This window comes from Marichromatium sp. PS1 (assembly GCF_041155115.1).
Lineage (GTDB): Bacteria > Pseudomonadota > Gammaproteobacteria > Chromatiales > Chromatiaceae > Marichromatium > Marichromatium gracile.
The window spans coordinates 166,826-222,258 of sequence record NZ_BAAFHB010000004.1; the positions used below are offsets into that span (position 1 = coordinate 166,826).

Here is a 55,433-nt window from a genome sequence, read left to right on the forward strand (position 1 = left end):
GGCGACCCTGTCGCACCGCTATATCTCCGATCGTCAGCTCCCCGACAAGGCGATCGACCTGATCGACGAGGCCGCCTCGCACATCCGCATGGAGATCGACTCCATGCCCGAGGAGATGGACCGGCTCGATCGTCGGCTGATCCAGCTCAAGATCGAGCGCGAGGCGCTCAAGAAGGAGTCCGACGAGGCCTCGCGCAAGCGCCTCGCCGACCTCGAGGGCGAGGTGGCGCGGCTCGAGCGCGAGTTCGCCGATCTCGACGAGGTCTGGAAGTCGGAGAAGGCGGCGGTTGCCGGTACCGCGCACATCAAGGAGGCGCTCGACCGTGCCCGGGTGGAGATGGAGACGGCGCGGCGCGCCGGCGACCTGGGACGGATGTCGGAGCTGCAGTACGGGCGCATCCCCGAGCTCGAGAAGCAACTGGCCTCGGCCGCCGCCGGGGCCGAGCAGGGCGATAACCGGCTGCTGCGCAACAAGGTCAGCGACGAGGAGATCGCCGAGATCGTCTCGCGCTGGACCGGTATCCCGGTGTCGCGGATGCTCGAGGGCGAGCGCGACAAGCTGCTGCGCATGGAGCAGGAGATCGGCCGGCGGGTGGTCGGTCAGGACGAGGCGGTGGGCGCGGTCAGCGACGCCATCCGCCGCTCGCGCGCCGGGCTCTCCGACCCGGCCCGCCCGATCGGCTCCTTCCTCTTCCTCGGACCCACCGGCGTCGGCAAGACCGAGCTGTGCAAGACGCTGGCAAGCTTCCTCTTCGATACCGAGGAGGCGATGGTGCGCATCGACATGTCCGAGTTCATGGAAAAGCACTCGGTGGCGCGGCTGATCGGGGCGCCGCCCGGCTATGTCGGCTATGACGAGGGCGGCTATCTCACCGAGGCGGTGCGCCGCCGCCCCTACAGCCTGATCCTGCTCGACGAGGTGGAGAAGGCCCACCCCGACGTCTTCAACGTGCTGTTGCAGGTGCTCGACGACGGTCGGCTCACCGATGGTCAGGGGCGCACCGTGGACTTCCGCAACACGGTGATCGTGATGACCTCCAACCTCGGCTCCGACGTCATCCAGCAGCACGCCGGCGAGGCGGCCTATGCCGAGATGAAGTCGGCGGTGATGGCGGTGGTGCGCCAGGCCTTCCGTCCCGAGTTCATCAACCGGCTCGACGAGATCGTCGTCTTCCATCCGCTGCAGCAGGCGCAGATCCGCGCCATCGCGCGCATCCAGCTCGACTATCTGCAGCGGCGCCTGGCCGATCGCGAGATGCGTCTCGAGGTCAGCGACGCGGCGCTCGATCTGCTCGGCGAGGCCGGTTTCGATCCGGTCTACGGTGCCCGCCCGCTCAAGCGCGCGATCCGCGCTCAGCTCGAGAATCCGCTGGCCCAGGAGATCCTCGCCGGCAAGTTCGCGCCCGGAGATCTGATCGAGGTCGGGGTGGCAGACGGCGCCCTGCGCTTCGAGCGGGTGCTCGCCGGCGAACTGGTCGACTAACCGACCCCGCCTGCTGGCGCCACCGCCCCGTCCAGGTCGGACGGCGGCGGTGGCGACCGGCTGGTTTCGCCATTCCCGTTGTTTCCCTGAGACAATAGCCTCGGGGTCTCGGTATGCTGTATGGTCGCGCATCACCGCGCCGCATCCGGCGGCGCGGTGATGGCACCGAGCAGTGCGCGAGGCCCGCGGGGGCATTTGCCCCGGCCGATGGTGTGCGCGTTGCATGACCCGCCCGGTGGCGATCGCCGCGCGCAATGGAACGGAACTGATGGTCAGGATATGCGACCGGGCCTAACCTTGGACATCCGCCTTGACACCTCTCGCATCCCGTCGCGCCCCTCGCCTGCGTCCCAGCGCCAAGTCCCTGATCTGTTCGCTGCTGTTGATCTGGATGGCCTCGGTCGATGCCCAGGTGTTGATCGCGCACGCGGCGGTGGAGGTGGATCACCTGACCCAGAACGAGGCGCGGCGCTATCTGATGATGCGCGTACCGCGCTGGCCGGACGGGCACGCGGTACGGGTGTTCGTGCTACCCGACGAGCATGTCCTGCACCGTCGCTTCGTCACCGGCGTGCTCGGGCTCTATCCCTACCAGTTGCGACGGGTCTGGGATCGTTTGCTGTTCTCGGGCACCGGTCAGGTGCCGATCACCGTGACCTCGCCACATGAGCTGGTCCGCAGCGTTGCTTCCACTCCGGGGGCGCTCGGCTATGCCGACGCTCCGCCTCCGGGCTTCGAGGTACGTATCATCGAGGTGCGCTAGGGTGCGGGCGGCATGGATGAGTGGCATGGTGTTGGCGCTGTACTGGCTGCCGAGCCTCGCCTGGGCGACCGAACCGGCGCTGCAACTGCACGGGTTCGCCAGCCAAGCCCTGGTCTGGACCTCCGATAATCGCTTCTTCGGCGATAGCCCCGACGGCTCGCTCGATTTCACCGAACTCGGTCTCAACGGCTCCTGGCGCGCCGACCCGCGCCTGCTGCTCGCCACCCAGGTGTTGGTGCGGCGCGCCGGGGAGATGAGCGACGCCACGCCCTGGCTCGATTACGCCCTGGCCGACGCCACCCTGGTGAGCGCCCCGACACACCGCATCGGGCTGCGCATGGGGCGGATCAAGAACCCGATCGGTCTCTACAACGAGACCCGTGACGTTCCCTTCACCCGTCCCGGGATCTTCCTGCCCCAGGTGGTCTATTTCGATCGGGTGCGCAACATGATGCTCGCCTCCGACGGGCTGATGTTCTACGGCGAGCGCTATACCGATCTCGGCACCTTCTCGGCCACCCTGGGGGCTGGACTGCCGCTGCTTGACGCCAACGTCGAGTGGAACTATCTGCTCGACGACCATGATGGCGAGCTCGAACCCGAGCATCCGGTGCCACTGCTCAGCCTGTGGTATGCCGATCCCGCCGAGCGGTTGCGCCTGGGACTCAGTGGCGCGGCCATGCACAGTCGCTTCGATCCCGGCTCCGAGGCTGCGATCGGCGCCGGCAACCTGGATATCCGCTACTGGCTGGTATCGGCACAGTACAATGCGGCGAACTGGACCCTGGCGGGCGAATACGCCCATATCCTGATCGATTGGCGTCATTTTCGGCCCGAGGCCGATCGTCATCACGCCATCCAGACCGGATGGTACCTGCAGGCGGCCTATCGGCTCTCGCCGGCGATCGAGCTGATGCTGCGCTATGAGGAGGGGGATGCAGATCGTCGTCTGGGGGACCTGCACCTTCACTGTCCCGCCTCGGATCACTCCCGGATCTGGGTCGTCGGGACGCGCTGGGATCTGGGTAGGCGGTTGATGCTGCGTCTGGAGTATCAGCGTCATCACGGCGGTTTCACCCTCTCGTACCGTGAGAACCCCCCAGGCGACGGGGTGGTCGAGGACTGGGACCTGTTTGCCGCCCAGATCTCACTGAGGTTCTGAGGTGTCCATGAACACCGCCCCCGTTACGCCCACCTCGCCGCCGATCCTCAGCCTGCGCTGGAAGGCGCTGGTCGCGCTCAGCCTGTTGCTGCTGGTGGTCAACCTCTCGCTGGTGCTGCTCGCCAATGCGCGGGCCCAGGCGCAGTTCGCCCTGCACCAGTCGCAGTTGCGCGAGCAGCAGGTGCGCCAGCTCCATGCGATCCTCAAGACGCGCGAGCACGAGCTCTCCAAGCTCGCCACCCTGGTGCCGGGGTTCGGCGTCGATGTCAGCGGCGCGGGGCGCGCGGCCCAGCTCGCCGCCGCGCTCGCCAGCAACGGGGTGTTGCTGGAGATCGAGTGGGGCATCGGCTCGGCGTACTGGATCGATGCCGAGGGGCGTCTGTCGGTGAGCTGGCCGGAGGGCGTCGAGCCACCGCCACCGGTGCTGCTCCATGCACTGGCGGATGACCCGGAGCGCTCGCTGTGCAAGCTCGTCTGTCGCGGCCGCGACGGGTGTGCGCACTATCTCGCCACGCCGCTGCTGTGGCAGGGTCGGTATGCCGGCAGCCTGGTGCTGGGACGCTCGCTCGCCGATGTACTGCTCGACTTCAATGCCCTCACCGGGGCGGAGGTCGCCGTCGCCAGTGCCGCCGGCGAGGCCGCCTTCCCGGTGCTCACGCACCCCGAGTACTCGCGTCCACTGCTCCGGGCGGCGGGCCCCGCACTGTTCGCACTTGCCCCCGACGAGACCCTGGAGCTGCGCCACGAGGGCCGCGAGTTCGTGCTCTATCGGGTGGCGGCGCTGGCCCCCGGGGTCGATGCCTATGTGATCAACGAGGTCACCGAGCAACGCGCCGGCATCCGCGCGAGCACCCGCGATGGCCTGTTGCTCGGGCTGCTCGGGCTGCTGCTCTCCGAGGGCTTGTTGCTGCTGATCATGAAGCCTCCGCTGCGTCGGCTGCGGGCGTTGGCGCTGGCCTTGCCTCTGCTCGCCGAGCAGCGTTATGCGGCGTTGCGCGAACGGCTCGCGCGTCCGCCTCGGGGCTGGTTGCAGCGTGATGAGATCAGCCTGATGTTCGAGACCGTGTGGCAACTCAGCGAACGGATGGAGCGGTTGCAGCGCGCCCGTGATCAGGCCGAGGCGCAGCTGATCTGGCTCGCCGAGCACGACCCGCTGACCCAGCTCGCCAACCGTCGTCGCTTCAGCGAGTCGTTCGCCCAGGTGGTCGACCAGGCCTGTCGCTTCGGACACGGCGGCGCGCTGCTGTTTCTCGACCTCGACGACTTCAAGGAGGTCAACGACCTCAGTGGTCACCAGGTCGGCGATCAGTTGCTGCAGGGGGTGGCCGATCGGCTGCGCGGGCTGGCCGAGCGCGGTGACCTGCTGGCGCGTCTCGGTGGCGACGAGTTCGCCTTGGTGTTGCCCGAGTCCGAACCCGAGCAGGCGCGCCGGTGCGCCGAGCGTCTGCAGCAGGCGATCGCACAGGTCTGTATCGAGTCGCGCGGCCGGTTGCACCGGGTCTCGGCGAGCATCGGTATCGTGCTCTTTCCCGCTCAGGGCGAGTCCACCGAAGAGCTGCTCGCGAGCGCCGATCTCGCCATGTACCGGGCCAAGCGGCAGGGACCCGGACGCTGTCATCTGTTCTCGCTCGAGGATGCCGAGCGCGAGCAGCTCGATGCCCGGATCCTGTGGCGCGAGCGTATCGCCGGCGCGCTGCGCGAGGATCGCTTCGAGCTCCATGTCCAGCCGGTGGTCGAGGTCGCCAGCGGCGAGACCTGTCACGTCGAGGGGCTGCTGCGGATGCGTGATCACGACGGCTCGCTGATCTATCCCGATCGCTTCATCCCGGTCGCCGAGCACAATGGACAGATCCAGCTGATCGACCACTGGGTGGTCGAGCATGCGCTGTGCTTGCTGGTCGCGCATCCGGGCTTGCGCCTGGCGGTCAACCTGTCGGCCAATGCGATGGTCGATACCGGGTTGCTGGATCTGCTCGAGCGACGACTCGCGACGCTCGAACTCGACCCCGGACGGTTGATCTTCGAGGTCACCGAGACGGCGGCGATCGAGTGCCTGTCGAGCGCGACCCGGCTGATGCACCGTATCCAGGCACTCGGTTGTCGCTTCGCGCTCGACGACTTCGGCACCGGCTATGCGTCCTACGCCTATCTGCGCCAGCTCCCGGTCGACGAGGTCAAGATCGACGGCGCCTTCGTGCGTGAACTGAAGAGCAGCCGCGAGGACCGGATCTTCGTCGCCGCCATCACCGACATGGCGCACGCCATGGGCAAGCGGGTGGTGGCCGAGTTCGTCGAGGACGCCGAGACGCTCGCGCTGCTGCGCGAGATCGGCGTCGACCGCGCCCAGGGCTATTACTTCGCCCGCCCCGCGCCGCTGCGGCTCGATGGGGAGTGAGCGACCAGCGACCAGCGACCAGCGACCAGCGGCCAGCGGCCAGCGGCCAGCGGGATTGAACCGCAAAGCCGCGAAGGGCGCAAAGGGGCTTGAGTTGCAAGCGACCAGCCTCCAGCCGCCAGTGGGTGTGTGCCCTCGACGACAGCACGGCTTGCCCGCATCCGTGGCGCACGTTCTTGGCGCCAGTGTTTGTGGGTAGCCAGCCACTGGCGGCTGGAGGCTGATCGCTGGAGGCTCTTCTTCCCTTTGCGGCTTCGCGGTTCAATCCCCCGGCTGGCGGCTGGCGGCTGGCGGCTGGCGGCTGGCGGCTGGCGGCTCAGATCACCAATGCCACCACCGCCCCGGTCATCAGCGTGGCCAGGGTGCCGGAGACGATGGTGCGCGGGCCGAGGGCGACGATCTCGGCGCGTCGTTCCGGGGCCAGGGTGCCGAGCGCGCCGATCATGATGCCGAGGCTGCCGAGGTTGGCGAAGCCGCACAGCGCATAGGTCATGATCAGCCGGCTGCGTGGGCTGAGCGTCTCGGGCGGCAGCGCCGCCAGATCGAGATAGGCCACCAGCTCGTTGAGGACCGTCTTGACCCCGAGCAGGGCGCCGGCGGCGGGGGCCTCGGACCAGGGGATGCCGATCAGCCAGGCCGCCGGGGCCATCAGCCAGCCGAGCACGCGCTGGGCGCTCAGCGGCGCGCCGGCGATCTCTGGCAACAGCCCGAGGGCCTGGTTGACTAGGCTCACCAGGGCGACCATCACCACCAGCATGGCGATGATATTGAGCCACAGCGGGATCGCCTGCAGGGTGCCGCGGGTGATGGCGTCCATCGCCCCGTGCGCCTCGCTGAGCAACGGGGCACGGGTCTCGGCGGTCTCGCGCGCCGTCTCCGGGATCATCACCCCGGCGATCACCAGCGCCGCCGGGGCGCTGATCAGCGAGGCGGTGAGGATGTGACCCATGGCCTCGGGGATCGCCGTGGCGAGGAAGCTCGCGTAGAGCACCATCACCGTGCCGGCGATGGTGGCCATGCCGCAGGTCATCAGCGCGAACAGCGCCGATCGCGACATCTCGCGCAGATAGGGGCGGATCAGCAGCGGCGCCTCGGTCATGCCGACGAAGACGTTGGCCGCCGCGCCGAGCCCCAGCGCGCCGCCGCTGCCGAGGGTGCGCTCGAGTACCCAGGCGAAGCCGCGTACCAGCAACGGCAGCACCCGCCAGTGGAAGAGCAGCGCCGAGAGCGCGCTGATCACCAGGATCAGCGGCAGGGCGCGGAAGGCGAGGACGAAGCCGTTCTCCGGGTACTGGGTGGCGAAGGGTGCGGCGCCACCGCCGAGATAGCCGAACACCAGCGCGGTGCCGGCCTCGGTGGCGCGCTCGAGCGCGAGCACCAGATCGTTGAGGGCGAGAAAGCCCTGCTGGACCGGGGCGAGCTTGAGGAGCGCCAGGGCGAGCAGCAGCTGCAGGCCCAGCCCCACGAGCACCAGGCGCGGACGGACTGCGCGACGCGACTCGCTGACCGACCAGGCCAGCGCGAGGATGACGACGAGTCCGAGCAGCGGCTGGAGACTGGTCAGCATGGCAGGTCCCGGCTCAGTGCTGGGTCGGCGGCGAGCTGTGGTGGCTGTCCTCGGCGAGCAGCTGGCGGGCGTCGACCGGATCGAAGCGATAGGTGCGGTTGCAGAACTCGCAGGTCACCTCGAGCCCGTCGCGCTCGGCGAGGATCGACTCGACCTCCTCGGCGCCGAGCAGCTTGACGGTCTGCTCGATGCGCGCGCGCGAGCAGCCGCAGCGAAAAGCGATCGGGTCGGGCTCGAAGAGTCGCACCGGCTCCTCGTTGAACAGCCGGTAGAGGAGTTGCTCGGCGGGCAGCGCGAGCAGCTCCCCGCGGGTCAGGGTGTTGGCGAGCATGCCCACCCGCGACCAGTCCTCGGCAGCGCGGTCTGCGCCGGGCAGGCGCTGCAGCAGCATGCCTGCGGCGCGCTCGCCGTCGGCATCGAGCCAGAGTCGGGTCGGCAGCTGCTCGGAGCCGCTGAAGAAGTGCTCCATGGCATCGGCCAGGCGCTCGCCCTGGAGCGCGACGATGCCTTGATAGGGCTCGCCGGTGCGCGGTTCGATGGTGAGCACCAGGCGGGCGGTGCCGAACAGCTCGGCGAGCGGGGCCTCGGGGTCGAGCTCGCCATCCCAGCGCGCCAGCCCGCGCACCGTGCGTGCGCTGGTGGCCTGGGCGACCAGGGTGCGCAGCGGGCCGTCGCCCTGGGCCTGGAGGATCAGCGCGCCGTCGAACTTGAGGGTGGCGGCGAGCAGCGAGACCGCCGCCAGCGCCTCGCCGAGCAGGCCGCGTACCGGCTCGGGGTAGTCGTGGGCATCGAGTACCGCGCGCCAGCTGGCGTCGAGATGCACCAGATTGCCGCGGATGTCGGTCTGTTCGAAGAGAAAACGGTGGAGGCTGTCGGTATCACTCATCGATAGGTCCTGGTCGCCGGGCGGATTCGCCCGGCGCTGGTCGTGGGGTGGGTCCCGGCTGGCACCGGGCACCCGGGATTCAATCCGGTGGTGTGTCGAGCTCGGCGAGGAAACTGTCCACGGCGGTCTCGAGCGCGAGTGTCCCGGAGAGCACCTCGGTCTCGAAACGCTCGCGCCATTGCGGCATCAGCAGCTGGGCGCGGTGCCACTCCTCGTAGAGGATGTGCGCGAGCGGTCCGCCCTGTTCGATGAAGCCGGAGTCGAGAAAGGTCCGGCGGGCGCGCTCGCGATCGTAGTCGAAGCGCACGATCTCCCACTGCCAGCGCCCCTGATGGAATTCGAGCAGGGCGTAGCTGCCGCGCGGGTCGCCGTCGAAGGGCGAGCCGACCGAGCCGACGTTGAGGATCGGCAACCCGTCGAGCACCCGGGTGAGCGGGCGGTGGGTGTGGGCGGTGACGAACAGCGCCACGCCCTCGGGCAGGGCGCCGTCGCGTAGCGTCTCGTCGGGGAGCGCGGCGGTGACGCCGTGGCGGTTGCCGCGCATGGTGCCGTGGGTGACGTGCACCCAGCTCGTCTCGCTGCCGGCATGGAAGCACAGATGGTCCGGCCACTGGTTGAGCGTCTCCAGCGCCGGGGCGATCTGGTGCAGCGTCCAGTCGGCGAACGCGCGCATGCGCGCGTCGAGCGCGTCGCGCGGGGGCTCGCGCTGGCAGCGCAGCATCCAGGTCTCGTGGTTGCCGCGCACCGGCAGCCAGCCGTGCTCACGGCGCAGACGCTCGAACAGTTGCAGGCATTCGAGGCTGCTGGGGCCGCGATTGACCAGGTCGCCATCCATGATCACCAGGTCCGGCGACCAGTCGAGGATGCGGGCGACGGCGACCTCCATGGCCGGGAGGTTGGCCTGGACGTCGGAAAAGATCGCGACCTTCATCGGGCTGTCGAGTGCGGCTGTCGTGCGGTGCGCCAACCATACCGGTAAGCGCCGCGCTCGGCCAGTGCCAAGCCGCTCACTCAGGGGCGCCGAGCCGATGCTCGACCGAGGCGATCTTGCCCGCGAGCCGGCCCTCGGCGCGCTTGCGCATATCGAACTTGGCCACCGCATAGACGCGCTCGCAGCCCATCGCGTCGAGGATCGCCTGGGCGCGCTCGATCAGCGCCAGCGCCTCGGGCAGGGTCTCGGTCTCGACCACGGTCCCCATGGGGCCGAGTTGGTGGGGGTAGCCGCTGTCGCGGACCATCGCGACCACGGGGGCGACGAAGCGGCTGACCCCGCTGCCTCCCTGATCGAGCGGGAAGATGGTCAGTTCGAGAAGCACGGACATCGGGGTCTCCAGTGTGGTCTTGGGAATGATCGGGCATGCACGCGATTTGCCGCCCGCGCGCGCGGCGACTTAGACTAGACATCTCCGCCACTGGTCGGGTCGTGACGCGCTGTCGGCATCAGCCTTGCCACCGCTTGCGCGTCGATCTCGATCCGGCGCTCCGCTGCCACTCGGCGTGCCTCGCACGACCATCGGGCCCCGGAGTCCGCAGTGCGCTCCGAACACCCTGTGGGGTCGCCGTCGCTGGCATGGTGGCCCGTTGCTCCGAGAAACGCATGCCCTTAGAAGATACCGTCGGGGATCCCGATCTGGATACCCCCTTGTCGCTCACCCTCTCGCCCGCCATGCTCTTCCATGCCCTGATGGGCTCGGCCAGCGCCGTCCATACCGGCTGGCAGAGTTGTATCGACAATGCCCTGGTGGTCTCCGAGCTGATCGCCACCGATGACCGCGTCGGCAACTATTGTCGTCTGGTCGAGCAGGAGTTCGTCGAGGACGAGCAGCCCGATACCGTTTGGCATGACTGGACGCTCGAGATCCGTATCGATCCGGTGCTGATCACCGGTCACTGGCAGCTCCCGGCCACCGCCCACCCCTCTGAGTGGGAGTGGAACGCCCGCGAGGCCCGCCGCGCCTTCGAACGCGCCTGTGTCTTGTTCGGGCGCCGTACCCGGCCGGGTGTGGTGATCGATGAACCGGCGCCGGCGGCACCCTCGGTGCCGCGTGCAAGCCGTCACTGACGCCGATCGCGACGTACGGCGTCGCGATCCAAGCCACCGCCGCGAGGAGGTCCGCCGAGATGAAGATCAAGGTCGATGTCGAGATGACCCCGGAGGAGATGCGCAAGCTGTTCGGCCTGCCCGATGTGGAGGCCTTCCAGCGCCAGCTGCTCGACGAGATCGGCGCGCGCATCAGCGAGGGCGCCGAGGGCTACGAGCCGCTCAAGCTGTTCCAGCCCTACATGAACAGTACGCTCGCCTCCTGGGAGATGTTCCACCGCATGATGGGGGGGGTGGCGAGCGCCGAGCGGCGCTCGTCCGAGGCCGACGACTAAGGCGCGCTGATGTCGGAAGAGGGCGTTGATCCTATAATGGCTGGCATGTCGATTGCCCAACCTCCGTCCTGTTACGAGCGGGACCAGCAACGCCCTTGATCGCCCGATGCATCATTGCCGCCGACTCGCCCGCTATCGGGCCCATCCTGTCGTGGGAGTCTGAGGCGTGAACCCTCGCCGCGACCCTCGAGAAGCCATCGCACTGGACCAGGACTTCGCCATCGCGCTGGTCAACCAGCTGGTGGTGCCGGCCTTCGTGCTCGATGCCGATTGCCGGGTGGTGATCTGGAATGCGGCCTGCGAGCGGCTCACCGGGATGCGCGCCGCCGAGGTGATCGGCACTGCCGAGCACTGGCGCGCCTTCTACCGTGCCCCCAAGCCCTGTCTCGCCGACCTGTTGATACAGGGGCGACTCGATGAGCTCAGGGATCGCTACGACCTGGCCGTCGGCGAGGGGCTCGACGCGTCCGGTGCGGCCCATGTCGAGGGCTGGTGCGACATGCCGTTGCTGCACACCGAGCGCTATCTCGGACTCGATGCCGGTCCCATTCGCGACGCCGAGGGGCGGCTGGTCGCGGTGGTCGAGACGCTGCGCGACCTCACCGAGCGCCAGCGTGCGCAGACGGCGTTGCAGCTCAATGCCAGCGTGTTCGAGAACTCGCAGGAAGGGATCGTCATCACCGATACCAGCTCGCGCATCCTCGACGTCAACGCCGCCTTCACCCGCGTGACCGGTTATCCCCGCGAGGAGGTGCTCGGCCGCACCCCGGCGCTGCTCAAGTCGGGGCTGCAGGACGACCAGTTCTATCAGGAGATGTGGCATCGGCTGCGTGAGTTCGGTCAGTGGAGCGGCGAGATCTGGAATCGACGCCGATCGGGCGAGGTCTATCCCGAGATGCTGCGGGTCAACGCGGTGAAGGACGCCGAGGGCACCCTGACCCACTATGTCGGCATGTTCTCCGACATCACCGATCTCAAGGATGCCCAGCGCCGGCTCGAGAGCCTGGCCAACTACGACGCCCTCACCAGCCTGCCCAACCGGGTGCTGCTCAGCGATCGGTTGCATCAGGCGCTGGCCAACGCCAAGCGGCGCGACCGGCTGGTGGCCATCTGTTTCCTCGATCTCGACGACTTCAAGCTGGTCAACGATCATCACGGGCACGACGCCGGGGATCGCTTCCTCGTCGAGATCGCCAAGCGACTGGTGCGCACGGTGCGCGGTGGCGATACCGTCGCCCGACTCGGGGGGGACGAGTTCGTGCTCCTGATCACCGAGCTGCGCAACACCGATGAGCTGGATCTGGTGCTCGAGCGCACCCTCAAGACCATCGATGCGCCCTTCGAGATCGACGGTATCCCGCTCGACGTCTCGGCGAGCATCGGGGTCACCCTCTATCCCTTCGACGACGCCGATCCCGACACCCTGCTGCGCCATGCCGACCAGGCCATGTACCAGGCCAAGCAGCTCGGTCGCAACCGCTACCAGCTCTTCGACATGGAGGCGGCGGCCAACGTCCAGCATCATCATCAGGAACTCGAGCGGATGCGCCGCGCCTTGCAGCACGGCGAGCTGCGCCTGTTCTATCAGCCCAAGGTCAACATGCGCACCGGCAAGGTGATCGGGGTCGAGGCGCTGATCCGCTGGCAGCACCCGGAACGCGGCATCCTCGCCCCGGCCGAGTTCCTGCCGCTGGTCGAGCAGAGTTCGCTGATCGTCGACATCGGCGAGTGGGTGCTGCACGAGGCGCTGGCGCAACTCGCCGAGTGGTCGCAGAAGGGTCACGAGCTCAACGTCAGTGTCAACATCGCCACCCGCCATTTCCAGCACATCGACTTCGTGGCGCGGTTGCAGGCGATCCTGGCCGAATACCCCGGGGTGGCGCCCGAACGGCTCGAGCTCGAGATCCTCGAGAGCGTCGCGCTCGAGGACGTCGAGGCGATGCGCGCGGTGATCGCCGCCTGTCAGGCGATGGGGGTGCGTTTCGCGCTCGATGATTTCGGGACCGGTTATTCCTCGCTCAACTATCTCAAGCAGCTCCCGGCCGAGACCCTCAAGGTCGACCGCTCATTCGTGCGCGACATGCTCGACGACCAGGAGGATCTGGCGATCATCGAGGGCGTGATCGGGCTGGCCAGCGTGTTCGGCAAGGAGGTTATCGCCGAGGGCGTCGAGACCCCGGAACACGGCGTGATGCTGATGCGCATCGGCTGCGATCATGCCCAAGGGTACGCCATCGCCCGACCGATGCCGGCCGACTCGATGCTCGACTGGCTCAAGGGGTTCGAGCCGGATCCGCGCTGGCTGCTGGGGCGCGGCGGACAGGGCGAGCGCTTCGACCTGCCGCTGTTGCTGGCGCAGTACGATCACGTCAAGTGGGTCCGTCAGGTGATCGGTGCGCTCGATGCCGATGTCTCGGCGCTGCCGCTCGAGGATCAGGCCGAGCAGTGTCGTCGACGTTTCGGCGTCTGGCTGGCCGGCGTCGGCCGTGACCGCTATGGCGAGCTGCCCGAGTATGCCGAGATCGAGCGTATCCATGCGCGCATGCACGAGGTCTCCACCGAGATCCTGCGGTTGCGTGTCAATGGTCAGTGGGAGGCGGCGCGGCTGCAGTGCATGGAGCTGATCGGGATGAAGCGCCAGATCCTCGCCAAGCTCGATTGCTTCCAGCGCGCCCTGGTCGACGGCAAGCGCGCCTGAGGGGGACGTCCCGGCGCCCCTGGTCGGGAGCGCCGGGGCGAGAGGTTCAGCCGGCGGCGTCGATGATGCGCGGCCCGGACAGCGGCACGTCGTCGAGCCGGGCCTGGTCCTGATCATCGAGCCTGAGCCGTCCCTGCGCGAACCAGCGCACCACCGTCGGATAGATGATGTGCTCCTGCTTCAGCACCCGTGCCGCGAGGCGCTCGGCATCGTCGTCCGCCTCGACGGCGACGCGCGCCTGCAGCACCACCGGGCCGCCGTCGAGTTCGGCGGTGACGAAGTGGACGCTGGCGCCGTGCTCGCGCTCACCGGCGTCGAGCGCGCGCTGGTGGGTGTGCAGCCCACGATACTTCGGCAGCAGTGAGGGGTGGATGTTGAGCAGCCGCCCGCGGTGTGCGGCGACGAACGCCGGGGTGAGGATGCGCATGAAGCCGGCGAGCACCACCAGTCCGGGATCGTAATCCGCGATCAACCCGGTGAGCGCGGCATCGTAGTCGGCGCGCTCGGCATAGTCGCGATGATCGAGCACTGCGGTGGCGATGCCATGGCGCCGGGCGCGTTCGAGTCCGCCGGCGTCGGCGCGGTTGCTGATCACCGCGACGATGCGGATCGGCAGCTCACCGCGCGCCTGGCCGTCGATCAGCGCCTGCAGATTGCTCCCGCCACCGGAGATCAGCACCACCACCGGGAGTGCTTGCTGCGCCTCACCCATCGGTCCGCGTGCCCTCGTAGTGCACCTCCGGCGCGCCTTCGGCCTGCTCGATGCGACCGATGGTCCAGGCCTGTTCGCCGGCGTTGGCGAGCAGCGCCATGGTCTCGTCGTGGTCCTCGGCGGCGACGCAGACGATCATGCCGATGCCGCAGTTGAAGGTGCGCAGCATCTCCTGCTCACTGATCCCGCCGGCCTGCTGCAGCCAGTCGAACACCGCCGGACGCTGCCAGGCGTCGAGATCGATCACCGCGCGGGTGTCCTCGGGCAGCACCCGCGGCAGGTTCTCGGTGAGACCGCCGCCGGTGATGTGCGAGAGCGCGTGCACCCGCAGGGTACGGATCAGCGGCAGGATCGCGGGGATGTAGATGCGCGTCGGCGCCATCAGTCGCTCGGCGAGCGTGGCCTCGTCGAACGGCGCCTGGAGATCGACGCCGCTGACCTCGATGACCTTGCGGATCAGCGAGTAGCCGTTGGAGTGCGGCCCGGAGGAGGCGAGGCCGATGAGCACGTCGCCGGGACGCACCCGCTCGGGGAGGATCAGCTCGGATTTCTCGGCGATGCCGACGCAGAAGCCGGCGAGATCGTAGTCGCCGGCGCCGTACATGCCGGGCATCTCCGCCGTCTCGCCGCCGGTGAGGGCGCAGCCGGCCAGCTCGCAGCCGCGGGCGATGCCGCCGACCACGGTGCTGGCAACCTCGACGTCGAGCTTGGCGGTGGCGTAGTAGTCGAGGAAGAACAGCGGCTCGGCTCCGCTGACCAGGATGTCGTTGGCGCACATCGCCACCAGGTCGATGCCGATGCCGTCATGACGATCGAGCTCGATGGCCAGGCGCAGCTTGGTGCCGACACCGTCGGTACCCGAGACCAGGACCGGCTCGCGGTACTGACCGAGCGGCAGCTCGAAGAGTGCGCCGAAACCGCCGAGACCGGTGACCACGCCGGGACGGCTGGTGCGCGCGGCGAGCGGCTTGATGCGCTCGACGAGTTCGGCCCCGGCGTCGATGTCGACACCGGCGTCACGGTAATTGAGCGAAGGGGAGGGGTTTTGAGTGGGATCCTGCGTCACGCTGGGGCTCCGTTGAGTGTGCCAGGGCGCGATTGTATACCGTCAGCGCCCGGTATAACTTGGAGAGTCTCCGGGGCTCGGGTAGGATGCGAGCCGCCCGGGCGGGGCGGTGTCCTCCGCGGTGTCCCGGAGCGTGGCATGGGGCGCGTTGGGCTGTTCGTGAAAGCCCTTCAAAATCAGTGGTCTGGCGCGACCTTTCGGTGTTTCAGTTGGTTGCGATCAGGGTCAGGACAGACAGGTGAAGCTCAGAGATCTTCCCAATATCATCAGTGTGATGCGGCTGGTGGCGGTGGCGCCGGTCGTCTATCTGCTGCTCATCGGCGAGTTCGGCTGGGCGCTGGCGCTGTTCGCCTTCGCCGGGATCTCCGACGGGCTCGACGGTTTCCTGGCCAAGCATTACGGCTGGCAGACCCGGCTCGGCGGCATCCTCGACCCGCTCGCCGACAAGGCGCTGCTGGTGTGCTGCTTCCTGGTGCTGGGATCGCTCGGCGCCATTCCGGTGTGGCTGGTGGTCGCGGTGGTGTTCCGCGATCTGCTGATCGTGGTCGGCGCGGTGCTCTACAACTATCGCGTCGAGACCGTAGAGGCGGCGCCCTTGCCGGCGAGCAAGCTCAATACCCTGCTGCAGATCCTGCTGGTGGTGCTGGTGATCATGGATGCCGGTCCCTTCCCGCTGCCCGAGCTGTTGATCCAGTCGTTGGTCTGGGGCTGTCTGGCCACGGTGCTGGTCAGTGGCGCCCAGTATGTCTGGGTGTGGGGGCGCAAGGCTGCGGTGCGTGGCGCGCATCACGACTGACCCGGGCTCAGGGCGCATCGTGCAGGACCCGTCGCACCATCGGGATGGTCGGCTGGCGCTGTTCGCGCAGGCTGGCCGCGTCGATTCGTTCGATCAGCGCGAGCAGTGACTCGGGGTCGCGGGCGTGATAGTGCATGATGTAGCGCACCAGCGCCGGCCCGAGCCGCAGACCGCGCTGCGCGGCCGAGGTGCTGAGCAGTTGCTCGCAGTCGCGATCGGTCAGTGCGAGCAGCCGATAGCAGGGTCCCCATTGCAGACGTGAGCGCAGATCGGCGCGGTCGAGTGTCAGCCGCTCCGGTGGCTGGCGCGCGGCGCCGAGCAGTTGCCGGCCACGCTCGCGCAGACGGTTGTAGAGATCGAACAGTGCCTGCTCCCAGTCGCCATCCCTGGTGACGGCATCGATGTCGTCGATGGCGATCAGGTCGAGTTGCTCGAGGTCGTCGAGCAGCGACGGCGTCAGCCCCGGGGTCTTGAGCGGGAGTAGTGCGCCTGGAGGCGATGCGCGCTCGCTTCGAGACAGGCCGCCTGGAGCAGGTGCGTCTTGCCGGTGCCGCTGGCGCCGTGAAGAAACACCAGAGGCTCGCCCGTCGTGCCGCTCAGCGCGGCGATGGCGGCCACCGCCTCGGCGTTGGGGCCGGGCAGGTATTCGGTCAGTGTCGGCTCGCGTGTCAGCGCGACCGGCAGGTGCAGTTGCGGACTCGGCTGGGTCAAGACGAGATCGGTCCCTGGTTGCCGCTCGGCTCGAGGCTGCGCGCGGTCTGCGCCAGCCGCTGTCCGAGTGCCTGACAGAGCCGCTGCTCTTCCTCGCTCACCGCCAGGTCGCTGTCCGGGCCGGCGAGATGCGAGGGACCGTAGGGGGTTCCGCCGCTGCGGGTGTGGAGCAGGTCCTCGGCGCTGTAGGGGAGCCCGAGCAGCAGCATGCCGTGGTGCAGCAGTGGCAGCATCATGCTCAGCAGGGTGCTCTCCTGGCCGCCATGCAGGCTGGAGGTGGAGGTGAAGACCCCGGCGGGCTTGCCGGCGAGCGCCCCCGAGAGCCACAGCCCGCTGGTGCCGTCGAGAAAATACTTGAGTGCCGCGGCCATGTTGCCGAAACGCGTGGGTGAGCCGAGCGCGAGTCCGGCACACCCGCGCAGGTCGTCATGGGTGACATAGGGCGGTCCCGAGTCGGGGATCGGTGGTGCGCTCGCCTCGCAGTCGCTGGAGACCGCCGGAACGGTTCGCAGTCGCGCCTCCAGGCCGGCCTGCTCGACCCCGCGCGCGATCTGTCGCGCCATCTCCGCGGTGGCCCCGTGACGGCTGTAGTACAACACCAGGATGAAGGACATCTGTTCGCACTCCTTGTCGTTGTCGGCGATACGGGCGCGCCGCCCGGCGCGCTGCACTTGGTGGAGAATGGTCCCGTGCGGCTGTGTTCGCAACCCGCACGGCATGTCGTCGTATTGGCTGAACGGGGGAGCGAGATGAACGGGATGCGGGTGTCTGGCGGGGCGCGGCGGTGTTGTCGCTGTCTGGTTGCGGGGCGGGTGCAGGGGGTGTGGTTTCGTGGTGCGACCCGCGAGCAGGCCGATCGCCTGGGGGTGAGCGGCTATGCGCGCAATCTGCCCGATGGTCGGGTCGAAGTGGTGTGCTGTGGTGAGGCGGGCGCGGTGGAGCGGTTGCGTGACTGGCTGCACCAGGGGCCGCCTGCGGCACGTGTCGAGACGGTCGTTTGCGAGCCGCTCGAGGAAGGCGGCTATCACGGCTTCGTGATCGGCTGAGGTCAGTAGCCGCTGGCCTCGAGATCGGGGTGTTCGGGGTAATCGTTGAGCCTGACCACGCGGGTCTCGATGTGACCGTTGCCATGCAGCAGGAGCTCGCGGTAGCCCGGCGGTCGTGTGTCGAGGGCAAATCCGCGACTCTGCTTGAGGAACTGGACGCTGGTGGCCGGGGCGGCGAGCAGTTCGAGCCGTCCGATGTGCTGGGCAAAGGCCTGATGGACGTGCCCGAAGAGGATCGCGCGCACCTGGGGGTGGTCGGCGCAGAGTGTGACCAGGGCCTCGCCGTTGTCGACCCCGAGGCTGTCGATCCAGGCGCTGCCGACGGCGACCGGGTGATGATGAAGGCAGACCAGGGTCGGCGCTTGGTTGGTCTCCAGCCAGGCGCCGAGCGCGCTGAGCTGGGCCGGTTCGACGTGTCCGCGGACCTCACCGGGCAGGCTCGAGTCGAGCAGCGCCAGACGCCAGTTGCCGAGCGCGACGATGCTGCCCGAGGGTGGTGCGAAATGGCCGAGGATCTCGTGCGCCAGTGGCCAGTGATCGTGGTTGCCGGCGACGCAGTAACAGGGCAATCGGGTCTGCTCGAGCCGGTCTCGCAACAGTCGATAGCCGCCGGCGGCCTCGTCGTGCGCCAGGTCGCCGGTGATCAGCAGGGCGTCGGCCGGGGCGCTGGCCAGCGCGCGCTCGAGCACCGCCTCGAAGCTGTGGCGGGTGCGCATGCCGAGCAGTCTGCCCTCTGCCTGATCATAGAGGTGAGGGTCTGAGAGGTGCAGGAGCCGAAGCGGCTGTGCGGGGACCTGGGGCGATGGCTGCATGAGCGGGTGTCCGGTACGGCGAGGGGCCAAGATAGGAGGTGGCTGGGGGCGGCGCGCCAGCGGGTCGGGAGCAGGTGGGGCAGTGTGGCTCGCCGGCTGGTGGTGTGTCGCTGGATGTCGCGGGACGCTGGCCGATCCTTCGTGTGTCCGAGTATGGCAGTCTTAGCAGTGTGCTCACTGGCTCGCAAGCATGAGGCTGAAGAGCTGCGAGCTGGCGCTCAGCATCGGGATCGGGTGATTTATCATTTTTGCCGATCTTTTTTATCGAAATAATCGATTTTAACTTTCCATTGCCCATCCTCCAATCTGAGTTGCACCGCAGCAGAATCGCTACAGCGTCGTGGAGATCAGATGCAACTCAAGGGCAGCAAGACCGAGCAGAGCCTGATCCAGGCCTTCATCGCCGAGTCCCAGGCCAATCGTCGCTATCTGTACTTTGCCGCCAAGGCCGATATCGAGGGCTATGGCGAGATCGCCATGCTGTTTCGCTCGGCCGCGGAAGGCGAAACCGGTCATGCGCTCGGCCATCTGGAGTATCTCGAGCCGGTCGGTGATCCGGTCACCGGATTACCGATCGGGACGACCGTCGACAACCTTCGCGCCTCCATCGCCGGGGAACAGGTCGAGTCCACCGAGATGTATCCACGGATGGCGCGGCTGGCGCGTGACGAGGGCTTTGACGAGATCGCCGACTGGTTCGAGACCCTGGCCCAGGCCGAGCGTACCCACATCAACCGCTTTCGTCAGGTGCTCGCCCACCTCGAGCCCTGAGCGGGTGCCGGGTTCGGCAGTGGGTCGTCTCTGTGGTTACAATCCTTCCGGCATCGCAGGCAATCGAGCGGTGCGTGAAGGAGTCTCAACGATGCACCCACACCATTCCACGGGGCGCCGCCGATCTGCGTTGTCGTTGCTGCTGATGGCAGCGCTGCTTGCCGGTTGCGCCAGTCAGCCGAGTATCGACACCAACAAGGAACTCCCCGTTGGCTGTCTCGCCAAGCCCGATCCCGGTCCCTGTCGCGCGGCCCAGACGCGCTTCTTCTACGACTATCGCGACAATCGCTGCAAGCCCTTCCGCTATGGTGGCTGCGACGGTCGGGTCCCGTTCGAGACCCTGGCCGAGTGTCGCTCCTTCTGTGAACCCTGATGCCGCGCGTGCGACCTGGGCTCGCCGCTAGATCCCGCCGATGCGCAGTCGTTGTCCGGGATGGATCTCGTTGTCGTCCGGCGCGAGCTGGTTGAGTGCGCGGAGCTGGGAGACGGTGAGACCGTTTTCCAGTGCTACGCGGTAGAGGGTCTCGTTCGGCTGCACGACGTGATAGCGCGTCTGGGGTTTCGGCTCGGCGCGCTGCGTGCTGGCCACCCGGGGTGGCGTCGGCGGGGTGCGCGAGACCACCACCGGGATCGCCGGCGGGTGGCTGGCGATGCGCTTCAGGCTGCCCGCAGGCAGCCACACGGTGGTGCCGGCCGGGATCGGGCGGCTGCCCGAGACCAGTCGCTTGCGCCAGTGCAGGTTGAGTGAGGCAAGCTGGCTCGGTGAGACCGTGTAATGGCTGGCCAGGCGGGTCAGCGGCAGGCTGTGACGCAGCACCAGGCGGTCGTGACGCCAGGGCTGTTCGTAGGCCAGGCCCTCGGGGAAATAGCGCCTGGCATGCATGGCGACCTCGCGCGCGGCGACGAACTCGGCGTAGAAGTTACGCGAGGCAAAGCCGAAGTAGCGACCGTCGTACTCCTCGACGATCCGACCGATGTCATCGCCATATCTGGCCTTGGCCTTGGCCATGCCGCCCTGGCCGTGGTTGTAGGAGGTGATCGCCAGCGGCCAACTGCCGAGCTTGCGCTGGGCCTGGGCGAGATAGCGTGCGGCGCCGTCGGCGGCGAGGATGGGGTCGAAGCGCTCGTCGACGTGACGGTCGACGGTCATGAACAAGCGTCCGGTGGCGGGCATGAACTGCCACACCCCGCCGGCGCCGACGCTCGAGCGGGCGTGGGTCTGAAAGGAGGACTCGACGTGCGGCAGATAGGCCAGGTCCTCGGGCACGCCGTGGGCCTGCATGATCTCGCGGAAGATCTGGTCGTAGCGTCCGCTGATCTCGACCCCGCGTTTGAAGCGCTCGCGCAGTCCGCGCTGCGAGCGTACCCGCTCATCGGCCCCGAACACCGCCTCGCGACCAGCGGCCTCCTCGAACTGCGCGAGCAGCTGGCGATCGGCGCGTGCCAGCGAGCGCTGCTCGCGCAGTGCCGCCTCGAGCGCGCGCACCCGACTGGCGTGGTGGCGCTTGCGCGCAGCGATCCAGTCGCGCTGGGCCTGGGTGTAGGACTCGGCGCTGGCGCCGGGCAGGGTGGCGACCTCGTAGATTACCCCCAGGTGCCGGTCGTCGTGGAACACCACCTGGTCGCGTCGCCAGATCCCATAGACATGACGCCAGAAGTCGACGTTGTCGGCGATCTCCTCGGGGACCGGAAAGGTCTCCGAGCCATAGTGACCGTGCTGCCCGGTGGTGGCGCAGCCGGAGAGCGCGAGCAGGGCGAGGATGAGTGCGCCCAGCGTCCAGCGCGGGCGGCAACGGCGAGCGGCATCGGGTCGCATGGTCGGCGGCTCCTGTGGTCATCGAAGGCCCGCGGACGGGCCCGTCGTCGGGGAGGGGAGAGACGGCGTCCAGTACCCTGGAGCGCATGGTGCAAGCCTAAAGTCTCGCCCGGGAGTCGCATCAGGTGCAATCGGCAAAACCCCCTAATTTCGAAGGTGCCGGACAGGTCGGTGGTGCGTGCGCCTCGGCCCGCGGGAGAGGAGCGCGCTCGGCGGTTCAGTCGAGCGGTTGTGTGCCCTGGGTCAGTGGATCGATGCCGTGGTCCTGCAGCAGGGTCACCAGCCGGATCAGCGGCAGTCCGATCAGCGCGTTGGGGTCCTCGCCCTCGAGCCGCTCGAACAGGGCGATGCCAAGCCCCTCTGACTTGAAGCTGCCGGCGCTGGAGAAGGGACGCTCGCGCGCGACATAGCCGGCGATCTGCGCCTCGGTGAGCGCGCGCATATGGACCCGGAAGGGTTCGACCAGGGTCTGGGCGCGGCCGCTGGCGGCATCGAGCAGACAGAGACCGGTCTGGAAGGTGACGGCGCGCCCGGCGCAGAGGCTGAGCTGTGCGATCGCCGCCTCGTGGCCGCCGGGCTTGCCGAGGATCTGGCCGTCGATGCTCGCGACCTGATCCGAGCCGATGATCAGCGCCTCGGGGTGAGTGGCGGCGACGGCGCGGGCCTTGGCCTCGGCCAGACGCATCACCAGGGCCTGGGCGGGCTCGTCGGGGAGGGGGCGTTCGTCGACCTCGGGGGCGGCGGTGGCGAAGGCGAGTCCGAGACGCTCCAGCAGGGCGCGGCGGAAGGGCGAAGTGGAGGCGAGGATGAGCTTGGGTTGGGACATGATGGATGCGTGCTCCGGCAGAGGATTGGGTGCAGGAGCGCGATGCTATCACCCGGTCACCGGGCGCTGCGATCGTCTCGCGGCGCCCGGCTCGGGTCGACACGCCCGGTGGGCGTGCCGGGTCGGATCAGATCTCGCCGACCGGGCCGCCGACGATCGACGGCGGGGTGTTGCCCTTGGGGGCCGGGGCAGGGCCGTCGCCCCCGGCCGTCGGCGTGCCGCCGACATCGTCGTCGGGTTCGCGCATGGTGCGTCCCGACATGATGTCGTCGATCTGCGCCTTGTCGATGGTCTCGAACTTCAGCAGTGCCTCGGCCATCGCGTGCAGCTTGTCGAGGTTGTCATCGATGAGCTGGCGCGAGCGCTGGTAGTTGCGGTCGATGATCTGACGCACCGCCTGGTCGATCGCCTGCGCCGTCTCCGGGGAGACGTTGCGCTGCTGGGTGACCGAGCGACCGAGGAAGACCTCGCTCTCGTCCTCGGCGTAGGCCAGCGGTCCCATGGCATCCGACAGGCCGAAGCGGGTGACCATGTTGCGGGCGATGTCGGTGGCGCGTTCGATGTCGTTGGAGGCGCCGGTGGTGACGTGCTCGGGGCCGAAGATCATCTCCTCGGCGATGCGTCCGCCGAACAGGCTCGAGATCTGGCTCTCGAGCTGGCGCTTGCTCATGCTGTAGCGGTCGCGCTCGGGCAGGAACAGGGTGACGCCAAGGGCGCGTCCACGCGGGATGATGCTGACCTTGTGGACGGGGTCGTGCTCGGGTACCAGCCGACCGACGATGGCATGTCCGGCCTCGTGGTAGGCGGTGAGCTTCTTCTCCGACTCGGACATCACCATCGAGCGACGTTCGGCGCCCATCATGATCTTGTCCTTGGCCTGCTCCATGTCCTCCATGTCAACACGCGCCTTGTTGCGGCGCGCGGCGAACAACGCCGCCTCGTTGACCAGATTGGCGAGGTCGGCGCCGGAGAAGCCGGGGGTGCCGCGGGCGATGGTGCGCGCGTCGATGTCGTCGGCCACCGGCACCTTGCGCAGGTGCACCTCGAGGATGGCGGCGCGACCGGAGAGATCGGGCAGGCCGACCACGACCTGGCGGTCGAAGCGTCCCGGGCGCAGCAGTGCCGGATCGAGGACGTCGGCGCGGTTGGTCGCGGCGATGACGATGACGCCCTCGGTGCCGGCGAAGCCGTCCATCTCGACGAGCAGCTGGTTGAGGGTCTGCTCACGCTCGTCGTGGCCGCCGCCGAGCCCGGCGCCACGCTTGCGTCCGACGGCGTCGATCTCGTCGATGAAGATGATGCAGGGGGCGCTTTTCTTGGCCTGCTCGAAGAGGTCACGTACCCGCGAGGCGCCGACACCGACGAACATCTCGACGAAGTCCGAGCCGGAGATACTGAAGAAGGGCACCCGCGCCTCGCCGGCGATGGCCCGTGCGAGCAGCGTCTTGCCGGTGCCGGGGGGGCCGACCATGAGCACGCCGCGGGGGATGCGGCCGCCGAGGTTGGAGAACTTCTGCGGGCTCTTGAGGAAGTCGACCAGCTCGCCGACATCTTCCTTGGCCTCCTCGACGCCGGCGACATCGCGCAGCGTCACCTTGACCTCGCCCTCGGCGTGCTGGCGCGCGCGGCTCTTGCCGAAGTTGAAGATCCCGCCGCCGCCACCGACGCCACCACCGCTGTTGCGTCGCATGAACCAGAACCAGATGCCGATCAGCAACATGAAGGGCAGCCAGGCGGCAATCACCTGCATCAGCACGCTCGGTTGCTCGGGCGGCTCGGCGCGGATGGCCACACCCTGATTGAGCAGGTCGCCGATCAGGCCGGGGTCGTTGGGGTCATAGGTCTCGAAGCGTGAGCCATCGGTTCGCGTGCCCTGGATGGTCTGATCCTGGATGGTCACCTCGCGCACCGCGCCCTCGTTCAGTTCGCTCAGGAACTCGCTGTAACTCAGGTTGCGGGTCTCGATGCCTTCCGGCGAGGTCATGCCGTTGAGCATCATCACCAGCCACAGGGTGACCGCGATCCAGAGCAGGATGTGGAAGTTTCTTGGGTTCATGCGAGCCTTCGTCCTCGTTGACCAAATACAGCGTGCGCGATGCCCGATGCCGGGCCGTTGTCCGGTTAGATCGGGGCATGGAGCCGAAATCCAACGCGCCTCGGGCGCTCGGCCCGTACCGTGGTCAGAGCCTACCATAGGCGTCGGGGTTCCCGGACGGGGATGAGGGATGAGGAGGGGGATGGGGTGCGTCTGGCGGTCGTGGTGTTGCTGGTCTGGTGCGGTGCGGCGCTGTTCGCGCCCTGGCTGGTCGAGGCGCCGAATCGGGTCGAGCTCAGGGCGATGCTCGCCGGGCCGATGCCGGGGGCGCCGCTCGGGACCGATGATCTGGGGCGCCCGGTCCACGAGCGATTGCTGGTCGGTGCGCGGGTCTCGCTGCTGGTCGGGGTCGGGGTGGTGGCCTTCGCCGCGAGTCTCGGCACCCTGGTCGGGCTCGTCGCCGGGCTGCTCGGCGGCTGGGTGGACCGGTTGGTGGTCAGGCTGATCGATCTGTTCCTCGCCTTTCCGGGGATCCTGCTGGCGATTGCCTTGGCCGGTCTGCTCGGCCCCGGGCTCGACAACCTGGTGATCGCGCTGACCGTGGTCGGCTGGGTCGGCTATGCGCGGCTGGCGCGTGCCCAGGCGCTGACCCTGGCCGGGCGCGAGCACGTCCTCGCCGCGCGCGCCCTCGGCTGCGGTACCTGGCGCATCCTCTGGCGCCATCTGTTGCCGCTGGCGCTCGCGCCGCTGCTGGTCGAGGCCACCTTCGGCATCGCCGCGGCGATCGTCGCCGAGGCCGGGCTCTCCTTCCTCGGGCTCGGCATCCAGCCGCCCGATGCCTCCTGGGGCAGCATGTTGCGCGATGGCGTCTCCTATCTGCTGGTCGCCCCGCATCTGGTGATCGCCCCCGGCGTGGCGCTGTTCGCCGTGACCCTCGCCGTCAACCTGGTCGGTGACTGGCTGCGTGATCGGCTCGATGTGCGGACACGCGCTCGGGATGTCATGTGAAGGATTGAACCGCACGTGACGGATTGAGCCGCATGTAACGGATTGGACCGCAAAGCCGCGAAGAACGCGAAGGAAGAAGAAGGCTTGGCCTCCAGTGGCCAGCCATCAGCCTCCAGTGGAGGGCGCGTCGTGAGGTCTGATCATTAAACCCCTTGGCGCCCTTCGCGACTTGGCGGTTCAATCTTCCGGTCGCTGGTCGCTGGTCGCTGGTCGCTGGTCGCTGGTCGCTGGTAGCTCCCCCACCGGCGCTGTGTTAAAAAGACGGCCATTCAGACCGGTCCGGTCAGCGCCGGACCCCGACCGCAGCCGCAGCAGGATGACCGCCCCATGTCGCTAGGCCCGATCATGCTCGACATCGCGGGCACCAGGCTCACCGCCGAGGACCGCGAGCTGTTGCGCCACCCGGCCGTCGGTGGCGTGATCCTGTTCGCCCGCAACTATGCCGACCCCGCGCAGCTCGCCGCACTCACTGCCGAGATCCATGCCCTGCGCGAGCCACGTCTGCTGATCGGCGTCGATCAGGAGGGGGGGCGCGTGCAGCGCTTTCGCGACGGCTTCACCCGGCTGCCGGCGATGGGGTGCTTTGCCGCGCTCCATGCTCGCGATCCCGCCCGCGCCCGTGAACTCTGTGACCGACTCGGTTGGCTGATGGCCGCCGAGCTGCGCGCCGTCGGCGTCGACTTCAGCTTCGCCCCGGTGCTCGATCTCGATCGTGGGCTCTGTGCGGTCGTGGGTGATCGCGCCTTCGGTGCCGCGCCCGAGCAGGTCGCCGAGCTGGCGCTGGCCTGGGCCGAGGGGATGCGTCGCGCGGGCATGGCCGCCGTCGGCAAGCACTTCCCCGGTCACGGCGGGGTGGCGGTCGACTCCCATCATGCCCTGCCGAGCGATCCGCGCCCCTTCGGCGAGCTGGCGATGGAGGATCTGGTGCCCTTCGAGCGGTTGATCGCGCACGGCATCGAGGCGCTGATGCCGGCGCACGTCGTCTATCCGCAGGTGGCGCCCGAGCCGGCCGGTTTCTCGCCGCGCTGGCTCGGTGAGATCCTGCGTCAGCGGCTCGGTTTCGAGGGGGTGATCTTCAGCGACGATCTCAACATGGGGGCCGCTGCCGCCGGTGGCGATCATCTCGATCGCGCCCGTGCCGCGCACGCTGCAGGTTGCGACGTGCTGTTGATTTGCAACAATCGCCCCGCCGCGGCCGCACTCGTGGAGTGCTTCGTCGATGCCACGGACCCCGCCCTGGCGCTGCGCCTGGTGCGCATGCACGGACGTGGCGGCCATGACCGATTGCATCTGCGCGAGTGCCCCGACTGGCAGCGCGCGGTCGACCACGCCGCCCGACTCGAGACCCACCACAGTCTCGATCTCGGGCTCGATGACCCGACAGATTCGGAGACCAATGTAGGATGAAGCTTGATCGTAGTCAGTATGAGGGTGTCGCCGCGCGCGCCGAGTGCCTGGTGTCGCACGAGGAGATGGAGACGGCGCTCGATCGCATGGCGGAGACCATCACCGAGCGTCTCGGCGACAAGGATCCGGTGATCCTCTGCGTGATGACCGGCGCGGTGATCACCGCCGGGCTGTTGCTGCCCCGGCTCGACTTCCCGCTGCGGGTCAACTACATCCACGCCAGTCGCTACCAGGGGGCGACCAGCGGTGGCGAGCTGGCCTGGCGCCATCGTCCCTCGGACGCGATCCGTGACGAGCACGTGCTGGTGGTCGACGACATCCTCGACGAGGGCATCACCCTCGATCAGGTGGTGCGGGCCTGTCACGAGGACGGCGCGGCGAGCGTGCAGAGCGCGGTGCTGGTGGCCAAGCAGCGTCCGCACCAGTGTGAGGCCGATATCGTCGGTGTCGAGGTGGTCGATCGCTATCTCTACGGCTATGGGCTCGACTACAAGAACTATTTTCGCAATGCCCGGGGCATCTACGCGGTCGCCGACGAGGACATCTGAGCGCGGCTCGCCCCGTACCGCGGGAATGGTCGAAAAACACAATATAATTAAGCGCTTTTTGACTATTTCCGCGATCTGTTATACATCCTCGCGGGTGGCGTGGCGGCAGCCCTTGCTTGCTGCGTCCCACCGACCGATCAACCTCGAGGATGACATGCAAACGCTCGACACCTACCGCGATTCGCACGCGGAACTGCGCCAGATGATCGACGATCTGCGCGCACTGCTCGCTCCCGAACTGTTGCGGATCCGCCCCAACGCGCGGACCGCCCACCAGCTGCTGTGCGACTTCGGTCAGCGGGTGCGCGCGCATCTCGCCGAGGAGGATCGCAGCCTCTACCCGGGGCTGCTGATCCATGAGGACCCGCGGGCGAAGTCGATCGCCTGGGGCTTCATCAGCGGCGAGAAGCCGCTGCGTCAGGCCTTCAGTGCCTACCACAAGCGCTGGCTGAAGGACTGCGACTTCGAGTTCTGCGAGACCTTTCTCGCGCAAACTCATGAAATCCTGGAGATGGTTTCGGCCCGGATCGATCGCGAAGAGCAGGTGTTGCTGCCCAAGCTGGTCGAGGCCGGTATCCTGCAGGAGGCCACCGCGGGGCGCTGATCCCGCACGCCGTGGCAAGCGCGCGTGCGCTCGGTGCCGACTGCCGATCTCCGCCCTTTGGATTCCCGCGCACACTTCGGTAAACTGCCGCCATTTTGAGAAGTGGCGGTGGCTGCATGACTGTTCTGGCTATCATCGGCGGTTCCGGGTTCTCCGAACTGCCGGCGCTGCAAGCGCGTGAGGCGCGGCGCGTCGAGACCCCTTATGGCGAAACCTCGGCCCCGGTGACCCGGGGGCGGCTCGGCGAGACCGAGGTGCTGTTCCTGCCGCGCCATGGCGCCGGGCATCGGTTGCCGCCGCATCGCGTCAGCTACCGCGCCAATGTCTGGGCGCTGCGAGAGTGCGGCGCCGAGCGGGTGGTCGCCCTGGCCGCCGTCGGTGGTATCACCGAGCGCTATGGCCCGGCGGTACTGGGGGTGCCGGATCAGATCATCGACTACACCCACGGTCGCGAGCACACCTTCTTCACCGGAGACGAGCAGGGGGTCGATCACGTCGACATGACCGAGCCCTATTGCCAGTCGCTGCGTGGTGAGCTGCTGGGTGCCTGTGCGCGGCTCGGTCACGCGGTGGTCGACGGCGGTACCTATGCCGCCACCCAGGGACCGCGTCTCGAGACCACCGCCGAGGTGACGCGGCTCGAGCGTGACGGTTGCGATCTGGTCGGCATGACCGGCATGCCCGAGGCGGCGCTCGCGCGCGAACTGGGGTTGTGCTACGCCACCCTCGCCTTCGTGGTCAACTGGGCCGCGGGGAAGGGCGAGGGCGAGATCACCATGGCCGAGATCGAGCGCAACCTCGAGGTCTGCTCGGGGCGCATCATCGAGATCCTCACCGAGCTGGCCGGCCACGGCTGATTCGGTCCCCGGGCCTGGTCGTCGTTGCGGCGGTCGCGGCACGGTGACGTGTTTTTGTCGGAGCCCTCCCGGCGTCGTCGCACGCCGAGGCGGCGGCGCATGTCGCGCCCCGGGGCGAGCCAGGGGTTCGTCCCGACCATCTCACCATGGAGTACTCAGATGGCCGCTGAAGAAAAGCCCAAGTCCCGTTCCGTGATTCGTTGGTTCCCGAGGCTCTTCCTGTGGGGGAGCGTGCTCGCCTTCGGCTATCTCTACTGGGATTCGCTGGAGCAGGAGAAACGCGAACTCGCCGCCGCCGATGAGGCCGCCGTGCCCGCGCCACAGCAGGCCGATTCGACCATGCCCGCGACGCAATCGGAGGCGGTGCCGAGCCCGTCCTCGCCCGAGGTCGCCGCCGCCGAGCCAGTGGCAGTGGTGCCGGCCGCACCCGAGGCCGAGTCCGAGGCCGAGCCCGCAGTCGCGCCGGTTGCCGCCGCGCCCGAGGTCGCTGCCGAGGTGGTCGAGGATGCGGCTGGCGCCTCCGCGCCCGAGCCCGCCGAGGCTGCGGCGCAGCCGGCGCCCTCGCCGGTCGCAGCCCAGGCCCCGGTCGTGCCGCACGATCCGTTTGCGGCGCATCAGGCGCGCCTGGCCGCGCATCATGCCGCCATGCAGCGTCTGGCGCAGGAGCGCATGGAGCGTATGCAACAGCGTTGGGCGCAGCGTCCGGTGGTCTGGCCGCACCCGCCGATGCCTCATGCGCCGCCGCTGATGCCGCCCTTCGGCTATGCGCCGCCGGTGGCTGCGGGCGAGGTGCGCTAACCGCCCCCGAGGCGCCGTCGGCAGGCCCCGCTCGCCGGGGCGGCGGCGCCTTCTTGTACCGCCGTGGCGGGCGCGTCGAGGCGGGATGCGCTCCTTGCTTAACTCAATAAGTTACTATAAACTTTCAGCGCTTAAGGAAGTGGCGGATCTGGTAACCATTGCACTGGCCACCCATCAAACCCCGTCTACGGGGTTTTTTTATCGCTCGCGAATTGGTGACAAGCCCGTGCGATGGGTGCTTGGGTCACCGCAAGAGGTTGGGCCACTGGCCCAATTTTTGTTTCTGAAGGGCGGATTATGCAGCCGGCAGACAGCACATTGACGCGCCTTGCGCGTCGCGTCGTCGAACCCATGGGTTACGAGCTCGTCGGGGTCGAGTTCTTCCAGCACGGAACGAACGCGACCCTGCGGGTCTATATCGACCACCCCGACGGGATCACCCTCGACGACTGCACCAGCGTGAGCCATCAGCTCAGCGGTGTGCTCGATGTCGAGGATCCCTTGCCCGGTCAGTACGACCTCGAGATCTCCTCCCCAGGTGTCGAGCGACCGCTGGTATTCCCCGAGCACTATGCACGCTTCGTCGGCCAGCAGGTGAAGATGCGCCTGGCCGAGAAGGTCCAGGGGCGGCGCAGGCTGCAGGGCGTGCTGGTCGGCAGCGACGATGTGCAGGTCTCGATCGAGGTCGATGGCGAGGTCTGGCAGATTCCCTATGGTGTGATCGAATCGTCGCGCCTGGTGGTCGATTGGTGAGCATGGCGCCGTCGTGGCCGCCGGGCGTACTCTCAACGCGCCGCGGCCCGTCGGGTATGGGGTGCAAGTTCTGAGTTCGGATTAGGTTGAATGAGCAAAGAGATCCTACTGGTCGTTGAGGCCGTTTCCAACGAAAAGGACGTCCCCGCAGGTGTCATCTTCGAGGCCATCGAGGCTGCGCTGGCGTCTGCAACGCGCAAGAAGCACGGCGGCGAGATCGATGTGCGTGTCGCCATCGATCGCAAGACCGGCGACTATTGCACCTTCCGCCGCTGGGAGATCGTCCCCGATCCCGAGGACGGCATGCTCGAGGCCCCGGCGCGCCAGATCACCGCGTCGGCCGCAGCCGTGCTCGAGCCCGAGCTCGATCTCGGCGATTTCATCGAGGAGGAGATCGAGTCCGAGCTGTTCGGACGGATCGCCGCCCAGACCGCCAAGCAGGTCATCGTGCAGAAGGTGCGCGAGGCCGAGCGGGCGAAGATCGTCGACGCCTTCATCGATCGCAAGGGACAGCTCGTCACCGGCATCGTCAAGAAGGCCGATCGTGGCACCATCCTGCTCGATCTCGGCAACAACGCCGAGGCTCTGGTGCCGCGCGATCAGGTGATTCCACGCGAGTCGGTGCGCCCCGGCGACCGGCTGCGTGGCTATCTCTATGACGTGCGCTCCGAGCCCAAGGGGCCGCAGCTGTTCGTCAGCCGCACCGCGCCGGAGCTGCTGATCGAGCTGTTCAAGCTCGAGGTGCCCGAGGTCGGTGAGGGTCTGATCCAGATCATGGGGGCGGCGCGCGATCCCGGCTCGCGCGCCAAGATTGCCGTGCGTACCGCCGATCCGCGAATCGATCCGGTTGGTGCCTGCGTCGGGATGCGCGGATCGCGTGTCCAGGCCGTGTCTGATGAACTCAACGGGGAGCGCGTCGATATCATCCTCTGGGACGAGAACCCCGCGCAGTTCGTCATCAATGCCATGTCTCCGGCCGATGTCGTCTCGATCGTCATCGACGAGGACGCTCGCAGCATGGATGTCGCGGTCAAGGAAGAGAACCTGGCCCAGGCGATCGGCCGTTTCGGACAGAACGTCCGACTGGCCACGCAGCTCAGCGGCTGGGAACTCAACGTCATGAACGAAGCGGATGCCGCAGCCAAGAGCGAGCAGGAGGCCAACCGCTCGGTGCAGTCCTTCATGGACCAACTGGGCATTGATGAGCAGTTGGCCGCGGTGCTGGTGGAGGAAGGCTTCACCAGTGTCGAAGAGGTCGCTTACGTGCCCCTCGCCGAGATGCAGGCCATCGAGGAATTCGACGACGAGACAGTCGAGCTGCTGCGCGAGCGCGCCAACGATCTGTTGCTGACACGCGCCATCGCCTCCGAAGAAGAAGAGGCCCCGGCGGACGATCTGCTCGAGATGGAGGGTGTGGACGAGGCCTTGGCCGACGCACTCGCTGCGCGAGGTGTTTCCTCGCGCGAAGATCTCGCCGAGCAGTCGATCGACGAACTCATGGAAATCGAGGGCATGGACGAAGAGCGGGCTGCGCGCTTGATCATGAAGGCACGCGAACCCTGGTTTGTGCAAGCCGCAGAGGAATAGAGGTTTATAGGTCAGTCCATGAGTGAAGTTACCGTCAAACAACTCGCCTCCACGGTCGGAATCCCGGTCGAGCGTCTTCTCACCCAGCTGAACGAGGCGGGGATCAGTGCCAATGGCGCCGATTCCACCTTGACCGAGCAGGAAAAGAAGCAGCTGCTCGGCTATCTGCGGCGCAGCCACGGCAAGGAGGAGGGCGGCGATAGCGCCGACTCCAGCGAGGTCTCGGTCAAGCGCAAGTCGGTCAGCGAGTTGCGTCAGCCTGCCGCCGCCGGCGCCCGTACCGGCGCGCGTCCCGCACCCACCGTGCGTGGCAAGACCGTCAATGTCGAGGTGCGGCGCAAGCGCACCTACAAGCGCGCCGAGCCCGGTGCCGGCGGCGCTGGACGTCGTTCCGGTCCGGATCGTCGTGGTCGGGGTGGCAACGACCGCAAATCGACGAGCACGGCGCTCGACGACAACCGTCGCCGCGCCGAGCTCGAGGCGATGCGCGCCGAACAGGAAGCGCGTCGTCTCGCCGAGCAGGAGGAGCTGGAGCGCCGTCAGCGCGAGGAAGAGGCCAAGCGTCGCGAGGAAGAAGCCAAGCGTCGCGCCGAGGCCGAGGCCGAGGCCGAGCGCCTCCGTGCCGAAGAGGCCAAGCGTGCCGCCGAGGCACCGCCAGTCGTCGAAAAGCCCGTTGCTGCCGAGAAGGCCGCCGAGCCGGATGCCGGCGCCGACAAGAAGCGTGCCCCCGGCCCGAGTCGTCGCGCCGCCGCCGAGCCCGTCAAGGGCAAGAAGACCGTCAAGAAAGGCGTCGAGAGTCGCGATGATCGCGATGATCGTGGTGCCAAGAAGGGCGCACGCAAGGACGTGCGTGGCGGTCGTCGAGGCGTCGATGACGACAGCGCCGGTCGTCTGCGTCGCCGGCGCAAGGCCGGCAAGATCCAGGTCAGCGACAAGCACGCCTTCCAGAAGCCGACCGCACCTGTGGTGCGCGAGGTCGAGATCCCGGAGACCATCTCGGTCGGCGAGCTGGCCAACCGCATGTCGGTGAAGTCCTCGCAGGTGATCAAGGAGCTGTTCAAGCAGGGCATGATGGTGACCATCAACCAGAGCCTCGATCGCGACACCGCCGCGATCCTGGTCGAGGAGATGGGCCACAAGCCGGTGTTCGCCGACGAGCGCGATGCCGAGGACGTGCTGCTCGACGAGTTCGAGGAGCGGGTCGAGCAGGCCGAGCAGGTCACCCGTCCGCCGGTGGTGACCATCATGGGTCACGTCGACCACGGCAAGACCTCGCTGCTCGACTACATCCGTCGCACCCGCGTCGCCTCCGGTGAGGCCGGTGGCATCACCCAGCACATCGGTGCCTATCACGTCGACACCCCGAAGGGCACGATCTCCTTCCTCGACACCCCCGGCCACGCTGCCTTCTCGGCGATGCGTGCCCGTGGCGCCCAGGTCACCGACATCGTCATCCTGGTGGTCGCGGCCGACGACGGCGTGATGCCGCAGACGATCGAGGCGATCCAGCACGCCCGTGCCGCCGAGGTGCCGCTGATCGTTGCGGTCAACAAGATCGACAAGCCCGAGGCCAACCCCGACCGGGTGATGCAGGAGCTCACTCAGCACGAGGTGGTGGCCGAGGAGTGGGGCGGTGACACCATGCTGGTGCGCGTCTCGGCCAAGGCCGGTGACGGCATCGACGAGCTGCTCGACGCCATCCTGTTGCAGTCCGAGGTGCTCGAGCTCAAGGCCCCGGTCGAGGGTCCGGCGCGTGGCGCCATCGTCGAGTCGAGTCTCGACAAGGGCCGTGGTCCGGTGGCCACGGTGCTGGTCCAGGCCGGTACCCTGAATCGTGGCGACATCATCGTCAGCGGTGGCGAGTACGGTCGTGTACGTGCCATGTTCGACGAGACCGGCAAGCCGGTCGACTCGGCCGGTCCCTCGATCCCGGTGCAGGTGCTCGGTCTCTCCGGCGCGCCCAACGCCGGTGACGACGTGATTACCGTCAGCGACGAGCGACGTGCCCGCGAGGTCGCCGAGTTCCGTGCCGAGCGGCTGCGTCAGCATCGCTTCGAGGAGCAGCGCGGCGCGAGCCTCGACCAGCTGTTCAGCCAGCTCAAGGACGGCGAGCAGAAGAGCGTCAACCTGATCGTCAAGGCCGACGTGCAGGGCAGTCTCGAGGCGCTCAAGGAGAGCTTGGTCAAGCTCACCAACGACGAGGTCAAGGTCGCGCTGGTCGCCACCGGCGTCGGCGGTATCACCGAGTCCGATGCCAACCTCGCCGTCACCTCCAATGCCATCCTGCTCGGCTTCAATGTCCGTGCCGATGCCGCCGCGCGTCGCGTGGTGGAGGAGAAGGGGCTCGATCTGCGCTACTACAGCATCATCTACGAGCTGATCGACGACGTGAAACAGGCCATCTCCGGTCTGCTCAGCCCGATCATCACCGAGGAGATCATCGGTCTGGCCCAGGTGCGTGATGTCTTCCGCTCGTCGAAGTTCGGCGCGGTCGCCGGCTGCATGGTCACCGAGGGCACGATCAAGCGCAACAACCCGATCCGCGTGCTGCGCGACAACGTGGTGGTCTACGAGGGTGCGCTGGAGTCGCTGCGTCGCTTCAAGGACGACGTCCCCGAGGTCAAGGCCGGCACCGAGTGCGGCATCGGTGTGAAGAACTACAACGACGTCCAGGAAGGAGACCAGATCGAGGTGTTCGAGCGTACCGAGCGGGCGCGTCAACTTTGATCAGCTACGGTTACAACCCAGCATGAAGGAATTCGACCGCACCGAGCGGGTCGGCGCCGAGCTGCAGCGTACGCTGTCGGTGCTGCTCCGCGACGAGGTGAAGGACCCGCGTCTGACCAGCATCACCATTCAGGAGGTGCGGGTCACGCGCGACCTGGCGCACGCCAAGGTCTACTTCACCTGCTTCCCGGACGACGTCGATCACGCCATCCAGGAGCGACTGCTCAACGGTCGGCTCGCCGGATACCTGCGCCGTGCACTGGCGCAGCGTGTCCGTCTGCGGGCCATCCCTCAACTGCATTTTGTGTTCGATGCCTCGATCGAGCGCGGGGCCCGGCTCTCCGCGCTGATCGACCAAGCCGTCGGTGCGACCGACCGGAACGACTCACAAGACACCGACGTGGAGCGTGACTAACGATGGCAGCGCGCCGTAGACCGGGACGCAAGATCACCGGCATCCTGCTGCTCGACAAGCCCTGTGGGCTGAGCTCGAACGACGCGCTGCAGCGCGTCAAGCGGTTCTATCAGGCCAAGAAAGCCGGTCACACCGGCAGTCTCGATCCCCTGGCCACCGGGCTGTTGCCCTGCTGCCTGGGCGACTCGACCAAGTTCTCCACCTATCTGCTCGATGCCGACAAGCGCTATCGGGTGCGGGTGCGCCTGGGGGTGACCACCACCACCGCCGACGCCGAGGGCGAGGTGCTCGAGACCCGTCCGGTCGAGGGTGTCGACGAGGCGCGGGTGCGCGAGGTGATCGCCGGTTTCATCGGCACCATCTCGCAGCTGCCGCCGATGTACTCGGCGGTCAAGCACCAGGGGCAGCGACTCTACAAGCTCGCCCGTCAGGGGGTCGAGGTCGAGCGCACCCCGCGCGAGATCGAGATCTTCGCGCTCGACCTGATCAGCTGTGAGCTGCCCGAGATCGAGCTCGACGTGCACTGCTCCAAGGGGACCTACGTCCGCACCCTGGCCGAGGACATCGGTCGCGAGCTCGGCTGTGGGGCCCATGTCAGCGCGCTGCGCCGCACCGGGGTCGGGCCTTATCGCGAGGGCGAGACCGACTTCGTCACCCTCGATCAGGTCGAGGCAATGGCCGGGGCCGAGGAGGGCGCGCTGGCTCAGCTCGACGCCCAGCTGCTCGGGCTCGACACCGCACTCGGTCACTGGCCGGCGGTGCGACTGTCGGCCGATGCCGCCTTCTATCTGCGCCAGGGTCAGGCGGTGCTGGTGCCGCAGGCGCCGACCGAGGGGCTGGTACGGCTCTATGATCCCTCCGAGCAGTTCCTCGGCGTCGGCTGCATCCTCGACGACGGCAAGGTCCAGCCGAAGCGATTGATTTGAACGTTTCCAGTCCTCCGCGCCGTTGCGGTGCGGAGGACGTCATCGCGGGCGTGCCCCGCGCACACCACGACAGGTCGGATTCCCTGAGGTCATTGTCGGAGGATCCATCCGGCGGCGCCGGATCTGTGCCTGTCCATCGTCAGCCTCATCCAGGAGACACCCAATGACCATGACCGCAGAAGACAAGAAGAAGATCGTCGAAGAGTACCGTCGTGGCGAGAGCGACACCGGCTCCCCCGAGGTGCAGGTTGCGCTGCTCACCGCGCGTATCCAGCAGCTCACCGATCACTTCAAGGAACACAAGCACGACCATCACTCGCGCCGTGGCCTGGTGCGCATGGTCAACTCCCGGCGTAAACTGCTCGACTATCTCAAGCGCAAGGATCTCGATCGCTACCGCGACCTGATCGCGCGCCTGGGGCTGCGTCGCTGACGCGTACTCGAAGGCTCGAGGACCGGACCGCGAACGCGGTTCCGGTCTGGCCGTCGGCGCTGTCTCTGATGTGACCGGCGTCAGCGTCGACAACCACCCTGCCAACCCCGGCGAGCATCGGCGCCAGGCGGTTAGCAGGGGTCCACGGCCCGAAGCTTCGACGGACCATACACCCCGAGGATTTACCTGTGATTCCCACCCCTATCGTTAAACAGTTCCAATTCGGAAATCAGACCGTCAGGCTCGAGACCGGCGAGATCGCGCGCCAGGCCGATGGCGCCGTCCTGGTGAACATGGAAGACACCGTGGTCCTGGTGACCGTGGTCGTGGACAAGCGCCCCGGTGTCGAGCGCGACTTCTTCCCGCTCACCGTCGACTACCAGGAGAAGACCTACGCCGCTGGCCGCATCCCCGGTGGCTTCTTCCGTCGCGAGGGTCGCCCGAGCGAGGCCGAGATCCTCACCGCCCGTCTGATCGACCGCCCGTTGCGGCCGCTGTTTGCCGATGGATTCAAGCGTGAGGTGCAGATCATCGCGACGGTCAAGTCGCTCAACCCGGCGGTCAACCCCGAGGTGCCGGCGCTGATCGGTGCTTCCGCGGCGGTGGCCCTGGCCGGTCTGCCCTTCAACGGCCCGATCGGTGCTGCCCGGGTCGGCTACAAGGACGGTGAATACATCCTCAACCCCCCGGTGGTCGGTCTCGGACCGGACTCCGACCTCGACCTGGTGGTCGCCGGCACCGAGCAGGCGGTGCTGATGGTCGAGTCCGAGGCCCGTGGTCTCTCCGAGGAGGTGATGCTCGGTGCCGTGCTGTTCGGTCACGAGCAGATGCAGGTCGTCATCGAGGCGATCCGTGAACTTGCCGCCGAGGCCGGCAAGCCGCCCTTCGAGTGGAGCGCCCCGGAGCGTGACACCGCGCTCGCCGACGCCGTCGCCGAGGCCTGTGGCACGCGCATCGCCGAGGCCTATCGCATCCACGACAAGAAGGCGCGTTACACCGCGCTCGACACCATCCGCGCCGAGGCTCTGGCCGCGCTGTGCGAGGGCGAGGACGCGGCCTGGACCGAGCAGCAGGTGATGGGCGAGATCGAGGGGCTGGAGAAGCGCACCGTGCGCTCGGCGGTGATCGCCGGCGAGCCGCGCATCGACGGCCGCGACAACGCCACCGTGCGCCCGATCACCATCCGCACCGGCGTGTTGCCGCGCACCCACGGCTCGGCGCTGTTCACCCGTGGCGAGACCCAGGCGATGGTGGTCACCACCCTGGGCACCGAGCGTGATTCGCAGATCATCGATGCACTCGATGGCGAGCGGCGCGAGCACTTCATGCTCCACTACAACTTCCCGCCCTTCTGCGTCGGTGAGTCGGGTCGTGTCGGCAGCCCCAAGCGCCGCGAGATCGGTCACGGGCGTCTGGCCAAGCGTGGCGTGCTGGCGGTGATGCCGAGCATCGAGGAGTTCCCCTATTCGGTGCGCGTGGTCTCCGAGATCACCGAGTCGAACGGCTCGAGCTCGATGGCCAGCGTCTGCGGCACCAGCCTCGCGCTGATGGACGCCGGCGTGCCGATCAAGTCGCCGGTGGCCGGTGTCGCCATGGGCCTGATCAAGGAAGATGATCAGTTCGCGGTACTCACCGATATCATGGGCGACGAGGACCACCTCGGCGACATGGACTTCAAGGTGGCCGGTACCGTCGAGGGCGTCAACGCCCTGCAGATGGACATCAAGATCGAGGGCATCACCAAGGAGATCATGGAGATCGCCCTGGAGCAGGCCAAGGCCGGGCGTCTGCACATCCTCGAGGAGATGAACAAGGTGCTGTCGACGCCGCGCGAGGAGATGTCCGAGCACGCGCCGCGCATCATCGAGTTCAAGATCCACCCCGAGAAGATCCGCGACGTCATCGGCAAGGGCGGTTCGGTGATCCGCTCGATCACCGAGGAGACCGGCGCCACCATCGACATCAACGACGAGGGCGTGGTGAAGATCTTCTCGGTGGCCAAGTCCGCCGGTGAAGAGGCGAAGAAGCGTATCCGTCTGATCACCGCCGATGTCGAGGTCGGCAAGGTCTACGAGGGCAAGGTCGCGCGGCTGATGGACTTCGGTGCCTTCGTCACCATCCTGCCCGGTCGCGACGGTCTGGTGCACATCTCGCAGATCTGCGAGGAGCGGGTGCAGAGCGTCAGCGACAAGCTCTCCGAGGGCGACGTGGTGCGCGTCAAGGTCCTCGAGGTCGACAAGCAGGGCCGTATCCGCCTGAGCATGAAGGCGGTCGAGCCCGGCGAGTGATCGCGGCCCCTCGGGGCTTGATCGATCGACCGTGAAAAGGGGGGCCGCAAGGCCCCCTTTTTTCGTTGAACACCCCCTGTTGACAGGAGCGATTGACAAAGATGGCAACCGAGACCCAGCAGCGCTTCGGGCTGATCGTGATCGGTGACGAGGTGCTCAATGGCGCGCGTCGCGACCAGCATCTGGAGCGTTTCAAGGAGATGATCGGCGGTCGCGGCCATGAGCTGGCCTGGCAGTGGATGCTGCCCGACGACCCCGAGGTGATCACCGCGCACCTGCGTTTCTCGATGGCGCGCGCCGAGCCGGTGTTCGTCTGTGGCGGCATCGGCGCCACCCCGGACGACCATACCCGTGGCTGCGCCGCCGCCGCCGCCGGGGTCGCCTTGACCCGCCACCCCGAGGCGGTGGCGCTGCTCGAGGAGAAGTTCGGCGAGGCGGCCTATCCGCACCGGATCCTGATGGCCGAGCTGCCCGAGGGCTGCGCGCTGATCGACAACCCGGTCAACCGCATCCCCGGCTTCATGGTGTGTGACCACTGGTTCCTGCCGGGTTTCCCGAAGATGGCCTGGCCGATGGCCGAGCAGGTGCTCGAGACGCGCTACGGCCTGGCCGCACGCCAGCGCGAGGTCGCGCTCAAGGTGCGCGGTATCCCCGAGAGCCAGTTGGTCCCGCTGATGGAGCGTTTCGGCGAGCGCTTCCCCGAGTTGAAGATGTTCAGCCTGCCGCACATGGACGAGGATCCGCACATTCTGCTCGGTTTCCGTGGTCGCGACCGGCTCGAGGAGGCGCTCGCGGCGCTGCGCGAGGCGTTGGGCGATGCGCGGATCGAGGAGGTCGCGCCGCGCTGAGCGGCCCCGGCTTTGCCAACCGCCCTGCATTCCTCTAAGATCCGCGCGGTCTTTTCGTGTGCGATCGATCATCATTCTGGGGCGGGCGAGCGACGGTTCCGGTCGTCGCTCGGCCCCGCGCCATCAAGACGACAGCGAGGTGTGTGCATGGGCGTGCGAGGATGGAAGGCGGCGGTCGCTGCCGTGGGGCTGGTCTGGGGGCAGGGCGCGCTCGCCTATGATCTGCCGGCGGTCAATCTCGGGTTCACCAGCTTTCTCGATGGCGGCCCGCCATCCGGGCCGGGCTGGTATGTCAGTCAGTATCTGCAGTTCTATCGCAACGGTGCGCTCAAGGATGCCGCCGGCGATGATCTGCGGGTCCCGACTCCACGTGGACGGGAGCGCGCCGAACTCGATCTCAACCTCAGTCTCACCCAGCTCGTCTATCAGTCGAATCAGCCGCTGCTGTTCGGCGGCAAGTGGGGCATGGACCTGATCCTGCCGCTGGTCGATTTCGATCTCGATCCCGGCGACAACTTCGCGCTCTCGACCAATGGGGGTAATCTCGGCGATATCTTGGTCGGTCCCTTCCTGCAGTGGGATCCGATCATGGGGCCGAACGGGCCGCGCTTCATGCATCGCATCGAGCTGCAGATGCTGCTCCCGACCGGCAGCTACGACGCCGACGACCCGATCAACGCCGGCAGCAACGTCTTCTCGTTCAACCCCTACTGGGCCGCGACCCTGTTCGTCAATCCGCGCTGGACCGTCTCCTGGCGTCTGCACTATCTGTGGAACGCCGAGAACAACGATCCCTTCAAGGGGGTCATCGCCGAGGACACCCAGGCCGGGCAGGCGATCCACATCAACTTCTCCACCGCCTACGAGGTGTTGCCCAACCGGCTGCGTCTGGGCATCAACGGTTACTATCTCGAACAGATCACCCGTTCCAAGGTCGACGGCGAGTCGGTCGCCGACAGCGAGGAGCGGGTATTCGCCATCGGTCCCGGGGCGCTCTATCACCTCAGCCCTCACGATCATCTGTTCTTCAACGCCTTCTGGGAGACCGGTGCCGAGAACCGCCCCGAGGGCGCGCGGATGAACCTGCGCTACGTCCATCATTTCCATTGATCATCTCCGCGCTGGCGGCATCGATGTCGGTTGTCGGTGTCGCCGTCGCTCAACCAGAGGGGAAGTCGGCGGCATGGCGCCGGATCCATTCCTCTGCGGCCTGTTCGCTGCTGAGTTCGCGTCCCTGGGTGATACGTACCCGGCGCCGGTAGTGCTCGATCCGACAGACCTGTTCGACCATCCTGAGCTGGTAGCTGGTCTCGTCGGTGGCGAAATGGACCCCCACCTCGAACAGACCGCGGCGCGGTCTGCACCACACCACCACCCCCTCGGCGCAAAAGGGCGGCTGGGCGACCGGGATCTCGACCTGGATGGATTCGCCGACCGGTAGCCGTCTGCAGGAGAGGAAACAGAGCCCGCCCTGACCGATGTTGCACAGCCGGTTGCGACGCCGGCGGTTGCGGTTGGGCAGTCGGTAGTGGATGGGGATGTCCGAGGGGTGACGGAGAAAGCGGCGCATCTTGGCTCTGCGGCTGCACGAACAGGCGTCGTATCGGGCAAGGATGGGGGAGACCGAGGATCGCCTCAAGCGCCCTGCGAGTCGCGCTGCCCGGTCAGAGTCGGTGATGCGTCGCCCGTTGCCGTAGTCGCGCGGCGAGGATCTCGGGGAGCAGCGGGTGCTCCCCGACCAGCCCGGAGACATGGATGCGCAGCCCGGCATGGGCCTGTTCGGCCCGGGCGCAGATCTCGGCGATGTCGCCGCCTGGGCCGGCATGGCGGCCGGGTGCGAGAAACAACATCGAGAGAAAGATCGGCGAGTCGCATTCGTTGCTCGCGAGCCGTTCGAGCTGTTGCTCGAGCAGCGGCCCGTTGAAGTCGTAGGCCGCTCCGGGGCGGCGCTCCATCACCGCCTGATCCAGCTCGATCACCTGACCAAGTCGCTCGGCCAGGCGTGCCGCCAACCAGGCGCGCACCGCGCTGACCTCGGGGTTGGGTGAGCCGTGATCGACCAGGATCACCCGTCGTGGCCGATCGCCGGTGGTCTCGGCAAGGCGTGCGAGTTGCTCGGCGAGGATCCGGGTGAGCAGGGGTTCGCCCGCCGGCAGCGGGCAGAGCTCGGGGGCGAGCCGCAGGGCGAAGTCGCCGTGGCGCGCGCGCAGTCGCGCAACGAGCGCGGGCACGGCCTCGGTGAGTGCGGCGCTGGGACCGAAGAACAGTGGCAGGATCAGGAAATCGCGCGCGCCGGCGCTGAGACGCGCCTCGAGCAGGGGTTCGAGCAGCGTCGCGGGCCGACCGTCGAGCCGATCGGCGGGGATGCGATCGGCGTGAGCGAGCGAGACCGGCTCGATCGGCAGGCCGCAGCGGGCGCCGAGCGTCTCGGCCAGACGACGCAGGGCGTCGACCGCGGCTGCGCGGCGCGAGCCGTTGTCGAGCAGCAGGACCGACTCCATGATGGTCGAGAGGGATCAGCGCGAGACGCCGCGCGTCTCGGTGGCCGGCTCGGCCGAGGAGACCAGCTCGTCGAGTCCGACCCGAACCTGCGCTTGCTGCTGACGGGCTCGGCGGCGGTGGCGATTGTCGGGGCGGGTGGCGATCCAGGTGGCGACCAGGGCGAGGATGGTGGCCACGGTGAGCGCCGGCCACAGCCCGGGGCCGATCAGCGAGAACCAGATCAGATAGCTGCCGGCCATGCTGAGGATGGCGGCCTTCTTGCCGGTGGGGCAGATCTCGCCGTGTTCGAGGAAATCGCGGATCGACTCACCGAAGCGCGGATGATCGATCAGGAAGCGTACCCGCTCGGGACGACTGCGCAGCCACAGCCAGGCGGCGCAGATCCAGAACACCGTGGTCGGCATCAGCGGCACCAGCATGCCGACGAAACCGAGGCCGAAACAGCACCAGGCCAGGAGATTGAAGATCTGACGGCGATGCGATCCGAGGATCGCCTTCAGCTTGGCGGGGATGCGAGCGCTGACCTGCATTGGGAAACCCTGTCTGAACGAACGGTCGATGGCATGGGGACGGCGCAGGTCGAGGGGCCTGGGCGATCCGTGACTCGAGGGGCATAACTATAGTCGTTTACCACGCCCCTGTCCCGGTGACCGGGGCGGTGACACCAGCACCAGGAGGGGCGTCGATGTCCGCCTTGCAGGATCCCCGGGTACTCTTCGCCGCCGAGCGTACGCTGCTGGCCTGGACCCGAACCAGTCTGTCGCTGCAGGCCTTCGGGTTCGCCATCGATCGTCTCGGGATGGCGCTCGATCAGTTCGCGCCACTTGCCCGGCCGCCGCTGGCGCGGCCCCTCAGTCTGCTGCTCGGGGAGTGCTTCATTCTGCTCGGGGCCGGCTGCGCGCTGTACTCGGTGCGTCAGCACCGGCGGGTGTTGCGCACCCTGGCGCCGGAAGAGATTCCGGCAGGCTATCTGCTGGGCGGCGGGGTCGTGCTCAATCTGCTGCTGGTGCTGCTCGGCGGGCTGGTCGGCGGCTACCTGCTGCACGAGTACGCCTGGGGCGGGGCGGCCCCGCCCCAGCCCGCCGGCAGCGGTTGATCAGCGCGTGCCGACCTGGACCCCGTGATCGGCCAGCCACTGGGTGTCGAGCAGCCAGTCGACACGCTCGACCTGGGGCTGGGCGAGGATCAGCCCCTGGGCGCGTTTCTGATGGTTGATCAATTCCTGTTGGGCAGCAATCATCTTGGGATCATCCTGCGCCTTGTTGGCGAGGTTGGGATGGATGATCTCCAGGAAGCGGATCGCCGGGATGTCGAACGAGCGCGGCGTGGAGATGGTGGCGACACCATCGCTGAAGGCGCGGACACGGAACTGGTAGGGATAGGATGAGAGCATCGAGTCCTCGACCAGGATCTCGTCGAGTTCCCAGACCGCCGGCTGCCAGGCCGACTTGAGCCACAGCCCCATCAGGCCGATGGCGATGAGGCCGAGCACGATGCTGTAGATCCGTGTAAAACGATCCATGAATGCTTGTCTCCGGTTCGGATGGGGGGAGGCGATGCTGCGATACTGCCCGAGTTCTGAGGATGAATCAGCTTCGCCGATCGAGGGATCGAACCCCATGAAGATTGTCAATTTCTGACGCGGTGGAGTTCGTCCGGTCTCATGCAACATCAAGATAAACAACTGCTGTTCGCGCGAATCCTCGCTGCGATCGAGGGAACCGGCAACGCCCCCTCGGCAGCGGTCGAGATCGAGGCGCTGCGAGCACGGTTGAGCGACCAACTCGACGACTTCCTGCTCGAGTCCCAGCCGATCGTCGCCACCGAAGCGACCGTGGTGATCGCCGATATCCGTGGCTTCACCGCACTGGTCGAGTCACAGCCGGTCGAGGTGATGGTGCGGTTGCTCAACCGCTTCTTCACCCGCATGGTCGAGCTGGTCACCCGCTACGGCGGGGTGGTCGACAAGTTCATGGGGGACTCGGTGATGGCCGTCTTCGGCGTCCCCGAGCGGCGTGACGACGACCTGCTGCGCGCGCTCGCCTGCGCCGTGGAGATGCAGCGGGCGATGGTTGCGCTCAACCGCGACCATCGCGCCTGGAACGAGCCGAGCCTCTATGCCGGGGTCGCGGTCAGCAGTGGTCGCTTGATGGCCGGGAGCTTCGGTTCGCCGCTCCACAACGAATACACCGTCATCGGTGATCCGGTGAACCTGGCCGCGCGGATCGAGAACTACAGCCTGCGCGGGCAGGTCCTGCTCAGCGAATCGGCCCAGGCCGGCGCCGGCTCGCATATCGAGATCGGTGCGGTCAACCAGGTCACCGTCAAGGGCAAGACCGGTCCGGTCACGCTCTATGAACTCAAGGCCGTCGACTGGCCGCAGCGCCTCGAGGTCCCCGAGGTCGAGCCGCGCAAGGCGCCGCGGATCTCGGTCGACTTTCCGGTGGAGTTCCGTCAGGTGGTGGCCAAGCGCATCCTCTCCGAGTCCTTCGTCGGCAAGGTGCACGACCTCAGCTATTATGGGATGAGCGCCGACCTGCCTATGGTGCTGCCGCCCTGCACCGAGATCCTGCTCTCGCTCGCCCCCGAGATCGGCTCCGGCAAGGCGATGGAGGTCTATGCGCGGGTGCTGCGCTCCAGGCACGACAAGGGGAGTTATCGTACCAGCCTGGAGTTCACCGCCATCGATACCCCCAGTCACCGCCGGGTCAAGCGTTATGTCGATCACATGCTCTGGGGACACTGATGGGTGTCAGGTCGTTGATTTTCAGTCCCTATCGGCAATAATGCCGACACCCTGACGGGCGAGGCGCCCGATACCGGGTGTGACCGCACCCTGCTGATGCCTCGCCGCGACCGACGCCCGAACCGACAGCGCTCATGCAAATCTCCAACGCCTCGCTGCATCCGCTCTATCCGCTGCCGCTCGATCAGCAGCGCGAGCGCGATCCCCAGGCGACCCCAGAGCAGCTGCAGCCGCGTGCCGATCAGGCCGAGCGCATCGCCCGGCCGGTGGCCGAGGTCGAACGCGCCGAGCGCCTGCAGGCGCGCAAGGAGTCTCGCGACCTGCTCGTCGCCAACAGCGGGACCGACCCGCGCACCCGCCGTGCCCTCGACGCCTACGAGTCCGTCCAGCAGCACCAGGAGCGGGCCTATGTCGAAGAGGTGCTGGGCGTCGACGTCTACGCCTGATCCCGTCATTCGAGGACTCCGCCCTTCCGAGCCTTCCGAAACCCGTGCCGCTGGGGCAGACTGACGAGAAACGAGCAGCCCCGGGAGACCATGATGCGCCATGCAGCAGAGGGTGAGTCGGCAGCGACCGTGTCGAGCGCGGGTGACGACCTATGGCCGGGCGCCGACTATCAGCGCCAGGTCGAGCGGTTGCGGCACGCCGTCGGTGAGACCATCTATCTCGTCGAGTTGATCGAGGGCGTCGGCCAGCTCGGCGCCCATCTCAGCGATCGTCCCTGCGAGCTGCTCGCGGTGCTCGACTTCCCGCGTCCCGATCCGGCGCGCGGGCTGGCGCCGCACCTGGTGTTGCTCGACGATGGTCGTGGGCTGAACCTGGGGCGCGTTGCGCGGATCAGCCGCCGCCCCTTCGCGCCGGGCGCGACGGATCTGCTCTATCTGGATGCTGTCGCCGAACGCCGGGTGCTGTTCGCCGAGCGCCGGCTGTCGCCCACGTTCATCGCCGAGCGCGCCCACCGGGTGCTCGGACAGACGCTCGGGTGCGCACCCGTCACCGATCGCAAGACCCTCCGCGCCTCGACCGACACCGCGCTCGAATCGCCGGGGCCGGCGCCGGCGGGCGAGTAGCGGCCGGTCTCGTGCCCGGACCGCTTCGTCGGCAATCGGCGGGCCGGGGGGTTTAAAGGCGCCGCCGCGCGCCGATTATATCCATGCAGTGATACTTTCCGCGGAGGCAGGGAGCATGAGCTGGAGGGCATTGCAGGCAGCTCAGCTGGTCTGGCTGATGGTTGCGGCCCTGGCCTCCCTGGTCGGTGTCGGTTTCGCCGCCTGGGCGGCGACCCAGCAGGTGACGGGGCGGCTGTTCATCGAGAGCGAGCAGGCGGCGCTGCACGACACGGAGACCCTGCAACGGATGTTGGGCGAGGTCGGTCGTGACCTGCGCTATCTGACCCAGGGTCGGGCGCTGAACGCCTGTGCCGATGAACTGGGGGCGAGCCAGTCGGCGCTGCAGCGCGACTGGGGGGCCTTCATGACGGCCAAGCCGCAGTACGACCAGGTGCGCTGGATCGACGAGACCGGCATGGAGCGCGTGCGTATCGATCAGTCGCCGAAGGGGCCGCGAGCGACCGCGCCGATCGCGTTGCAGGACAAGTCGGCGCGCTATTACTTCACCGCGACCATGGCGTTGGCGCTCGGTGAGATCTATGTCTCGCCGCTCGATCTCAATGTCGAGTACGGCGGGGTCGAGCAACCCTTCAAGCCGGTGCTGCGCCTGGCCGCGCGCGTGGCCGATCGCAGCGGACGCGACTGCGGCATCATCGTCATCAACTATCTGGGCGTGCGTCTGCTCGATGCGCTGGGTGGCGTGCGTCAGACCAGCACCTGGCTACTCAATCATGAGGGCTACTGGCTGCGGGCGACACGCCCCGAGGATGCCTGGGGGTTCATGCGCGGGCGTCCCGAGCTGAACCTCGCGGTACGTCACCCCGCCGCCTGGTCACGGATCTCCGGCGCGATGCGTGGCCAGTTCGAGGACGATGACGGTCTGTGGAGCTTCGACACCTTGGTGCCAGCGCAGGTGGTGGCGCGTGATCCGGCGCGGTTCGAGGATGCCGCCGCCGGCGCGTGGAAGGTGGTCGATCATGTGCCGCGCGGGGTCTATCGCGCCGAGCTCATCGCCGTCTGGTTGCGCTATGCCACCATCCTCACCGGGCTGCTCACCGTCATCCTCGGCGCGGGTTGGGCGCTGCAGCGCAGCCAGCGCCGGGTCGAGCGGATGCGCGAGGCGGCGCTGCGTCTCGAGGCGCAGCGAGGCCTGTTCAGCTTCATCGACCAGGGGCTCGCGGGGATGATGGTGATGTCCCCGCAGGGAGAGTTGCAGCAGGTCAACGCGCGTTTCTGCGAGATCGTCGGTCGCGATCGTGATGACCTGATCGGCCGGCGCTGGTCGGATCTCGCCACCTCCGAGGATCCGCAGGCCGATGCGCGGATGTTCGAGACCGTCCTGCAGCAGGGGCGTTCGTGCATGCTCGACAAGCGCTGCCATCGTGCCGATGGCGAGGGCATCTGGGTGACGGTGGCCGTTGCGCCGGTACGTGATGGTGGCGGGGTGGTGACCGACATCGTCGCCCTGGTGCTCGACATCACCGAGCAGAAGCAGGCCAAGGAGCAGTTGCGCCACAGCGAGGAGCGGTTGCGACTGGCCGTCGATGCCGCCGAGGCCGGGGTCTGGACCTGGGACATCGGTGATGACGTCCTCTTCTTCAGTGATCGCTGCAAGGCGCAGTTCGGCCTCTCGGCCGATACCGAGGTCAGCTATCGACGCTTCTTCGAGGCGCTGCACCCGGCCGATCGTGAACGGGTCGACGCCCTGGTGCAGCGCTCGGTGCACACCGGAGAGGACTATGTCACCGAGTACCGGACGCTGTGGCCGGATGGCTCCGAGCACTGGATCAGTGCTCGCGGTCGACTCTATCCCATCGCCGGGCGCGAGCGCGGCCAACTCGGTGGCATCACCCTGGACGTCACCCGACGCCGCCGCATCGAGGCACGGCTGCAGGCGATGACGGCGCGTCTCGAGGCGCTGCTCGAGGCACTGCCGGTCGGGGTCGGCTTCACCAATACGCTCGACTGTCGTCGCGTCAGCGGCAATGCCGCGCTGCGACGTCTGTTCGGGCTCGGCGACGATGACAACCTCTCAGCTTCTTCGATAGATCCTGACGCCTTTGGTTCAAAGGTCCGCTACTGTCTTGATGGCCGCCAGCTGACAACCGATGAGCTGCCGCTGCAGCGTGCGGTACGCGAGGCGCGATCGATCCCCGCCTCGGAGCTGGAGGTGTCTCTCCCCGATGGTCGTCAGTGGACGGCCGAGGTTGCCGCCGCCCCGCTGTTCGACGAGGACGGTCAGTTGATCGGCGGCCTGATCGTGGTCAGTGATGTCAGCGCGCGCAAGCAGGCCGAGCGTGATCTGCAGGCACTCAATCTCGACCTGGAGCGTCGGGTGGAGGCGCGCACCGCCGAGGCGCGCGCGGCCAGTGCCGCCAAGAGTGACTTCGTGGCAAACATGAGCCACGAGGTGCGCACGCCGATGAACGCCGTGCTCGGCTTCCTCGAGATCCTGCTCGATACCCCGCTGCAGCCGGAGCAGCGTGAGCTGGTGGGCAAGGTCAGGCGCTCGGCCCGGGCGCTGCTGGGGTTGCTCAACGACATCCTCGACTACTCCAAGCTCGACGCCGACAAGGTCGAGCTGGAGACGGACCCCTTCGTGCTCGATGAGCTGTTGCGTGAGAGCGCCGAGCTGTTCGCCGTCACTGCCGCGGAGAAGGACGTGGAGCTGCTGATCGACGCGCCTCGTTCACTGAGCGGTTGCTATCGTGGCGATGCGCTGCGTCTGGGGCAGGTGCTCAACAACCTGCTCGGCAACGCCATCAAGTTCACCGATCAGGGACATGTCGTCCTCGCGGTGCGGGGCGAGGGGGAGGAGGAGGGGCGGCGGTGGCTGCGCTTCGAGGTGCGCGATACCGGTATCGGGATCAGCAGCGAGCAGGTCGTGCGGTTGTTCCAGCCCTTCAGCCAGGCCGATCTCTCGACCACGCGCCGCTTCGGCGGAACCGGGTTGGGGCTGACCATCTGTGATCGACTGGTCCGGCTGATGGGCGGTGATATCGGTGTCGACAGCCGCGAGGGCGAGGGCAGTCTCTTCTGGTTCTCGCTGCCGCTCGAGATCGCTGATGGCGAGGTTGTTTCGAATCATGTCGAGGCGCTCACGCCCGGGCGGGTGCTGGTGGTCGATAGCCACGCCGAGGCGCGCGAGATCCTCGCGCGTTATCTCGGTAGCTGGCGCCTGGCGGTCGACAGTGTCGCCGACACCGACGATGCGCTCGGACGGATCCTGCAGGCCGATCAGCGGGGCGAGCCCTTCTCGCTGGTGCTGGCCGATTGGCGAATGCTGCGTCATGACGGGCTGTGGCTGCTCGATCAGATGCATGGCGCCGCCGCGCTCGGTCATCGGCCGGCTACCGTGGTGATGGTCTCGGCCTATGAGCACCAGGCGCTGTTGCGAGCGGTTGTCGAGGCGCCGGTGAAGCCCGAGAAGGTGTTGAAGAAACCCTTTACCCAGTCATCCCTGTTCGATGCCATCATCGGGCTGCAACAACATGGGCAGGTGGGCCTGCCCGAGCCCCGTCCCTTCGAGGCCAGTCCCTATGCGGGTGCCGAGCGCATCCGTGGCGCGCGGGTGTTGTTGGTGGAGGACAATCACACCAACCAGGAGATCGCACTGGCGATGCTCGGCAAGATGGGGCTGGAGGTGAGCATGGCCGACAACGGTCGCGAGGCGCTGGCGCGCTTTGCCGAACAGCCGCCAGACCTGGTGCTGATGGACCTGCAGATGCCGGAGATGGATGGTTTCGAGGCCACTGCCGCGCTCCGTGCCACCGCGCGGGGGCGTGAGGTGCCGATCGTGGCGATGACGGCGGCGGCATTCGAGAGCGATCGCGAGCGGGTGAGTGCCGCGGGGATGAACGACTTCATCGCCAAGCCCGTCGATCCGCGGCAGCTCGTCTCGGTGTTGCTGCGCTGGTTGCTCGATGGCGCCGAGTCCGAGGGCGAGACGGCGGCGGTGGATGTCGCCGCAGGGGCCGCACCGAGCGAGGAACTCGACCTGGCCTCGGTACGCGAGCGACTCGACGACGACGACGCCTTGCTGCGGGTCGTCCTCGATGGTTTCCTGCGCGATGTCGCCGACTGGCCCGCGCAGTTCGCCGCCGCCCGCAGCGGCGGCGATGGGCCGGGCGCGCTGCGTCTGGCGCATACCCTCAAGGGGGCGGCGGGCAATGTCGGCGCGGTAGGGGTGCAGCATGCGGCGCAGGCATTGGAGCGTGCGCTGGCCTCGACGACGGTCGACGCCGAGACCATCGACGGGCTGGAGGCCGAGTGTCTGGCCGCGCTCGACTCGGGCATCGTCGCGCTACGCACTGCGCTGGCCACCGACCTTGCCGCCGAGGGAGATATTGCCGCGAGCGAGATCGATGACGGCGGGCAGGATCTGGATGCCGCGCGGACGCTGATCGCGGAGCTGGAGTCGCTGTTGCAGGGGCACCGCATGGTGCCGGATGAGCTGTTGCGGCAACTGCGCGCGCGCCTGGGCGGACATGAGGCCGCTGAACGGGTCGATACCCTGCTGGCGCAGGTCGATGGGTTCGCCTATCCGCAGGCCCTGGAGACACTGCAGATCATGAGCGAGAGGTTGACATCATCATGAGTGCGCCGATCGTCGATATCCGCGACCCCTATGATGGCCTGACCGGGCCGGAGCGGCCGCGTCTGCTGGTGGTCGAGGACGACCCTACCAGTCTGCGCCTGATCGCCAGGATCCTCGGCGAGACCTACACCCTGATCATTGCCACCAACGGCAAGGATGCGCTGCGTCTGGCCGCCGACGCCCCCGAGCTCATCCTGCTCGACTACCATCTGCCCGACATCGACGGGCTGGACGTGTGTCGGCAATTGCACGCCAACCCGCTCACCGCGGAGATCCCGGTGATCTATGTCACTGGCGATCAGGACCCCCACCTCGAGGCCGAGGGGCTGCAGGCCGGAGCGATGGATTTCGTCACCAAGCCCTACTCGGCGGCGGTGCTGCGGGCGCGGATCAACACCCATGTGCAACTCAAGCGCAAGAGCGATCTGCTCGCGCTGCTTGCCGAGCGCGATGGTCTGACCGGGGTGGCCAATCGGCGCGTCTTCGATCAGCAGCTCGAACGCGAATGGCGGCGCGGGCTGCGGCACCGGACGCCGCTCTCGGTGGTCATGGTCGATGCCGACCACTTCAAGTCCGTCAACGATACCTGGGGGCATCTGGTCGGGGATGAATGTCTGCGTGGCATTGCCCGCTGTGCCGCTGTGCACCTGAAACGCCCGGCCGACCTGCTGGCGCGTTATGGGGGTGAGGAGTTCGTGCTGCTGCTGCCCGAGACCGATGCCGGGAGCGCCCGTGCCCTTGCCGAGATGATCCGCGAGGAGATCCGGACCCGCTTTGCCCAGGCCTCGGCCGAGCGCGGCGAAGGCCCCTGTCTGACCGCGAGCTTCGGCTGCGCCACCATCATTCCCGATGAGCAGGCATCGCCCGAGACGCTGCTGCGGGTTGCCGATCGCAATCTCTATCTGGCCAAGACCGGCGGGCGCAATCGTGTCGAGCCTGCGCTGTGAGCGGTAGGTGCCAAGCGCCGAGATTGATCGGTATCAGGTCGTCGGGTGAGTTGATCGACGGTTGGGGAGAGGCGTGGGCGCAGGTGCACCCGGGGACCGATGGGTACGGTCGGTGTGATCGGCGGACATAAAAAAAGCCGGCTTGAAGCCGGCTTTTTTGCGGAATTTGGTGGGCGCAGGTGGGATCGAACCACCGACCCCTGCCGTGTGAAGGCAGTGCTCTCCCGCTGAGCTATGCGCCCCGAAGAGGCTGCAAATATTAATGCCGCCCCCGGGGTTCGTCAACCCCCGGTCACGATTTTTTTCTTCTTTCAGGTCTGGCCCTGCTGGTCGAGGTCGCCGGGGGTGGGATCTGTGTGCGTTGTTGCGCTGTGCTGGCGCGGATGCTCGACTGCTGTCGTGTCAGTCATGGACTGTGATCAGCCCCTTGAGGATGCTGTGGCCGTGACGGACCGGTAGCGAATAATGCCCCTCGCCGTGGAGGATGCGTGCGCGACAGTCGGGGAGGTGGCGCGCGTACCAATGGGCATGGGCGACCGGGACGGTGTTGTCGGTATCGCCGTGCCAGAGGGTGATCGCCCGGTCGATGCGATCTGGCTCGAAGCCCCAGGGACGCGGGTAGAGGTGGAGGTCGCGCCGGGCGCCGTGAGCGCCATCGCGCATCGCGTCGACGATGGTGCGATCGAGCGCGGCGGTGACCTCGGGGCGGTCGAGCACGGCGCGATCGGGGGCGGCTGCGTTGCGATAGCGCAGCCGTGCGACCACCTCGGGACGGGCGGCGAGCAGCGCCGGGATGGGGCCGGTGTAGAAGCGGTTGGTCAGGCGCGGGAGACGGCGTGCGAGCGACAGGCTGGCGCGCACGCCCGGGGCCATGGTGCGACGGACCGGCGCGAGATAGATCGGCCCGAGCGGGCAGATCAGCGTACAGCGTCCGATCCGCGCGGGCAGGTCGGCGAGGCAGGCCAGCGCATAGGGACCGCCGCCGGAGACGCCGATCAGATCGAAGCGGTCGATACCGAGCCGCTCGGTCAGCTCGGCAAGATCGGCCGGCCAGTCGTGGATCTGGCGTCCCGGCCGATCGCTGGAGAGCCCGTAGCCGGGGCGGTCGGGGGCGATCAGACGAATGCCCTCGATGCGCGCGGCCTGGTGTAGCAACCCCGCCTCCTGGCGTGAACTGGGGAATCCGTGACAGTAGCAGACCGGGTGACCGTCCGGCACACCGTATTCGGTATAACCGAGCTGACGCCCGTCGCCCAGCCTCAGGCGGCGATCATGCGGTGCGGGGATGGTCATGCCGGTGGGGTGTCTCTGTCGGTGTGGGCTTGGGCGCGCCAAGCACGGATGGCCTCGGCGTCGGTGGCGCGGTCGGCGGCATAGCGTCGATCGAGCTCGGCCAGCCGTGCATCCGGTGCGCGGCCCAGCCCGGAGACCGTCAACGCCGGCGCCGCCGTGCCGGCGTGTCCGGCATCGTGCGCGGCAAGCAGGTAGACACTGCGATCGCCGATCTCCAGACGCTGCTCGACCTCGGTGTCGAGCCAGGCGAGGGCGGCACCATAACGCGGCGTACCGCTTGGGGTGCGCGCGACCTCGAGTCCGGCGAACTTGTCGTGATGGTGCCCGCTCGCCAGAGCGAAGCGCCACACCGCCTCGAGATCGTCGGCGTGCAGCAGGTGCAGCACGGCTCGACCGCTGCGTTCGATCAACCCCCAGGTGTGATGATGACGGGCGACGGTGAGCAGGAGTCGGGGCGCCTCATGGACGATCGAGGCGCGGGTCACCGAGCTGGCGATGAAGCCACCCCGGCGTGCGCCATCGCTGGCGGTGACCAGCCACAGCGGTGGGTCGTAGAGACCGAACACCTCGGCGATGGTTGCGGCGGACTGGGGCGAGGGCGCTCGCATACGAATCTCCGGGGTCAGTCGCGCGGTGCCGGGTCGATGTCCTGATAGACCTCGGGGCGGAAGCGCGGGGTACAGATGGCGAGAAAGACCAGATCATCGGTGCCGGTGTTGGCGATGCGCTGGGGGGTGGCGGCAGGGATGCGGACCAGGTCGCCGGGTCCGACATCCCGGTCGGTGCCGTCGTCGAGCGCGATGCGTCCGCTGCCGCGGAGGATCAGATAGCGCTCGGTGGTGGCCGCGAGCCGATGCAGACGGGTGGCGGTGCCGGGTGCGACCCGGGCGCGCGCGATCGAGACCTCGGGGTCATCGGCCCGGTTCCAGGTCTCGAGTATGAAGCAGCCTTCCTCGAAGAAGTACTCCGCCCCGGGGTCGGGGCGGTGGATCTCGATGGTGCTCATTGCGTTGCGGCCGCAGCGGCCGCGCGTCGCCGATAGGCCGCCGAGCGCCGATCGCCGCCCCGGGGGCGGGGCTGCGGGCGACGGTTGAGGGCGCTGGCGATGCGTGTGCAGAAGGCGTCGTCGCCGAGTACCCAGGCCTTGTTGGTGGAGTCGCGGATGCGCCCGAGCAGTGGCTCGCCGACGGGGGTCTCGGCCAGTCGCGCATAGTGCTCGCGTCTGGCCTTCATGCTGCGTCCGAGCCGGTTGTATTCGGCGTGCGGAGTGGTCAGCGGATCGTCCTCGCCGAGCGCGTTGGCGCCGTGGCTCGACCAGCCGTAATCGGCCGGGTGATCGACCAGACCGGCGCGCACCGCGTTCGACTCGATATAGAGCGAGACGGGGAGCAGATAATCCTTGGGGTCGAGCAGGGTGGCGCGATAGCGACCCTCCCAGAGGGTGCCGGTACGTTCGTAACGGGCGTTGAAGTATTGGACGTAATAGCGCCCGACATACTGCATGAGCTTGCCGATGCCGTTTTCCTGGTGTGGGGTCAGCAACAGATGAAAGTGGTTCGGCATCAGCACATAGGCGTGGATCGAGCACTGGAACTTCTCGGTCGCCGCCTTGAGCTTCTCCCAGATGAACCAGTAGTCATCTTCCTCGAAGAGGATACGCTGACGGTTGTTGCCGCGCTGGATGACGTGCTGCGGGTAACCGGGCAGGACGAATCTTGGTAGACGTGCCATGGCTAGGGTCGGATCCGGTTGATTGCCTTACCTTGCAGTATAGCCAGCTGGCGCTGGATTGCAGGCTGATGACAGGACCGATCTCGGGGTCTGAGTGGCGCGAAGACTGCATGTTGGCGAGCGGCTCTAGATGACCCCGGAGATCGATGCCGGAGAGCGTCGCCCGGGTGCCGTTCCATGAGGGGCGGGGCGATGCGACCGCTGTGCGCCGCGGCCGCTGTCGGTGTGTGTACGTTGGTGGTCGATCGCGGCCTGCGGTGTCGGCGCTCGCCGGGCAGGCCGGTTCCGGGGTGGCGTTGGCTGGCGCTGAGGAATTATCATTAGACGTTTTACCCGCTGGAGCGCCGCATGCTCGATATCAATCCGATCGCCTCGCAGATCAATGACCTGAAGGGACGCCTGCAGTCCCTTAGGGGGTATCTTTGACTACGATGGCCGTCAAGAACGCCTGACCGAGGTCCTGCGCGAACTCGAGGACCCCGACGTCTGGAACGAGCCCGATCGCGCTCAGGCACTCGGTCGCGAGCGCGCCACCCTGGAGGCGGTGGTGGTGACCATCGATGAACTCACCTCGGGGCTGGCCGACGCCGATGACCTGCTGGCGATGGCCGTCGAGGAGGAGGACGCCGACACCGTCGCCGCGCTCGAGGCCGATCTCGCCGGTTACGAGGCCCGGGTCGCCGAACTCGAGTTCCGTCGCATGTTCTCGGGCGAGATGGATGCCAACAACGCCTTCGTCGACATCCAGGCCGGATCCGGCGGCACCGAGGCCCAGGACTGGTCGGAGATGCTGTTGCGGATGTATCTGCGCTGGGGCGAGCGTCGTGGCTTCAAGACCGAGCTGATGGAGGCATCGGCCGGCGAGGTCGCGGGCATCAAGTCTGCCACCATCAAGTTCGAGGGCGAGTACGCCTTCGGCTGGCTGCGCACCGAGACCGGCGTGCACCGCCTGGTGCGCAAGTCGCCGTTCGACTCGGGCAACCGCCGTCACACCTCGTTCGCCTCGGTGTTCGTCTCCCCCGAGATCGACGACACCGTCGACATCGAGATCAATCCGGCGGATCTGCGCATCGACGTCTATCGCGCCAGCGGCGCCGGCGGTCAGCACGTCAACCGGACCGAGTCGGCGGTGCGTATCACCCATAACCCGACCGGCATCGTCACCCAGTGCCAGAACGACCGTTCGCAGCACAAGAACAAGGATCAGGCGATGAAGCAGCTGCGCGCCAAGCTCTACGAGCTGGAGATGCAGAAGCGTCAGGCCAGTCAGCAGGCGCTGGAGGACAGCAAGTCCGACATCGGCTGGGGCAGCCAGATCCGCTCCTACGTGCTCGACCAGTCGCGGATCAAGGATCTGCGCACCGGCGTCGAGATCGGCAACACCCAGT

Annotated in this window: 54 protein-coding genes, 1 tRNA gene and 1 pseudogene (2 of these 56 running past the window's edge); 33 read left to right on the forward strand and 23 right to left on the reverse strand. The window is 67.6% G+C overall.

Annotated features, from left to right (window positions below):
* The 4 genes from clpB to ACAM26_RS09985 form a co-directional block, all read left to right on the forward strand.
* A protein-coding gene (clpB, locus tag ACAM26_RS09970) for an ATP-dependent chaperone ClpB (protein WP_123141842.1) crosses the window boundary here: on the forward strand, positions 1 to 1,483 show its 3' portion. Its footprint begins 1,118 nt before the window's first position; 1,483 of the gene's 2,601 nt are visible here — the last part of the coding sequence; its start codon lies beyond the left edge, outside the window; the stop codon is at positions 1,481 to 1,483.
* A 310-nt stretch (positions 1,484 to 1,793) separates the two neighbouring features.
* Positions 1,794 to 2,246, forward strand: a complete 453-nt coding sequence (locus ACAM26_RS09975) for a hypothetical protein (protein ID WP_223805969.1) — start codon at positions 1,794 to 1,796, stop codon at positions 2,244 to 2,246.
* 25 nt (positions 2,247 to 2,271) lie between these two features.
* Complete coding sequence (locus tag ACAM26_RS09980; protein WP_223806970.1) at positions 2,272 to 3,408, forward strand: porin; 1,137 nt, start codon at positions 2,272 to 2,274, stop codon at positions 3,406 to 3,408.
* 7 nt (positions 3,409 to 3,415) lie between these two features.
* Positions 3,416 to 5,803, forward strand: coding sequence for a bifunctional diguanylate cyclase/phosphodiesterase (locus ACAM26_RS09985; RefSeq protein WP_123140194.1), 2,388 nt, complete (start codon positions 3,416 to 3,418; stop codon positions 5,801 to 5,803).
* A gap of 316 nt (positions 5,804 to 6,119) precedes the next feature.
* Here ACAM26_RS09985 and ACAM26_RS09990 read toward each other — a convergent pair whose 3' ends face one another.
* From ACAM26_RS09990 to ACAM26_RS10005, 4 genes are all read right to left on the reverse strand, one after another.
* Complete coding sequence (locus ACAM26_RS09990; RefSeq protein ID WP_123140195.1) at positions 6,120 to 7,370, reverse strand: NupC/NupG family nucleoside CNT transporter; 1,251 nt, start codon at positions 7,368 to 7,370, stop codon at positions 6,120 to 6,122.
* 13 nt (positions 7,371 to 7,383) lie between these two features.
* Positions 7,384 to 8,256: an Hsp33 family molecular chaperone HslO gene (gene hslO, locus ACAM26_RS09995; protein ID WP_369613538.1), complete on the reverse strand. Its 873-nt coding sequence runs from the start codon at positions 8,254 to 8,256 to the stop codon at positions 7,384 to 7,386.
* A 79-nt stretch (positions 8,257 to 8,335) separates the two neighbouring features.
* Positions 8,336 to 9,187, reverse strand: a complete 852-nt coding sequence (locus ACAM26_RS10000; protein WP_369613539.1) for a metallophosphoesterase — start codon at positions 9,185 to 9,187, stop codon at positions 8,336 to 8,338.
* A gap of 76 nt (positions 9,188 to 9,263) precedes the next feature.
* Positions 9,264 to 9,578: an MTH1187 family thiamine-binding protein gene (locus tag ACAM26_RS10005; RefSeq protein ID WP_123140198.1), complete on the reverse strand. Its 315-nt coding sequence runs from the start codon at positions 9,576 to 9,578 to the stop codon at positions 9,264 to 9,266.
* Positions 9,579 to 9,853: 275 nt separating this feature from the next.
* Here ACAM26_RS10005 and ACAM26_RS10010 point away from each other — a divergent pair, with 275 nt between their 5' ends.
* The 3 genes from ACAM26_RS10010 to ACAM26_RS10020 all read left to right on the forward strand — a co-directional run bounded on the left by ACAM26_RS10010 (position 9,854) and on the right by ACAM26_RS10020 (position 13,330).
* On the forward strand, positions 9,854 to 10,318 hold the full coding sequence (locus ACAM26_RS10010; RefSeq protein WP_123140199.1) for a hypothetical protein: 465 nt from the start codon (positions 9,854 to 9,856) through the stop codon (positions 10,316 to 10,318).
* Positions 10,319 to 10,377: 59 nt separating this feature from the next.
* A complete protein-coding gene (locus ACAM26_RS10015) occupies positions 10,378 to 10,632 on the forward strand; it encodes a DUF6489 family protein (protein WP_123140200.1) in 255 nt (84 codons plus the stop codon).
* Positions 10,633 to 10,798: 166 nt separating this feature from the next.
* Positions 10,799 to 13,330 (forward strand): EAL domain-containing protein, encoded by a 2,532-nt coding sequence (locus ACAM26_RS10020; protein ID WP_123141836.1) that lies wholly within the window; start codon positions 10,799 to 10,801, stop codon positions 13,328 to 13,330.
* 46 nt (positions 13,331 to 13,376) lie between these two features.
* Here ACAM26_RS10020 and purN read toward each other — a convergent pair whose 3' ends face one another.
* Complete coding sequence (gene purN / locus ACAM26_RS10025; protein WP_123140202.1) at positions 13,377 to 14,042, reverse strand: phosphoribosylglycinamide formyltransferase; 666 nt, start codon at positions 14,040 to 14,042, stop codon at positions 13,377 to 13,379.
* The gene (gene purM / locus ACAM26_RS10030) at positions 14,035 to 15,108 is read right to left on the reverse strand and encodes a phosphoribosylformylglycinamidine cyclo-ligase (RefSeq protein WP_123140203.1); all 1,074 of its coding nucleotides are present in this window, start codon (positions 15,106 to 15,108) and stop codon (positions 14,035 to 14,037) included. The genes purN and purM overlap by 8 nt, the downstream gene beginning before the upstream one ends.
* A gap of 238 nt (positions 15,109 to 15,346) precedes the next feature.
* Here purM and ACAM26_RS10035 point away from each other — a divergent pair, with 238 nt between their 5' ends.
* Positions 15,347 to 15,904 carry a CDP-alcohol phosphatidyltransferase family protein gene (locus ACAM26_RS10035; RefSeq protein WP_123140204.1) on the forward strand — a complete coding sequence of 186 codons (558 nt, stop codon included), beginning with the start codon at positions 15,347 to 15,349 and terminating at the stop codon, positions 15,902 to 15,904.
* A 7-nt stretch (positions 15,905 to 15,911) separates the two neighbouring features.
* On the opposite strand, the gene ACAM26_RS10040 is transcribed toward ACAM26_RS10035, so the two are convergent.
* The 4 genes and pseudogenes from ACAM26_RS10040 to wrbA all read right to left on the reverse strand — a co-directional run bounded on the left by ACAM26_RS10040 (position 15,912) and on the right by wrbA (position 17,229).
* Positions 15,912 to 16,040 carry a hypothetical protein gene (locus tag ACAM26_RS10040; protein WP_369613540.1) on the reverse strand — a complete coding sequence of 43 codons (129 nt, stop codon included), beginning with the start codon at positions 16,038 to 16,040 and terminating at the stop codon, positions 15,912 to 15,914.
* Positions 16,041 to 16,424: pseudogene (locus tag ACAM26_RS10045) on the reverse strand (DnaA/Hda family protein); the annotation flags it as partial.
* On the reverse strand, positions 16,361 to 16,615 hold the full coding sequence (locus ACAM26_RS10050) for a DnaA/Hda family protein (protein WP_369613541.1): 255 nt from the start codon (positions 16,613 to 16,615) through the stop codon (positions 16,361 to 16,363). The pseudogene ACAM26_RS10045 and the gene ACAM26_RS10050, both read right to left, overlap by 64 nt.
* Entirely contained in the window at positions 16,612 to 17,229 is a 618-nt protein-coding gene (gene wrbA / locus ACAM26_RS10055; RefSeq protein ID WP_123140298.1) for an NAD(P)H:quinone oxidoreductase, read from the reverse strand. The genes ACAM26_RS10050 and wrbA overlap by 4 nt, the downstream gene beginning before the upstream one ends.
* A 135-nt stretch (positions 17,230 to 17,364) precedes the next feature.
* On the opposite strand from wrbA, the gene ACAM26_RS10060 reads away from it, so the two are divergent.
* The gene (locus ACAM26_RS10060) at positions 17,365 to 17,661 is read left to right on the forward strand and encodes an acylphosphatase (RefSeq protein WP_123140206.1); all 297 of its coding nucleotides are present in this window, start codon (positions 17,365 to 17,367) and stop codon (positions 17,659 to 17,661) included.
* Between the two features lie 2 nt (positions 17,662 to 17,663).
* Here ACAM26_RS10060 and ACAM26_RS10065 read toward each other — a convergent pair whose 3' ends face one another.
* Positions 17,664 to 18,473: a metallophosphoesterase gene (locus ACAM26_RS10065; RefSeq protein WP_369613542.1), complete on the reverse strand. Its 810-nt coding sequence runs from the start codon at positions 18,471 to 18,473 to the stop codon at positions 17,664 to 17,666.
* A gap of 351 nt (positions 18,474 to 18,824) precedes the next feature.
* On the opposite strand from ACAM26_RS10065, the gene ACAM26_RS10070 reads away from it, so the two are divergent.
* A complete protein-coding gene (locus ACAM26_RS10070; RefSeq protein ID WP_123140208.1) occupies positions 18,825 to 19,244 on the forward strand; it encodes a rubrerythrin family protein in 420 nt (139 codons plus the stop codon).
* Between the two features lie 91 nt (positions 19,245 to 19,335).
* Complete coding sequence (locus tag ACAM26_RS10075) at positions 19,336 to 19,617, forward strand: BPTI/Kunitz domain-containing protein (protein WP_123140209.1); 282 nt, start codon at positions 19,336 to 19,338, stop codon at positions 19,615 to 19,617.
* Between the two features lie 27 nt (positions 19,618 to 19,644).
* On the opposite strand, the gene ACAM26_RS10080 is transcribed toward ACAM26_RS10075, so the two are convergent.
* The 3 genes from ACAM26_RS10080 to ftsH all read right to left on the reverse strand — a co-directional run bounded on the left by ACAM26_RS10080 (position 19,645) and on the right by ftsH (position 23,942).
* Entirely contained in the window at positions 19,645 to 21,060 is a 1,416-nt protein-coding gene (locus ACAM26_RS10080) for a transglycosylase SLT domain-containing protein (protein WP_369613543.1), read from the reverse strand.
* Between the two features lie 217 nt (positions 21,061 to 21,277).
* Complete coding sequence (locus tag ACAM26_RS10085) at positions 21,278 to 21,886, reverse strand: nucleoside triphosphate pyrophosphatase (RefSeq protein ID WP_123141831.1); 609 nt, start codon at positions 21,884 to 21,886, stop codon at positions 21,278 to 21,280.
* Between the two features lie 127 nt (positions 21,887 to 22,013).
* Entirely contained in the window at positions 22,014 to 23,942 is a 1,929-nt protein-coding gene (gene ftsH, locus ACAM26_RS10090) for an ATP-dependent zinc metalloprotease FtsH (protein ID WP_369613544.1), read from the reverse strand.
* 186 nt (positions 23,943 to 24,128) lie between these two features.
* On the opposite strand from ftsH, the gene ACAM26_RS10095 reads away from it, so the two are divergent.
* The 15 genes from ACAM26_RS10095 to ACAM26_RS10165 all read left to right on the forward strand — a co-directional run bounded on the left by ACAM26_RS10095 (position 24,129) and on the right by ACAM26_RS10165 (position 40,230).
* Positions 24,129 to 24,929 carry an ABC transporter permease gene (locus ACAM26_RS10095; protein ID WP_132229575.1) on the forward strand — a complete coding sequence of 267 codons (801 nt, stop codon included), beginning with the start codon at positions 24,129 to 24,131 and terminating at the stop codon, positions 24,927 to 24,929.
* A gap of 327 nt (positions 24,930 to 25,256) precedes the next feature.
* A complete protein-coding gene (gene nagZ, locus ACAM26_RS10100) occupies positions 25,257 to 26,336 on the forward strand; it encodes a beta-N-acetylhexosaminidase (protein WP_369613545.1) in 1,080 nt (359 codons plus the stop codon).
* Positions 26,333 to 26,884, forward strand: coding sequence for a hypoxanthine-guanine phosphoribosyltransferase (locus ACAM26_RS10105; protein ID WP_123140215.1), 552 nt, complete (start codon positions 26,333 to 26,335; stop codon positions 26,882 to 26,884). Before nagZ ends, ACAM26_RS10105 begins: the two co-directional genes overlap by 4 nt.
* A gap of 154 nt (positions 26,885 to 27,038) precedes the next feature.
* The gene (locus tag ACAM26_RS10110) at positions 27,039 to 27,488 is read left to right on the forward strand and encodes a hemerythrin domain-containing protein (RefSeq protein WP_062276038.1); all 450 of its coding nucleotides are present in this window, start codon (positions 27,039 to 27,041) and stop codon (positions 27,486 to 27,488) included.
* Positions 27,489 to 27,604: 116 nt separating this feature from the next.
* Positions 27,605 to 28,345, forward strand: a complete 741-nt coding sequence (locus tag ACAM26_RS10115; RefSeq protein ID WP_369613546.1) for an S-methyl-5'-thioinosine phosphorylase — start codon at positions 27,605 to 27,607, stop codon at positions 28,343 to 28,345.
* 159 nt (positions 28,346 to 28,504) lie between these two features.
* Positions 28,505 to 29,143, forward strand: a complete 639-nt coding sequence (locus ACAM26_RS10120) for a hypothetical protein (RefSeq protein ID WP_369613547.1) — start codon at positions 28,505 to 28,507, stop codon at positions 29,141 to 29,143.
* A 297-nt stretch (positions 29,144 to 29,440) separates the two neighbouring features.
* On the forward strand, positions 29,441 to 29,896 hold the full coding sequence (rimP, locus tag ACAM26_RS10125; protein ID WP_123140219.1) for a ribosome maturation factor RimP: 456 nt from the start codon (positions 29,441 to 29,443) through the stop codon (positions 29,894 to 29,896).
* A gap of 90 nt (positions 29,897 to 29,986) precedes the next feature.
* Positions 29,987 to 31,483: a transcription termination factor NusA gene (gene nusA, locus ACAM26_RS10130; RefSeq protein WP_123140220.1), complete on the forward strand. Its 1,497-nt coding sequence runs from the start codon at positions 29,987 to 29,989 to the stop codon at positions 31,481 to 31,483.
* Between the two features lie 18 nt (positions 31,484 to 31,501).
* Positions 31,502 to 34,210, forward strand: coding sequence for a translation initiation factor IF-2 (gene infB, locus ACAM26_RS10135; RefSeq protein ID WP_123140221.1), 2,709 nt, complete (start codon positions 31,502 to 31,504; stop codon positions 34,208 to 34,210).
* A gap of 22 nt (positions 34,211 to 34,232) precedes the next feature.
* Positions 34,233 to 34,625: a 30S ribosome-binding factor RbfA gene (gene rbfA / locus ACAM26_RS10140; protein WP_123140222.1), complete on the forward strand. Its 393-nt coding sequence runs from the start codon at positions 34,233 to 34,235 to the stop codon at positions 34,623 to 34,625.
* A 2-nt stretch (positions 34,626 to 34,627) separates the two neighbouring features.
* Complete coding sequence (gene truB / locus ACAM26_RS10145; RefSeq protein ID WP_123141826.1) at positions 34,628 to 35,551, forward strand: tRNA pseudouridine(55) synthase TruB; 924 nt, start codon at positions 34,628 to 34,630, stop codon at positions 35,549 to 35,551.
* A 163-nt stretch (positions 35,552 to 35,714) separates the two neighbouring features.
* Positions 35,715 to 35,984, forward strand: a complete 270-nt coding sequence (rpsO, locus tag ACAM26_RS10150; RefSeq protein WP_062276050.1) for a 30S ribosomal protein S15 — start codon at positions 35,715 to 35,717, stop codon at positions 35,982 to 35,984.
* A gap of 188 nt (positions 35,985 to 36,172) precedes the next feature.
* Positions 36,173 to 38,272 carry a polyribonucleotide nucleotidyltransferase gene (gene pnp, locus ACAM26_RS10155; RefSeq protein ID WP_369613548.1) on the forward strand — a complete coding sequence of 700 codons (2,100 nt, stop codon included), beginning with the start codon at positions 36,173 to 36,175 and terminating at the stop codon, positions 38,270 to 38,272.
* Between the two features lie 101 nt (positions 38,273 to 38,373).
* Complete coding sequence (locus ACAM26_RS10160; RefSeq protein WP_369613549.1) at positions 38,374 to 39,120, forward strand: competence/damage-inducible protein A; 747 nt, start codon at positions 38,374 to 38,376, stop codon at positions 39,118 to 39,120.
* A 147-nt stretch (positions 39,121 to 39,267) separates the two neighbouring features.
* On the forward strand, positions 39,268 to 40,230 hold the full coding sequence (locus ACAM26_RS10165) for a transporter (RefSeq protein WP_369613550.1): 963 nt from the start codon (positions 39,268 to 39,270) through the stop codon (positions 40,228 to 40,230).
* A 49-nt stretch (positions 40,231 to 40,279) separates the two neighbouring features.
* On the opposite strand, the gene ACAM26_RS10170 is transcribed toward ACAM26_RS10165, so the two are convergent.
* From ACAM26_RS10170 to ACAM26_RS10180, 3 genes are all read right to left on the reverse strand, one after another.
* A complete protein-coding gene (locus tag ACAM26_RS10170; protein ID WP_123141823.1) occupies positions 40,280 to 40,690 on the reverse strand; it encodes a PilZ domain-containing protein in 411 nt (136 codons plus the stop codon).
* Between the two features lie 94 nt (positions 40,691 to 40,784).
* Positions 40,785 to 41,621, reverse strand: a complete 837-nt coding sequence (locus ACAM26_RS10175; RefSeq protein WP_369613551.1) for a sirohydrochlorin chelatase — start codon at positions 41,619 to 41,621, stop codon at positions 40,785 to 40,787.
* Between the two features lie 15 nt (positions 41,622 to 41,636).
* Entirely contained in the window at positions 41,637 to 42,152 is a 516-nt protein-coding gene (locus tag ACAM26_RS10180; RefSeq protein ID WP_123140229.1) for a YbaN family protein, read from the reverse strand.
* 155 nt (positions 42,153 to 42,307) lie between these two features.
* Here ACAM26_RS10180 and ACAM26_RS10185 point away from each other — a divergent pair, with 155 nt between their 5' ends.
* Entirely contained in the window at positions 42,308 to 42,718 is a 411-nt protein-coding gene (locus tag ACAM26_RS10185; protein ID WP_123140230.1) for a YidH family protein, read from the forward strand.
* Here ACAM26_RS10185 and ACAM26_RS10190 read toward each other — a convergent pair whose 3' ends face one another.
* On the reverse strand, positions 42,719 to 43,144 hold the full coding sequence (locus ACAM26_RS10190) for a hypothetical protein (RefSeq protein ID WP_123140231.1): 426 nt from the start codon (positions 43,142 to 43,144) through the stop codon (positions 42,719 to 42,721).
* Positions 43,145 to 43,285: 141 nt separating this feature from the next.
* Here ACAM26_RS10190 and ACAM26_RS10195 point away from each other — a divergent pair, with 141 nt between their 5' ends.
* The 5 genes from ACAM26_RS10195 to ACAM26_RS10215 all read left to right on the forward strand — a co-directional run bounded on the left by ACAM26_RS10195 (position 43,286) and on the right by ACAM26_RS10215 (position 51,021).
* Complete coding sequence (locus ACAM26_RS10195) at positions 43,286 to 44,368, forward strand: adenylate/guanylate cyclase domain-containing protein (protein ID WP_369613552.1); 1,083 nt, start codon at positions 43,286 to 43,288, stop codon at positions 44,366 to 44,368.
* 134 nt (positions 44,369 to 44,502) lie between these two features.
* Complete coding sequence (locus ACAM26_RS10200) at positions 44,503 to 44,814, forward strand: hypothetical protein (protein ID WP_062276070.1); 312 nt, start codon at positions 44,503 to 44,505, stop codon at positions 44,812 to 44,814.
* 93 nt (positions 44,815 to 44,907) lie between these two features.
* Positions 44,908 to 45,438, forward strand: coding sequence for a hypothetical protein (locus ACAM26_RS10205; RefSeq protein WP_369613553.1), 531 nt, complete (start codon positions 44,908 to 44,910; stop codon positions 45,436 to 45,438).
* A gap of 115 nt (positions 45,439 to 45,553) precedes the next feature.
* Positions 45,554 to 50,074 (forward strand): PAS domain S-box protein, encoded by a 4,521-nt coding sequence (locus tag ACAM26_RS10210; protein WP_369613554.1) that lies wholly within the window; start codon positions 45,554 to 45,556, stop codon positions 50,072 to 50,074.
* Positions 50,071 to 51,021 (forward strand): diguanylate cyclase, encoded by a 951-nt coding sequence (locus ACAM26_RS10215; RefSeq protein ID WP_223805965.1) that lies wholly within the window; start codon positions 50,071 to 50,073, stop codon positions 51,019 to 51,021. The genes ACAM26_RS10210 and ACAM26_RS10215 overlap by 4 nt, the downstream gene beginning before the upstream one ends.
* Positions 51,022 to 51,188: 167 nt before the next feature.
* Here the strand turns inward: ACAM26_RS10215 and ACAM26_RS10220 are convergent.
* The 5 genes from ACAM26_RS10220 to ACAM26_RS10240 form a co-directional block, all read right to left on the reverse strand.
* Positions 51,189 to 51,263, reverse strand: a tRNA-Val gene (locus ACAM26_RS10220).
* A gap of 160 nt (positions 51,264 to 51,423) precedes the next feature.
* Positions 51,424 to 52,314: an alpha/beta fold hydrolase gene (locus ACAM26_RS10225; RefSeq protein ID WP_369613555.1), complete on the reverse strand. Its 891-nt coding sequence runs from the start codon at positions 52,312 to 52,314 to the stop codon at positions 51,424 to 51,426.
* Positions 52,311 to 52,922 (reverse strand): flavin reductase family protein, encoded by a 612-nt coding sequence (locus ACAM26_RS10230; RefSeq protein WP_369613556.1) that lies wholly within the window; start codon positions 52,920 to 52,922, stop codon positions 52,311 to 52,313. Before ACAM26_RS10230 ends, ACAM26_RS10225 begins: the two co-directional genes overlap by 4 nt.
* A gap of 14 nt (positions 52,923 to 52,936) precedes the next feature.
* Complete coding sequence (locus tag ACAM26_RS10235; protein WP_123140236.1) at positions 52,937 to 53,320, reverse strand: cupin domain-containing protein; 384 nt, start codon at positions 53,318 to 53,320, stop codon at positions 52,937 to 52,939.
* Positions 53,317 to 54,045, reverse strand: coding sequence for a transposase (locus ACAM26_RS10240; protein WP_369613557.1), 729 nt, complete (start codon positions 54,043 to 54,045; stop codon positions 53,317 to 53,319). The genes ACAM26_RS10235 and ACAM26_RS10240 overlap by 4 nt, the downstream gene beginning before the upstream one ends.
* 348 nt (positions 54,046 to 54,393) lie before the next feature.
* On the opposite strand from ACAM26_RS10240, the gene prfB reads away from it, so the two are divergent.
* A protein-coding gene (gene prfB, locus ACAM26_RS10245; protein WP_123140238.1) for a peptide chain release factor 2 occupies positions 54,394 to 55,433 on the forward strand; the annotation gives its coding sequence in 2 pieces (ribosomal slippage) (positions 54,394 to 54,468 and positions 54,470 to 55,433; 1,098 coding nt in all) (it continues 59 nt past the right edge of the window).

Coding starts and splice junctions, on each gene's coding strand:
- ACAM26_RS10120 (WP_369613547.1), top strand. CDS start 28,505: ATGGCCGCTGAAGAAAAGCCCAAGTCCCGTTCCGTGATTCGTTGGTTC.
- ACAM26_RS10075 (WP_123140209.1), top strand. CDS start 19,336: ATGCACCCACACCATTCCACGGGGCGCCGCCGATCTGCGTTGTCGTTG.
- ACAM26_RS10115 (WP_369613546.1), top strand. CDS start 27,605: ATGACTGTTCTGGCTATCATCGGCGGTTCCGGGTTCTCCGAACTGCCG.
- ACAM26_RS10185 (WP_123140230.1), top strand. CDS start 42,308: ATGTCCGCCTTGCAGGATCCCCGGGTACTCTTCGCCGCCGAGCGTACG.
- ACAM26_RS10230 (WP_369613556.1), bottom strand. CDS start 52,922: ATGCGAGCGCCCTCGCCCCAGTCCGCCGCAACCATCGCCGAGGTGTTC.
- ACAM26_RS10160 (WP_369613549.1), top strand. CDS start 38,374: ATGGCAACCGAGACCCAGCAGCGCTTCGGGCTGATCGTGATCGGTGAC.
- ACAM26_RS09990 (WP_123140195.1), bottom strand. CDS start 7,370: ATGCTGACCAGTCTCCAGCCGCTGCTCGGACTCGTCGTCATCCTCGCG.
- ACAM26_RS09980 (WP_223806970.1), top strand. CDS start 2,272: ATGGTGTTGGCGCTGTACTGGCTGCCGAGCCTCGCCTGGGCGACCGAA.
- nagZ (WP_369613545.1), top strand. CDS start 25,257: ATGTCGCTAGGCCCGATCATGCTCGACATCGCGGGCACCAGGCTCACC.
- ACAM26_RS10235 (WP_123140236.1), bottom strand. CDS start 53,320: ATGAGCACCATCGAGATCCACCGCCCCGACCCCGGGGCGGAGTACTTC.
- ACAM26_RS10195 (WP_369613552.1), top strand. CDS start 43,286: ATGCAACATCAAGATAAACAACTGCTGTTCGCGCGAATCCTCGCTGCG.
- ACAM26_RS10170 (WP_123141823.1), bottom strand. CDS start 40,690: ATGCGCCGCTTTCTCCGTCACCCCTCGGACATCCCCATCCACTACCGA.
- ACAM26_RS10190 (WP_123140231.1), bottom strand. CDS start 43,144: ATGGATCGTTTTACACGGATCTACAGCATCGTGCTCGGCCTCATCGCC.
- ACAM26_RS10175 (WP_369613551.1), bottom strand. CDS start 41,621: ATGGAGTCGGTCCTGCTGCTCGACAACGGCTCGCGCCGCGCAGCCGCG.
- rimP (WP_123140219.1), top strand. CDS start 29,441: ATGCAGCCGGCAGACAGCACATTGACGCGCCTTGCGCGTCGCGTCGTC.
- ACAM26_RS09985 (WP_123140194.1), top strand. CDS start 3,416: ATGAACACCGCCCCCGTTACGCCCACCTCGCCGCCGATCCTCAGCCTG.
- ACAM26_RS10215 (WP_223805965.1), top strand. CDS start 50,071: ATGAGTGCGCCGATCGTCGATATCCGCGACCCCTATGATGGCCTGACC.
- purN (WP_123140202.1), bottom strand. CDS start 14,042: ATGGGTGAGGCGCAGCAAGCACTCCCGGTGGTGGTGCTGATCTCCGGT.
- ACAM26_RS10005 (WP_123140198.1), bottom strand. CDS start 9,578: ATGTCCGTGCTTCTCGAACTGACCATCTTCCCGCTCGATCAGGGAGGC.
- ACAM26_RS10200 (WP_062276070.1), top strand. CDS start 44,503: ATGCAAATCTCCAACGCCTCGCTGCATCCGCTCTATCCGCTGCCGCTC.
- ACAM26_RS10000 (WP_369613539.1), bottom strand. CDS start 9,187: ATGAAGGTCGCGATCTTTTCCGACGTCCAGGCCAACCTCCCGGCCATG.
- hslO (WP_369613538.1), bottom strand. CDS start 8,256: ATGAGTGATACCGACAGCCTCCACCGTTTTCTCTTCGAACAGACCGAC.
- rbfA (WP_123140222.1), top strand. CDS start 34,233: ATGAAGGAATTCGACCGCACCGAGCGGGTCGGCGCCGAGCTGCAGCGT.
- ACAM26_RS10180 (WP_123140229.1), bottom strand. CDS start 42,152: ATGCAGGTCAGCGCTCGCATCCCCGCCAAGCTGAAGGCGATCCTCGGA.
- wrbA (WP_123140298.1), bottom strand. CDS start 17,229: ATGTCCTTCATCCTGGTGTTGTACTACAGCCGTCACGGGGCCACCGCG.
- ACAM26_RS10105 (WP_123140215.1), top strand. CDS start 26,333: ATGAAGCTTGATCGTAGTCAGTATGAGGGTGTCGCCGCGCGCGCCGAG.
- nusA (WP_123140220.1), top strand. CDS start 29,987: ATGAGCAAAGAGATCCTACTGGTCGTTGAGGCCGTTTCCAACGAAAAG.
- ACAM26_RS10010 (WP_123140199.1), top strand. CDS start 9,854: ATGCCCTTAGAAGATACCGTCGGGGATCCCGATCTGGATACCCCCTTG.
- rpsO (WP_062276050.1), top strand. CDS start 35,715: ATGACCATGACCGCAGAAGACAAGAAGAAGATCGTCGAAGAGTACCGT.
- infB (WP_123140221.1), top strand. CDS start 31,502: ATGAGTGAAGTTACCGTCAAACAACTCGCCTCCACGGTCGGAATCCCG.
- ACAM26_RS10065 (WP_369613542.1), bottom strand. CDS start 18,473: ATGCAGCCATCGCCCCAGGTCCCCGCACAGCCGCTTCGGCTCCTGCAC.
- ACAM26_RS10225 (WP_369613555.1), bottom strand. CDS start 52,314: ATGACCATCCCCGCACCGCATGATCGCCGCCTGAGGCTGGGCGACGGG.
- ACAM26_RS10165 (WP_369613550.1), top strand. CDS start 39,268: ATGGGCGTGCGAGGATGGAAGGCGGCGGTCGCTGCCGTGGGGCTGGTC.
- ftsH (WP_369613544.1), bottom strand. CDS start 23,942: ATGAACCCAAGAAACTTCCACATCCTGCTCTGGATCGCGGTCACCCTG.
- ACAM26_RS10080 (WP_369613543.1), bottom strand. CDS start 21,060: ATGCGACCCGATGCCGCTCGCCGTTGCCGCCCGCGCTGGACGCTGGGC.
- ACAM26_RS10210 (WP_369613554.1), top strand. CDS start 45,554: ATGAGCTGGAGGGCATTGCAGGCAGCTCAGCTGGTCTGGCTGATGGTT.
- ACAM26_RS10240 (WP_369613557.1), bottom strand. CDS start 54,045: ATGGCACGTCTACCAAGATTCGTCCTGCCCGGTTACCCGCAGCACGTC.
- ACAM26_RS10015 (WP_123140200.1), top strand. CDS start 10,378: ATGAAGATCAAGGTCGATGTCGAGATGACCCCGGAGGAGATGCGCAAG.
- ACAM26_RS10060 (WP_123140206.1), top strand. CDS start 17,365: ATGAACGGGATGCGGGTGTCTGGCGGGGCGCGGCGGTGTTGTCGCTGT.
- ACAM26_RS10205 (WP_369613553.1), top strand. CDS start 44,908: ATGCGCCATGCAGCAGAGGGTGAGTCGGCAGCGACCGTGTCGAGCGCG.
- ACAM26_RS10040 (WP_369613540.1), bottom strand. CDS start 16,040: ATGCACTATCACGCCCGCGACCCCGAGTCACTGCTCGCGCTGATCGAA.
- truB (WP_123141826.1), top strand. CDS start 34,628: ATGGCAGCGCGCCGTAGACCGGGACGCAAGATCACCGGCATCCTGCTG.
- ACAM26_RS10085 (WP_123141831.1), bottom strand. CDS start 21,886: ATGTCCCAACCCAAGCTCATCCTCGCCTCCACTTCGCCCTTCCGCCGC.
- ACAM26_RS10070 (WP_123140208.1), top strand. CDS start 18,825: ATGCAACTCAAGGGCAGCAAGACCGAGCAGAGCCTGATCCAGGCCTTC.
- ACAM26_RS10110 (WP_062276038.1), top strand. CDS start 27,039: ATGCAAACGCTCGACACCTACCGCGATTCGCACGCGGAACTGCGCCAG.